The 57,671-nt window shown below is 71.7% G+C and carries 49 protein-coding genes, 1 tRNA gene, 1 other RNA gene, 6 pseudogenes and 1 riboswitch (2 of these 58 cut by a window edge); of the genes and pseudogenes, 30 read left to right on the forward strand and 27 right to left on the reverse strand.

The genetic code is table 11. From position 1 onward, the window contains the following. A protein-coding gene (locus tag KIF24_RS07335; protein ID WP_221083389.1) for an STAS domain-containing protein crosses the window boundary here: on the forward strand, positions 1-22 show its end. It extends 344 nt beyond the left edge of the window; only the last 22 of its 366 coding nucleotides appear in the window; the start codon falls outside the window, past its left edge; it ends in the stop codon at positions 20-22. Between the two features lie 37 nt (positions 23-59). Here the strand turns inward: KIF24_RS07335 and surE are convergent, their stop codons facing one another. The 6 genes and pseudogenes from surE to KIF24_RS07365 form a co-directional block, all read right to left on the reverse strand. Next, complete coding sequence (gene surE / locus KIF24_RS07340) at positions 60-887, reverse strand: 5'/3'-nucleotidase SurE (RefSeq protein ID WP_331461029.1); 828 nt, start codon at positions 885-887, stop codon at positions 60-62. Positions 888-895: 8 nt separating this feature from the next. After that, the gene (locus KIF24_RS07345; RefSeq protein ID WP_331461030.1) at positions 896-1,876 is read right to left on the reverse strand and encodes a PfkB family carbohydrate kinase; all 981 of its coding nucleotides are present in this window, start codon (positions 1,874-1,876) and stop codon (positions 896-898) included. A 200-nt stretch (positions 1,877-2,076) separates the two neighbouring features. Further along, positions 2,077-3,173 (reverse strand): annotated as a pseudogene (locus KIF24_RS07350) (coiled-coil domain-containing protein). A gap of 4 nt (positions 3,174-3,177) precedes the next feature. Continuing rightward, positions 3,178-3,309: riboswitch (cyclic di-AMP (ydaO/yuaA leader) on the reverse strand. Positions 3,310-3,461: 152 nt separating this feature from the next. Continuing rightward, positions 3,462-4,379, reverse strand: coding sequence for a cation diffusion facilitator family transporter (locus KIF24_RS07355; protein WP_221083391.1), 918 nt, complete (start codon positions 4,377-4,379; stop codon positions 3,462-3,464). A gap of 93 nt (positions 4,380-4,472) precedes the next feature. After that, entirely contained in the window at positions 4,473-6,587 is a 2,115-nt protein-coding gene (locus KIF24_RS07360; protein WP_221083392.1) for a HelD family protein, read from the reverse strand. 111 nt (positions 6,588-6,698) lie between these two features. Beyond that, a complete protein-coding gene (locus KIF24_RS07365) occupies positions 6,699-7,622 on the reverse strand; it encodes an alpha/beta fold hydrolase (RefSeq protein ID WP_221083393.1) in 924 nt (307 codons plus the stop codon). Between the two features lie 147 nt (positions 7,623-7,769). Between KIF24_RS07365 and KIF24_RS07370 the strand changes: the two genes are divergently transcribed. Next, positions 7,770-8,417 (forward strand): carbonic anhydrase, encoded by a 648-nt coding sequence (locus KIF24_RS07370; RefSeq protein ID WP_221083394.1) that lies wholly within the window; start codon positions 7,770-7,772, stop codon positions 8,415-8,417. 95 nt (positions 8,418-8,512) lie between these two features. On the opposite strand, the gene KIF24_RS07375 is transcribed toward KIF24_RS07370, so the two are convergent. Next, positions 8,513-8,842, reverse strand: coding sequence for a hypothetical protein (locus KIF24_RS07375; protein WP_221083395.1), 330 nt, complete (start codon positions 8,840-8,842; stop codon positions 8,513-8,515). A gap of 312 nt (positions 8,843-9,154) precedes the next feature. Between KIF24_RS07375 and KIF24_RS07380 the strand changes: the two genes are divergently transcribed. Both KIF24_RS07380 and KIF24_RS07385 read left to right on the forward strand, forming a co-directional pair. Then, the gene (locus KIF24_RS07380) at positions 9,155-9,646 is read left to right on the forward strand and encodes a DUF3145 domain-containing protein (protein WP_221083396.1); all 492 of its coding nucleotides are present in this window, start codon (positions 9,155-9,157) and stop codon (positions 9,644-9,646) included. 63 nt (positions 9,647-9,709) lie between these two features. Next, positions 9,710-11,440, forward strand: coding sequence for a glycoside hydrolase family 3 protein (locus KIF24_RS07385; protein ID WP_221083397.1), 1,731 nt, complete (start codon positions 9,710-9,712; stop codon positions 11,438-11,440). A 44-nt stretch (positions 11,441-11,484) separates the two neighbouring features. Here KIF24_RS07385 and fabF read toward each other — a convergent pair whose 3' ends face one another. From fabF to KIF24_RS07410, 5 genes and pseudogenes are all read right to left on the reverse strand, one after another. Next, positions 11,485-12,711: a beta-ketoacyl-ACP synthase II gene (gene fabF, locus KIF24_RS07390; protein WP_221083398.1), complete on the reverse strand. Its 1,227-nt coding sequence runs from the start codon at positions 12,709-12,711 to the stop codon at positions 11,485-11,487. A 2-nt stretch (positions 12,712-12,713) separates the two neighbouring features. Continuing rightward, positions 12,714-12,953: an acyl carrier protein gene (locus KIF24_RS07395; RefSeq protein WP_007072348.1), complete on the reverse strand. Its 240-nt coding sequence runs from the start codon at positions 12,951-12,953 to the stop codon at positions 12,714-12,716. A gap of 84 nt (positions 12,954-13,037) precedes the next feature. Continuing rightward, the gene (locus KIF24_RS07400; RefSeq protein ID WP_221083399.1) at positions 13,038-13,982 is read right to left on the reverse strand and encodes a beta-ketoacyl-ACP synthase III; all 945 of its coding nucleotides are present in this window, start codon (positions 13,980-13,982) and stop codon (positions 13,038-13,040) included. Between the two features lie 10 nt (positions 13,983-13,992). Further along, positions 13,993-14,977: pseudogene (locus KIF24_RS07405) on the reverse strand (ACP S-malonyltransferase); the annotation flags it as partial. A gap of 78 nt (positions 14,978-15,055) precedes the next feature. Continuing rightward, the gene (locus KIF24_RS07410; protein WP_407939896.1) at positions 15,056-16,495 is read right to left on the reverse strand and encodes a PucR family transcriptional regulator; all 1,440 of its coding nucleotides are present in this window, start codon (positions 16,493-16,495) and stop codon (positions 15,056-15,058) included. Here KIF24_RS07410 and KIF24_RS07415 point away from each other — a divergent pair. Continuing rightward, a complete protein-coding gene (locus KIF24_RS07415) occupies positions 16,472-16,720 on the forward strand; it encodes a hypothetical protein (RefSeq protein WP_221083402.1) in 249 nt (82 codons plus the stop codon). The genes KIF24_RS07410 and KIF24_RS07415 overlap by 24 nt on opposite strands. 15 nt (positions 16,721-16,735) lie before the next feature. Here KIF24_RS07415 and KIF24_RS07420 read toward each other — a convergent pair whose 3' ends face one another. The 4 genes from KIF24_RS07420 to KIF24_RS07435 all read right to left on the reverse strand — a co-directional run bounded on the left by KIF24_RS07420 (position 16,736) and on the right by KIF24_RS07435 (position 22,156). Beyond that, positions 16,736-17,383 carry a hypothetical protein gene (locus KIF24_RS07420; protein ID WP_221083403.1) on the reverse strand — a complete coding sequence of 216 codons (648 nt, stop codon included), beginning with the start codon at positions 17,381-17,383 and terminating at the stop codon, positions 16,736-16,738. A gap of 696 nt (positions 17,384-18,079) precedes the next feature. Further along, entirely contained in the window at positions 18,080-19,489 is a 1,410-nt protein-coding gene (gene gltX, locus KIF24_RS07425) for a glutamate--tRNA ligase (protein ID WP_331461032.1), read from the reverse strand. Positions 19,490-19,538: 49 nt separating this feature from the next. Then, on the reverse strand, positions 19,539-20,810 hold the full coding sequence (locus KIF24_RS07430; RefSeq protein WP_221083404.1) for an MFS transporter: 1,272 nt from the start codon (positions 20,808-20,810) through the stop codon (positions 19,539-19,541). After that, entirely contained in the window at positions 20,807-22,156 is a 1,350-nt protein-coding gene (locus KIF24_RS07435; RefSeq protein WP_230415352.1) for a GH1 family beta-glucosidase, read from the reverse strand. The genes KIF24_RS07430 and KIF24_RS07435 overlap by 4 nt, the downstream gene beginning before the upstream one ends. Before the next feature lie 186 nt (positions 22,157-22,342). Between KIF24_RS07435 and KIF24_RS07440 the strand changes: the two genes are divergently transcribed. Further along, a complete protein-coding gene (locus KIF24_RS07440; protein ID WP_221083405.1) occupies positions 22,343-22,789 on the forward strand; it encodes an SRPBCC family protein in 447 nt (148 codons plus the stop codon). Positions 22,790-22,886: 97 nt separating this feature from the next. On the opposite strand, the gene KIF24_RS32320 is transcribed toward KIF24_RS07440, so the two are convergent. Together KIF24_RS32320 and aceE are read right to left on the reverse strand one after the other, a co-directional pair. Next, positions 22,887-23,138 carry a hypothetical protein gene (locus tag KIF24_RS32320; RefSeq protein ID WP_230415353.1) on the reverse strand — a complete coding sequence of 84 codons (252 nt, stop codon included), beginning with the start codon at positions 23,136-23,138 and terminating at the stop codon, positions 22,887-22,889. 291 nt (positions 23,139-23,429) lie between these two features. After that, positions 23,430-26,174 (reverse strand): pyruvate dehydrogenase (acetyl-transferring), homodimeric type, encoded by a 2,745-nt coding sequence (aceE, locus tag KIF24_RS07450; RefSeq protein WP_221083406.1) that lies wholly within the window; start codon positions 26,172-26,174, stop codon positions 23,430-23,432. 272 nt (positions 26,175-26,446) lie between these two features. On the opposite strand from aceE, the gene KIF24_RS07455 reads away from it, so the two are divergent. From KIF24_RS07455 to KIF24_RS07490, 8 genes and pseudogenes are all read left to right on the forward strand, one after another. Further along, entirely contained in the window at positions 26,447-26,851 is a 405-nt protein-coding gene (locus KIF24_RS07455) for a YjbQ family protein (protein WP_221083407.1), read from the forward strand. Between the two features lie 83 nt (positions 26,852-26,934). Next, positions 26,935-27,414: a MarR family winged helix-turn-helix transcriptional regulator gene (locus tag KIF24_RS07460; protein WP_221083408.1), complete on the forward strand. Its 480-nt coding sequence runs from the start codon at positions 26,935-26,937 to the stop codon at positions 27,412-27,414. A gap of 127 nt (positions 27,415-27,541) precedes the next feature. Then, a pseudogene (locus tag KIF24_RS07465) lies at positions 27,542-27,964 on the forward strand (transketolase); the annotation flags it as partial. 442 nt (positions 27,965-28,406) lie between these two features. Further along, positions 28,407-30,362, forward strand: a pseudogene (locus KIF24_RS07470) (transketolase C-terminal domain-containing protein); the annotation flags it as partial. A 112-nt stretch (positions 30,363-30,474) separates the two neighbouring features. Further along, complete coding sequence (locus KIF24_RS07475; RefSeq protein WP_221083409.1) at positions 30,475-30,912, forward strand: DUF3052 domain-containing protein; 438 nt, start codon at positions 30,475-30,477, stop codon at positions 30,910-30,912. A 50-nt stretch (positions 30,913-30,962) separates the two neighbouring features. Next, positions 30,963-31,427 carry a peroxiredoxin gene (locus KIF24_RS07480; protein WP_221083410.1) on the forward strand — a complete coding sequence of 155 codons (465 nt, stop codon included), beginning with the start codon at positions 30,963-30,965 and terminating at the stop codon, positions 31,425-31,427. Between the two features lie 87 nt (positions 31,428-31,514). After that, a tRNA-Val gene (locus KIF24_RS07485) sits at positions 31,515-31,589 on the forward strand. 509 nt (positions 31,590-32,098) lie between these two features. Continuing rightward, positions 32,099-32,896 (forward strand): alpha/beta fold hydrolase, encoded by a 798-nt coding sequence (locus KIF24_RS07490; RefSeq protein ID WP_221083411.1) that lies wholly within the window; start codon positions 32,099-32,101, stop codon positions 32,894-32,896. 120 nt (positions 32,897-33,016) lie between these two features. Here KIF24_RS07490 and KIF24_RS07495 read toward each other — a convergent pair whose 3' ends face one another. Next, a complete protein-coding gene (locus KIF24_RS07495) occupies positions 33,017-33,358 on the reverse strand; it encodes a hypothetical protein (protein ID WP_331461033.1) in 342 nt (113 codons plus the stop codon). Positions 33,359-33,660: 302 nt separating this feature from the next. On the opposite strand from KIF24_RS07495, the gene KIF24_RS07500 reads away from it, so the two are divergent. Continuing rightward, entirely contained in the window at positions 33,661-34,806 is a 1,146-nt protein-coding gene (locus KIF24_RS07500; RefSeq protein WP_221083412.1) for a polysaccharide pyruvyl transferase family protein, read from the forward strand. 19 nt (positions 34,807-34,825) lie between these two features. Here KIF24_RS07500 and KIF24_RS07505 read toward each other — a convergent pair whose 3' ends face one another. Continuing rightward, positions 34,826-35,032 carry a hypothetical protein gene (locus tag KIF24_RS07505; protein ID WP_221083413.1) on the reverse strand — a complete coding sequence of 69 codons (207 nt, stop codon included), beginning with the start codon at positions 35,030-35,032 and terminating at the stop codon, positions 34,826-34,828. A gap of 309 nt (positions 35,033-35,341) precedes the next feature. Between KIF24_RS07505 and KIF24_RS07510 the strand changes: the two are divergent. Then, positions 35,342-38,636: pseudogene (locus KIF24_RS07510) on the forward strand (SNF2-related protein). Next, positions 38,633-39,532 (forward strand): SWIM zinc finger family protein, encoded by a 900-nt coding sequence (locus KIF24_RS07515; protein ID WP_221083414.1) that lies wholly within the window; start codon positions 38,633-38,635, stop codon positions 39,530-39,532. The pseudogene KIF24_RS07510 and the gene KIF24_RS07515 overlap by 4 nt, the downstream one beginning before the upstream one ends. A gap of 35 nt (positions 39,533-39,567) precedes the next feature. Here the strand turns inward: KIF24_RS07515 and KIF24_RS07520 are convergent, their stop codons facing one another. After that, positions 39,568-39,825: a DUF3040 domain-containing protein gene (locus tag KIF24_RS07520; RefSeq protein ID WP_221083415.1), complete on the reverse strand. Its 258-nt coding sequence runs from the start codon at positions 39,823-39,825 to the stop codon at positions 39,568-39,570. Between the two features lie 629 nt (positions 39,826-40,454). After that, on the reverse strand, positions 40,455-41,126 hold the full coding sequence (locus tag KIF24_RS07525) for a bifunctional DNA primase/polymerase (protein WP_221083416.1): 672 nt from the start codon (positions 41,124-41,126) through the stop codon (positions 40,455-40,457). A gap of 250 nt (positions 41,127-41,376) precedes the next feature. On the opposite strand from KIF24_RS07525, the gene KIF24_RS07530 reads away from it, so the two are divergent. The 5 genes from KIF24_RS07530 to KIF24_RS07550 all read left to right on the forward strand — a co-directional run bounded on the left by KIF24_RS07530 (position 41,377) and on the right by KIF24_RS07550 (position 46,163). After that, entirely contained in the window at positions 41,377-42,606 is a 1,230-nt protein-coding gene (locus tag KIF24_RS07530; protein WP_221083417.1) for a helix-turn-helix domain-containing protein, read from the forward strand. 13 nt (positions 42,607-42,619) lie between these two features. Continuing rightward, a complete protein-coding gene (locus tag KIF24_RS07535; protein ID WP_221083418.1) occupies positions 42,620-43,240 on the forward strand; it encodes a flavoprotein in 621 nt (206 codons plus the stop codon). Positions 43,241-43,336: 96 nt separating this feature from the next. Next, positions 43,337-44,224, forward strand: a complete 888-nt coding sequence (locus KIF24_RS07540) for a Nif3-like dinuclear metal center hexameric protein (protein ID WP_221083419.1) — start codon at positions 43,337-43,339, stop codon at positions 44,222-44,224. Further along, positions 44,214-44,951: a zinc ribbon domain-containing protein gene (locus KIF24_RS07545; RefSeq protein ID WP_221083420.1), complete on the forward strand. Its 738-nt coding sequence runs from the start codon at positions 44,214-44,216 to the stop codon at positions 44,949-44,951. The genes KIF24_RS07540 and KIF24_RS07545 overlap by 11 nt, the downstream gene beginning before the upstream one ends. 3 nt (positions 44,952-44,954) lie before the next feature. Continuing rightward, a complete protein-coding gene (locus KIF24_RS07550; protein ID WP_221083421.1) occupies positions 44,955-46,163 on the forward strand; it encodes a bifunctional RNase H/acid phosphatase in 1,209 nt (402 codons plus the stop codon). Between the two features lie 6 nt (positions 46,164-46,169). On the opposite strand, the gene KIF24_RS07555 is transcribed toward KIF24_RS07550, so the two are convergent. Both KIF24_RS07555 and KIF24_RS34965 read right to left on the reverse strand, forming a co-directional pair. Next, positions 46,170-46,931 (reverse strand): sulfite exporter TauE/SafE family protein, encoded by a 762-nt coding sequence (locus KIF24_RS07555; RefSeq protein WP_221083422.1) that lies wholly within the window; start codon positions 46,929-46,931, stop codon positions 46,170-46,172. 62 nt (positions 46,932-46,993) lie between these two features. After that, positions 46,994-47,499: pseudogene (locus tag KIF24_RS34965) on the reverse strand (mycothiol transferase). 128 nt (positions 47,500-47,627) lie between these two features. On the opposite strand from KIF24_RS34965, the gene rnpB reads away from it, so the two are divergent. The 4 genes from rnpB (at position 47,628) to KIF24_RS07580 (ending at position 50,366) form a co-directional block, all read left to right on the forward strand. Continuing rightward, positions 47,628-48,043: RNase P RNA component class A (gene rnpB, locus KIF24_RS07565), an RNA gene on the forward strand. Positions 48,044-48,435: 392 nt separating this feature from the next. Beyond that, complete coding sequence (locus KIF24_RS07570; RefSeq protein ID WP_221083423.1) at positions 48,436-48,669, forward strand: hypothetical protein; 234 nt, start codon at positions 48,436-48,438, stop codon at positions 48,667-48,669. A gap of 383 nt (positions 48,670-49,052) precedes the next feature. Further along, positions 49,053-49,517 carry a HEPN/Toprim-associated domain-containing protein gene (locus KIF24_RS07575; protein WP_221083424.1) on the forward strand — a complete coding sequence of 155 codons (465 nt, stop codon included), beginning with the start codon at positions 49,053-49,055 and terminating at the stop codon, positions 49,515-49,517. A gap of 69 nt (positions 49,518-49,586) precedes the next feature. After that, positions 49,587-50,366 carry a hypothetical protein gene (locus KIF24_RS07580; protein WP_221083425.1) on the forward strand — a complete coding sequence of 260 codons (780 nt, stop codon included), beginning with the start codon at positions 49,587-49,589 and terminating at the stop codon, positions 50,364-50,366. Positions 50,367-50,566: 200 nt separating this feature from the next. Here the strand turns inward: KIF24_RS07580 and KIF24_RS07585 are convergent, their stop codons facing one another. Together KIF24_RS07585 and KIF24_RS07590 are read right to left on the reverse strand one after the other, a co-directional pair. Continuing rightward, on the reverse strand, positions 50,567-53,161 hold the full coding sequence (locus KIF24_RS07585) for a hypothetical protein (RefSeq protein WP_221083426.1): 2,595 nt from the start codon (positions 53,159-53,161) through the stop codon (positions 50,567-50,569). 821 nt (positions 53,162-53,982) lie between these two features. Then, positions 53,983-54,393: a GntR family transcriptional regulator gene (locus KIF24_RS07590; RefSeq protein ID WP_221083427.1), complete on the reverse strand. Its 411-nt coding sequence runs from the start codon at positions 54,391-54,393 to the stop codon at positions 53,983-53,985. 644 nt (positions 54,394-55,037) lie between these two features. Here KIF24_RS07590 and KIF24_RS07595 point away from each other — a divergent pair. From KIF24_RS07595 to KIF24_RS07610, 4 genes are all read left to right on the forward strand, one after another. After that, positions 55,038-55,280 (forward strand): hypothetical protein, encoded by a 243-nt coding sequence (locus KIF24_RS07595; protein WP_230415363.1) that lies wholly within the window; start codon positions 55,038-55,040, stop codon positions 55,278-55,280. Further along, positions 55,267-55,611, forward strand: a complete 345-nt coding sequence (locus KIF24_RS07600) for a hypothetical protein (protein ID WP_230415364.1) — start codon at positions 55,267-55,269, stop codon at positions 55,609-55,611. Before KIF24_RS07595 ends, KIF24_RS07600 begins: the two co-directional genes overlap by 14 nt. A gap of 127 nt (positions 55,612-55,738) precedes the next feature. Next, positions 55,739-56,560, forward strand: a complete 822-nt coding sequence (locus KIF24_RS07605; RefSeq protein WP_221083428.1) for a GntR family transcriptional regulator — start codon at positions 55,739-55,741, stop codon at positions 56,558-56,560. Beyond that, entirely contained in the window at positions 56,548-57,324 is a 777-nt protein-coding gene (locus KIF24_RS07610) for a glycosyltransferase family 2 protein (RefSeq protein WP_331461034.1), read from the forward strand. Before KIF24_RS07605 ends, KIF24_RS07610 begins: the two co-directional genes overlap by 13 nt. Here the strand turns inward: KIF24_RS07610 and KIF24_RS07615 are convergent. After that, on the reverse strand, positions 57,308-57,671 hold the 3' portion of the coding sequence (locus tag KIF24_RS07615; protein ID WP_221083429.1) for a hypothetical protein. The gene runs 92 nt beyond the window's last position; the window shows 364 of its 456 coding nt (coding positions 93-456); its start codon lies beyond the right edge, outside the window — the gene reads right to left on this strand; its stop codon occupies positions 57,308-57,310. The genes KIF24_RS07610 and KIF24_RS07615 overlap by 17 nt on opposite strands.

Here is a 57,671-nt window from a genome sequence, read left to right on the forward strand (position 1 = left end):
CGAGGTGCTCCCCGGCGCCTGAGCGTGCCGGCGCCCGACCGGGGCCGCAGCCCGCGGTCCTAGGGCGTGCGTGGAAGTCCCTGGCCGAGGTCGGACAGGTCGACGTCGGCCACCTCGGTGATCGCCCGGACCGCGGTCACCGTTGCGTAACCGGCGGCGAGCAGGGCCAGGTCCGTGCCGGGCTGCGCCGCCTGGCCGGGCTCCTCCAGCGAGGTGCGTACGAAGCCGTGGCCGGATTCGGCGACGGTCATCTGCACCTGGCCGAACGTCGCCAGGGTGGCCCGGCGCACCCCCCGAAGCCGGCCGAGCGGCAGATCCGGCGAGTTGACGTTGAGCACGCTCTCCCCGGGCCGGTCGGTCAACCGGGGGAGCAGGTCGAGGGCGACCCGGGCGGCGGTGGCCCAGTTCCGTTCGGCGTCGCGGACGAGGGCGGCGGCGGCCACGGCGGCGCCCCCGCTGGCCGCGGTGGCCTCGCCGGCCGAGAGTACGTCCAGCGACACCGCCATGGCCCGGCACCCGTTGGCGGCGGCGGTGAAGGCGGCACCCACCGTGCCGGAGTGCAGCACCGCCCGCCCCGCGTTGGCGCCCCGGTTGATGCCGGAGAGCAGCACGGACGGCGGCGGCCCGAACGCGCCGTGCACGGCGATGAGCGCGATGAAACCGGGCGAGCCGCCGACGCCGAACGCCGGTACCCCGTCGAGTCCGGGCAGCGGGTGCTCGTGGACCACCACCTGCCCGTCCTGCTCCACGGCGCTCATCGCGGCGCTGGTGCCGCTCGCTTCCTCGATGGGGGCGGCCACCACCACGTCCAGTCCCCGGTCCACCGCGGCCCGGGCCAGTGCCTGGATGCCGGGCGCGGCGATCCCGTCGTCATTGGTGATCAGCACCCGTAGCGTCATCGCCCGCCCGCCCGCTGGGCCAGTTCGTCGGGGGTGGTGCGCTCCTGCGCCCGGCTGCCCGCCGGCTCCAGCCGGACCCGGTCCACCAGGCCGGTGATCGAATCGAGCCGGCCGGTACCCAGTCCGTGCCGGGTGACGTTCAGCGCGCCGGCCGCCGCGCCGGTGCGGATCGCCGTGCGTACGTCGCCGCCCCCGGCGACCACGGCGGCCACACCGGCGGTCATCGAGTCGCCCGCGCCCCGTGGGTCGGCCGCCTCCAACCGGGGCATCCGCACCTCGAATGCCTCGCCGTCGACAAGCGCCAACGCCGGCTGGTCGGCCCGGCTCACCAGGACGTTCTCGGCACCGGAGGCGTGCAGGTCGTACATCGCGCGGGTGAGCTGCTCCTCGTCGTCGCCGGCCGCCCGGCCGTCGGCGATCAGTTCCTCGTGGCTGACCTTGAGGAAGAAGACGCCGGCGTCCAGGACTGCCGTGAGGTGCTCGCCGGAGAGGTCCACCACCACCCGTCCGCCGTTGGTGGCCAGGTCGGCGGCGAAACGCCGGTAGAGGTCCGCGGGGACCAGCGTGGGGTCGTTCGGCCCGCTCAGCACGCTCACCGGCGCGCGCAGCCCCTCGCCGAGCGCCAGGTTGTACAACTCGTCGAGCTCATGGCGGCTCAGCGGCTGCCCCACCACGTCGACGACCTCGCGGCGGCTGCCCTCGCGGCGGTCGTGCACGTAACCACCGCTCCCGCCGGAGTCGCGTGCCACCGCCTTGAGGTGGACCCCCTCGCTGGCCAGCAACGGCTCCAGCACCTGTCCGATCTCGCCGCCGAGCGCCGTGCACAGCACGACGTCGACGCCGAGCGAGAGCACCATCCGGGCCTGCCAGATCCCCTGCCCGCCGGGATGCAGGTGCAGTTCCGGCGCGTCGTTCGGCTGCTCGATCGTGACGGTCAGCTGTGGGGTCGGTGCGAAGACCATGACGTGCCCGCTCACCCGGCGTACCCGCGCATTCCGACGTCCCTCGGTCCGTCCATGCCCGTTCCTCCTGTTCGCGGCGAATGTCCGCTCCCCTGCTCGACGGTAACCAGGGAGGCGCGACGGCGCGCGCCGGAGGGAGGATGCCCCGCCGGGCAACGGTGGAAACGCGGCACGGGGGTGGACCGCCGACGGCAGCCCACCCCGGTGCCGTGGGGTCAGTACACCGACAGGTGAACGTGGTTGGTGTGGTCGCTGGACGGGTCACCGCGGGCGCCGCTGTACGACTTCCACCCGCTGCTGGGCAGCCAGATCTGTCTGTACCAGATCACGTAGAGCACGGCGAGTCGGTCGGCGTTGTTCACGAAGTACGCCGCCAGGTTGTTGCCGTACGTCCGGTCGCCACCCGTGGCGTCGCCGCCGAAGCCCTTCTTCTGGGCCGCGAAGTCGCAGGCCCGGCCCTTGGGGTGCTCGCCCGAACCGCCGGAGCGGTAGCAGGAGACGTACCGGGTGAAGCCGTCCGCCTTGGCCTGCTTGAGCGCGTGCAGCGTGCGGGGGGTGATGCAGCCGTTGGCCGGGGTGGGGTCGTTGACGCTGCACGACTCCGACGGCCACGAGCCGTCGGAGTTGCGGGGTGCGGGCTTGGCCGTCGGGCTGGACCCGCTGCTGCGGGAGGTCGAACGGTTCGCCCGCTCGGCCGCCTCGGCCCGCTCCGCCGCCTCGGCCCGCTCGTTGGCCACCGTCAACGCCCGTTCGGCCTGGTCCTTGCGCTTGGCCATCACGGCCACCTGCTTGCGCTGTTCCTGGACCTCGACGTCCAGGGCCTGTTTGGTCCTGCTGACCTCGTCGCGGGTGACCTGGAGTTCGCGCAGCGCACGGTCCTCGTTCGCGGCCACCGCGTCCAGCGCCGCCGCCCGGTCCATGAAGCCGGCCGGGGACCCGCTGTGCAGCAGTGCCGACGCGGCGCTCAGCCGTCCGGTGCGGTACGCCTGCGCGGCGATCTCGGCGACCTTGGTGCCCCGCTCGGCGAGTTGACTCTCGGTCGTCTTGAGCTGCTCGGCGAGTTGCTTCTGGCGCTTGACCGAGCGGTCCAGCGCGGTCCTGGCGTCGAGGTAGCCCTTGCTGGCGGCCTCCAGTTGGGCGCGGAGTGCCGGCGTGCCACCCTCGTCGTCCACGTCGCCGGGGGCCGCGCGCAGTCCCTGCGGTGCCGCGGCGGCGGGGCGGGGGCGAGCGCGACGCCCAGGGCGAGGGCGAGGGCGGCGGCGATCAGGGCCGCGGGAAGGGCGGCCGGTCTCACGGTTGCCACTGCTGGCATGCACATGTCCTTCCGTCAGCCGCCGACCGGGTTAGCTGACGGGTTCGGGACGGAAGATCCCTACCGCTGACGCGGATGCACCCCAGGAACGTGGTTCCCCGGTTCGCCCTGGCGGGCGATTAGGCGGCGGCCGCCGCCGGCACCGGTGGGTGCCGCCTGGCGGAGGCCGGGTCCGAGCGTACCGGTGCTGCTGTGACCGGTGCAGCTGATGTGACTCATGGTGTTCGCTTGTTGACTAGTAAACCAGGTCAAATCGGTGCAATGGGTCCGTTTGTTCAGGGCCGCCCGCTACCACTCGACGGCCCCGCAGTTCCCGGGGTTCGCTCGCGGCTCGATCTGGAGGGTGGCGTGCTCGATCCGGAAGTCCTCCAGCAGGGCCGCCCGGGCCGCCGCCAGGACCGTGCCGACGTCCGCGCCGGGCGTGACGATCAGGTGTGCCGAGGCCACCTCCATGCCGGAGGTCAGTGTCCAGACGTGCAGGTCATGGACGCCGGCCACGCCGGGCACCGCGGCCAGCCGGTCGTGTACCGCGGTGACCTGGAGGTGCTCCGGGGCGGCCTGCACCAGGATCCGCACCGCCGCCCGACCCAGGCGCCACGTCCGGGGCAGGATGAACCCGCCGATCGCCACCGCCACCAGCGGATCGGCCCACCACCAGTCGGTTGCCGCGATCAGCAGCGCCGCCCCGATCACACCGAGTGAACCGAGCAGGTCCGCCAGCACCTCCAGGTACGCGCCCCGCAGGTTGATGCTCTCCCGGGCACCCGGCCGCAGCAGCGCGAACGCGGCCACGTTGGCGAGCAGGCCGAGCGTCGCCACCACCAACACCGGCCCCGCCGGCACCTCGGGTGGGTCGCCGAACCGGCGCACCGCCTCGATCAGCACGTACACCGCGACACCGGAGAGCAGCGTGGCGTTGGCCAGCGCGGCGAGCACCTCCAGCCGGTAGAGCCCGAAGGTGCGCTGCGGATCGGTGTCCGCCCGGCGGGTGGCGGCGACGGCGGCGAGTGCCATGCCGATGCCCAGCACATCGGTGAACATGTGCCCGGCGTCGGAGAGCAGGGCCAGCGAGCCGGTCCGCAGGGCGGTCGCCGCCTCGGCCACCATCAGGGCGCTGAGCAGGGCGAAAGCCGCCCACAGCCGGCCGGAGTGGCGGTGTGCGGCGTTCGACACCGCGGCGTGGTGGTGGTCGTGACCCGCGCCCACCCAGACACCTTCCGCCGTCCGCCCGGCCGGGGTCAGACCTATGCCAACATCGCTATGTGTGCAACCGTTGGCGCGACCCGGCGGGAGGCGAGCTCAGCCGGCCGGGTCGATCGTGGTCAGTCGCTGGGTGGCCCGGGACAGCGCGACATAGAGGGTGCGTACGCCGGCGCCCGGCTCCGCGCGGATCTCGCCCGGTGCGACCAGGACCACCCCGTCGTACTCCAGGCCCTTGGCCTCCAGGCTGTCCACCACCTGGAGGCGATCCCCGCCGAGCCGGCCGAGCCAGGCCGCGACCTCGCCCCGGCGCGGCGCCGGGGTGATCACTCCGACGGTGCCCTCGACCTGCCCGAGCAGGGCGCTGGTGGCCGTCACGACCGTGGCCTCCAGTTCGTTTGCCGGCACCACCAGCTGGACCGGGTCGACCCCGGTGGAGCGGACGGCGGTGGGCAGCGCGAGATCCGGGTACGCCCGCCGGATCTCGGCCGCCGCCACCGCGAAGATCTCCGCCGAGTTGCGGTAGTTCGTGGTGAGCGTGAAGCGGTGCCGCCGACGGCGACCCAGCGCCTGGTCGCGGGCCCGGTCCAGCTCCTGCGGATCCCCCGTCCACGCCGTCTGCGCCGGGTCACCCACCACCGTCCACGACGCCAGCCGCCCGCGCCGGCCGATCATCCGCCACTGCATCGGTGACACGTCCTGCGACTCGTCGACCACCACGTGGGCGTAGTCGCGGTAGTCCTCGGGGCGTTCCCGGGCCGCCTGCCGGGCGGCCCGCTGCCGGTCGGTGAAGGTGCTCAGCTCGCGCACCCCGCCGGCCAGCTGGAACGGGTCCCGCCTGGCCCGGGCCGGCCGCATCGGCTTGCCGAGCAGCGCGTCCAACTCGTCGAGGAGCGCGATGTCGGCGACGCTCGGCCCGTCGGCGGCCAGCACCCTGTAGGCCTGCCCGAGCAGCCGGATCTCGGCGCCGGAGAGGAGGCCGCTGGCGTACCGGCGCAGCCGCTGCGGATCGGCCAACCAGCCGAGCACGTGCCGGGGGTGCAACCGTGGCCACCAGGCCTTGAGGAAGTCGCGGAAATCCGTCCGGTCGATCAGCTCGTCCTCGAAGGCGCGCTGCTCGGGCAGGTGCGAGATGCCGAGGCGGCGGGCCTGCGCCCAGAGCGCGGCGAGCACGCCGTCGAAGCCGGCCCGGCGCACCTCGTTACGCCGGGCGCCGCGGGGCAGCGCCCGGTCCCGGATGGCATCCAGCTCGGCCCGCTCCAGCCGCAGCAGCTGCCCCCGGTACAGCAGACGCAACTCGGTCGGGGAGCCGGGCACCGCGTCCCGGGTTGCCCGTTCCAGCACCCGGCGCATCCGCAGCGAGCCCTTGACCGCGGCCACCTCGGGCGGATCGGTGCGGGTGGCGGTCGACCCGGGGAAGAGAGTGCCCAGGGAGTGCAGGGTGGCGGTGTCCTCGCCCAGCGACGGCAGCACCGAGGCGATGTACTCGACGAAGACCGAGGACGGGCCGATCACCAGGATGCCGCCGCCGGCGTACCGGCTGCGGTCGGCGTAGAGCAGGTACGCGGCCCGGTGCAGCGCCACCGCCGTCTTGCCGGTGCCCGGACCGCCGGAGACGATCGTGACCCCCGAACCGGGGGAGCGGATCGCCTCGTCCTGCTCGCGCTGGATCGTCGCCACGATGTCGCGCATGCCCCGACCGGTGGTCCGGGACAGGGTGGCCAGCAGCGCGCCGTCGCCGACCACCGCCATGTCCGGCGGCGCGGCGTCCGGGTCGAGCAGGTCGTCCTCGATCCGGGTGACCCGCTCCCCGCTGGACTGGATCGTCCGGCGCCGGACCACGCCCAACGGCTCGGCGGGGGTCGCCCGGTAGAACGCGGCGGCGGCCGGGGCCCGCCAGTCCACCACCAGGGTGCCGGCGTGCTCGTCGCGGATGCCGAGCCGGCCCACGTGGAGAACCTGCCCGTCGTGCAGGTCGAGCCGGCCGAAGACCAGCCCCTCGTACTCCGCGTCGAGCAGGTGGCGTCGCTGCGCGGCGTGGAAGACCATCGCGTCGCGTTCGACCAGGGCGCCGAAGTTGCCGACCCGGGCGAGCCGGTAACCGTCCCGTTCCGCGCGGACCGCCCAGCGGCGCAGCTCGGCCAGCCGTGCGTACACCCGGTCGAGATGCCGTTGCTCGGCGGCGATCTCCTGATCCAGGGTGCTCTGGTCCACCGTTCGTTCTCCTCGTGACGCCGCCCGGCCAACCGCACGAGATTACGCCCCCGTGCCCACGCTGCGCGGACGGGCACCTCGTGCACGCCAGCGGCGGGCGGGTGCCCGCCGTCAGCCGTCGACGTGGTGCCGGGCGGCAACGGCGTCGAGGACCCGGTGCAGCACGCCGTGCAGGGCGGAGTTGACCTCGTCGGGGCGCTCCATCATCAGCATGTGTCCGGCGCCACGGCAGACGGTCAGCTCGGTGGCCGGCAGGGCGGCGGCGATCGACTCCGCGCACGGCGGCGGGGTGAGGCGGTCCTTGTCGCCGACCAGGGCCGCGGCCGGCAGGTGGGCCAGCGCGGCGAGCGTGGCCAGCCGGTGGTGGGTGCCGATCGAGGCCCGGAAGCCACCGATCGAACGCAGCGAGGCACGGGCCACCGCGGAGGTCACCAGCCGGATGTCGGTCGGCTCGCAGCGGTCGCCGAAGAGCATCCAGCGGATGCTGGGTCGCAGCGCGCGCAGCAGGGCGCGGGGCGGGCGCCAGGCGCCGCAGCGGGCCAGTACCCCCGCGCCGGTGGTCTCGGCCAGCCGGATGATCCGGGCGATCCGGGGCGACAGGCCGTAGACGGTGTGCGTGTGCCCCTCGGCGGTGGTGGAGACGAAGACCAGTCCGGCGGTGCGTCGGGAGAAGTGCCCGGGGTGACGGTGCGCGTACTCCATGATCGTCATGCCGCCCATCGAGTGGCCGACCAGCACCACCCGGCCGGCGGGCACCACGGCGTCCAGCACCGCGGCGAGGTCGTCGCCGAGCTGGGACAGGGTCGCCGTGGGCAGCGCCATGCAGCTGGAACGACCATGCCCCCGCGCGTCGTAGGTGAGCACCCGGACCGATCCGAACGTTTCCCGCAGGGCGGCCACCTGCCGGTGCCAGCTGCGCCCGTCCAGCGTCCAGCCGTGCAACAGCACGGCGGTGACCTCGGCGTCCGCCGGACCGGTGGTCTCCACGTGCAGGCGTACCTCGTCGCCCATCCGCACCTCGATCGGCTCCGGCATCGCCACCTCCCACGACCGCACCGATGCGTAACGCCGGGGATACCCGGTGGTAACACCAGCTACCCGTCATGAGACCACGCGAACCGGGGCGCTGAGAAGATCCCGGCAACCGCTCCGCGCCGGCCACGGCACGGTCAGGCTGAGGACATGTCAGTGTCACGGGACGTGCCCGGCCGCCCGGCGCCGGGCGGCCGGGCACCCGGAGGGACACCCCGGGTGGCCCTCGCCGAACTGCTCGCGGGCAACCGGCGCTTCGTCAGCGGCCAGCCGGTGCACGGGCACGACGTGACCGCGGCCGCCGCCAGCGCCTCCGGCGACCAGCAGCCGTACGCCGTCCTGCTGGGCTGCATCGACTCGCGGGTGCCGCTGGAGGCGATCTTCGACCAGACCTTCGGGTCGATCTGCGTGATCCGAACCGGCGGCCACGTGCTGGACCGGGCGGTCCTCGGCTCGATCGAGTACGTGGTCGAGGTGCTGGGCGTACCGCTGGTGATGGTGCTGGGGCACGAGCGCTGCGGCGCGGTCGAGGCGACGGTCGAGTCGCTGCGCACCGGCCGGCGACCGGCTGGCGCGCTGGCCCACCTGGTCGACCGGATCGCACCCGCGGTGACCGAGGTGGGCGTCAACGACCCGGAGGTGCAACCGCTGGCCGTCCGCCGGCACGTCGCCCGCACGGTGGCCGCGCTACGCGCCGACCCCCTCCTGGCGACCCCCGTGGACACCGGCCGGATCGCCGTCACCGGCGCCCTCTACGACCTCTCCACCGGCCAGGTCACCCTCCTCGACCCCCGCTGACCAACGCCGATCGCGGAGTTCTGGGGAAACGGGGAACGCCCGCCGGGGTGGGCCGGCGGGCGTTCGCTGGTGGTGCGTGATCGGGAGTGGCGGGATCAGCCCTCGAAGACGCCGGCCTCGACCAGGCGCTTCTCGGTGGCGTCCCAGCCGTCACCCGGGTGGGTGTCGTTGAGGCCGTTGATCTCCGCCCGAATCTTGGCGGCGTGGCCGGCGGCGGCCAGCACCCGGATCTCCTCGACGAAGGCCTCGGAGTCGGTGCGCAGGTGCGCCGTCTTGCCGTTGGTCAGGTTCCGCACGTAGGCGTGCTTGCCGCCGTTGAGCGGGATCAGGTACTTGAACTCGCCCAGCACGCTGAGGGCGCCACCCTGGCCAGCCTGGCCGGCCCGGACTGACGCGCGCGCGGTCTTAGAGGTGTTGCTCGCCACGGAGGTACTCCTTGCAAGACGTACGGAGGACGAAACGTCCGGGGGCTGTTGCGGGGCGGCACCGGATGGGTGCGACCCGCAGAGGCTTACGCGGCACAGGCCGCCGATGGAACTGTACACGACCCACGATGCCAGGCGGTCATCGCGGCGCCACGAGGTGGAACGGCAGTCACCTGTCCGGGTATTCCGGCCGGCGGATTTGCCGATTCCCTGGCGCACCATCCGTCACACCAGTCATCATGTGTTGCAGCAACGCACCCGGCTCGGACGAGGTCGTAGGGGAAGACGCACCTCGCACTCCGGGAGGTCACCGTGCCAACGCGTGGCGTCGTATATGTCCACTCGACCCCGCTCGCCGTGTGCTCACACGTCGAGTGGGCGATCGCGCGCGTCCTCGCCGCGCCGGTCAACCTGCAGTGGACGGCCCAGCCCGTCGATCCCGGTGCCCGCCGGGCCGAGTGCGGGTGGTCCGGTCGCCCCGGAACGGGCGCCGAGCTGGCCGCTGCCCTCCGGCAGTGGCCTATGATCCGTTTCGAGGTCACCGAGGAGCCCAGTCCGGGCGCCGACGGCGAACGCTTCATGCACGTCCCGGGCCGGGGGTTGTTCCGGGCGACCGTCGGCGCCGCCGGGGACATCCAGCTCGGCGAGGACCGGTTGCGCAGCATCATGGCCGGTGCGCGGGCGCCCGAGGCCCTGGCGCACGCCCTGGACAAGGCGCTCGGCACCGCCTGGGACGCCGAACTGGAGCCGTACCGCTACGCCGGTGACGGCGCGCCGGTGACCCTGCTCACCAGGGTCGGTTGACCGGACCGGTGTCGGGTGAGGCGACGAAGGTCGAGTTGCCCCGATACGCGGTGAGCTGGTGGGATGGTCGGCGTGTCGACCACCCCTCGGCGCGTCGCCGCCGCGCTCGCCGTGACCGCACTGCTCGCCGCCGGCTGCTCCGACCCCGGGCAGCGGCCCGGATCAGGTCCGACGCCGGCACCGGCCCCGGAGGTGCCGCCGCCGTCGAGCGCCCCGCCGGAGGACCCGGCGACCCGGGCCGCCGCCCTGGTCGCCGAACTCGCCGACGAGGACCTGGTCGGTCAGGTGCTGATGCCGTACGCGTACGGCGACCAGGCGACGACGGTCTCGGCCGGCTCGGCGGCCGGCAACCAGGCCCTCGGCGGGGTGGACACGCCGGCCGAAATGATCGAGAAGTACCGGCTCGGCGGGCTGATCCTGGTGGGCTTCAGCGCGGACGACCCCACCCGGGGCAACCAGGTGACCACCAACGTCGACAACCCGAAGCAGGTCCGGAAGCTGACCACCGGGCTGCGCGAGGCCGCCGCGAGGCTGCCCACCGCGACGGCGCCCTTCCTGATCGGCACCGACCAGGAGCACGGCGTGGTCACCCGGATCATCGACGGGGTGACCATGCTGCCCAGCGCGCTCGGCGCCGGAGCCGCCGGTGACCCGGCGTTGACCGAGGCCGCCTGGCATGCCGCCGGCACCGAACTGGCCGCCATGGGCATCAACCTCGACTTCGCGCCCGTCGCCGACGTGCTGGTCACCCGCAGCACCGTGATCGGATCCCGGTCGTTCGGCGCGGATCCGCAACGCGCGGCGGACCAGGTCGGCGGCGCGGTCCGCGGGCTGCAGACCGCCGGGGTGGCGGCCACGCTCAAGCACTTCCCGGGGCACGGCCACAGCGCCGCCGACTCGCACCGGGACCTGCCCGTCCTCGACCAGTCCCGGGGCAGGCTGGCCGCCGAGGCGTGGCCACCGTTCACCGCCGGCATCGAGGCCGGTGCGCTGGCCGTGATGTCCGCCCACCTCGACGTACGCTCGGTCGACCCGGGTGTGCCGGCCACCTTCTCGGACAAGCTGCTCACCGACGTGCTGCGCGGCGAACTCGGCTTCCAGGGTGTGGTGATCACCGACGGGATGAACATGCCGCCGGCCCGCCGCTGGGGACCCGGCGAGGCGGCGGTCCGCGCCCTCAAGGCCGGCAACGACCTGATCCTCATGCCCCCGCACGTCGGTCAGGCCCACGACGGGCTGTTGACGGCGCTGCGGGACGGTTCGTTGCCCCGGGCCAGGCTGGTGGAGGCGGCCACCCGCGTGCTGACCATGAAGTTCAGCCTGGCCGACCGGGGCACGCCGGAGTTGTCCACGTTGGGCGTCCCGGCCCACCGCGCGGCGGCGCAGGCGCTGGCCGCAGGCGCGGTCACGGTGCTGCGCGGCCGGTGCGACGCCAGCGGGGTCGGTGGCCCGGTCACGGTCACCTCCTCGGGCGGTCGGGCACACACCCGGGCGGCGTTGACCGAGGCGTTGACCTCGGCCGGGATGACGGTGGTGCCCAGCGGTGGCACGCTGGTCCACCTGGTCGGGTACGGCGACGGCGCTGACGACCTACGGGCCGACGCCGCCGTCACGGTCGCCATGGACACCCCGTACCTGCTGGCCCGGGCGTCCTCACCGACCCTGCTGGCCACCTACTCGTCGAGCCGGGCCTCGATGGCCGCCCTCGCCGACGTGCTCGCCGGTAAGGCCCGCCCGTCCGGACGCTCCCCGGTCAAGGTGAGCGGGCTGCCGGCCACCACCTGCTCGGGCTGACCGCCCCGGCCGGGCCGGGGCGGCGAGACTGTCGGCGCCGCGGGTCAGGCCCGGGTGAAGACGAGAGCCACGTTGTGGCCGCCGAAACCGAACGAGTTGTTCAGCGCGGCGGGCACGTCCAGGTGCCGGGACTTGTTGACGACCACGTCCAGGGTGAGGCCGTCGTCCGGGTCGTCCAGATTGATCGTCGGCGGGACCACGCTGTCGCGGATGGCCAGGATGCAGGCGATCGACTCGAGGGCGCCGGCGGCACCGAGCAGATGACCGGACATGGACTTGGTGGCGGTGAGCACCGCGTGGTCGCCCAGCGCGGTACGCAGCGCCGTGATCTCCGCGATGTCGCCCACCGGCGTCGAGGTGGCGTGGGCGTTGACGTGGGTGATGTCGGTCCTCGCCACGCCCGCGTCGGCGATGGCCTTCGCGATGGCCCGGATCGCGCCGGCGCCCTCCGGGTGCGGCTGGACGATGTCGAAGCCGTCGGAGGTGATGCCCGCGCCGGCCAGCCGCGCGTACACCCGGGCGCCCCGGGCGGCGGCGTGCTCGGCCCGTTCCAGCACCACGATGCCGGAACCCTCGCCGAGGACGAAGCCGTCCCGGCCCTTGTCCCACGGCCGGGAGGCCCGCTCCGGCTCGTCGTTGCGGGTGGACATGGCCCGCATCGAGGCGAAGCCGGCGATCGGCAGCGGGTGGATCACCGCCTCGGTGCCGCCGGCCACCACCACGTCGGCGCGGCCGGCCCGGATCATGTCCAGGCCCAGCGCGATCGCCTCGGCGCCGGTGGCGCAGGCGCTGGCCACCGAGTGCACGCCCGCCTGCGCGCGGAGCTCCAGGCCCACCCAGGCGGCCGGGCCGTTGGGCATCAACATGGGCACGGTGTGCGGGGACACCCGGCGGGGGCCGGAGGCCTCCAGGATGTCGTCCTGGGCGAGCAGGGTGACCGCGCCACCGATGCCGGAGCCGATGCTGACTCCCAGCCGTTCCGGGTCGAGCCCGGCGTCGGCCAGGCCGGCGTCCGCCCAGGCCTGGTGGGCGGCGATCAACGCGATCGCCTCCGAGCGGTCCAGCCGGCGCAGCTTCACCCGGTCCAGCACGGTCGAGGGATCGACCGCCAGTTGGGCGGCGATCCGGACGGGCAGTTGCCCGGCCCACTCCTGGGTGAGCGGACTCACCCCGGAGCGGCCGGCGAGCATGGCGTCCCAGGTCGACGCGACGTCCCCGCCCAGCGGGGTGGTCGCGCCGAGCCCGGTGACGACGACGTCGATGCGACTCATGATCAGGACTGCGCCTCGATGTAGCTGACGGCGTCCCCGACGGTCTTGAGGTTCTGCACCTCGTTGTCGGGGATCTTGACGCCGAACTTCTCCTCGGCCGCCACCACGACCTCCACCATGGAGAGCGAGTCGACGTCCAGGTCGTCGGTGAAGGACTTCCCCTCGGCCACGTCGTCCGGGTTCACCCCGGCAACCTCTTCGAGGATCTCGGCGAGGCCGGCGGTGATCTCGTCACGGGTCATTGCGGTGGGTTCCTCTCATCGGGTTCTCTCGACGGGGCGGCGACGCCACCCGTCGTTCCCCGGCGCCACGGCGCCGAGGGGGTATCAGGGGCAGCGGACGACCTGACCGGCATAGGTCAGGCCCCCGCCGAAGCCGAACAGCAGCACCGGCGCACCCGAGGTCACCTCGCGCCGCTCGACGAGCTTGGACAGCGCCAGCGGGATGCTGGCCGCCGAGGTGTTGCCGGACTCGACGATGTCCTTGGCGATGATCGCCTGCGGGATGTTCAGCCGCTTGGCGATCCCGTCGATGATTCGGGAGTTGGCCTGGTGCGGGACGAACGCGGCCAGCTCGGAGGGGTCGACCCCGGCCCGCTCGCACGCCTGCACGGCCAGCGGCGCCAACGCGGTGGTGGCCCAGCGGAACACCGTCTGGCCCTCCTGGGCGACGTACGGCCGCCAGCCTTCGATGCGCACCGCGTCGCCGCGCTCGGGCACCGAGCCCCACACCACCGGGCCGACGCCGGCCGGCTCGCCCTCGGCGGCGGCGGTGACCACGGCCGCTCCGGCGCCGTCGCCGAAGATGATGCAGGTGGAACGGTCGGTCCAGTCGGTGAAGTCGGAGAGCTTCTCCGCGCCGATCACGATGGCGTTGCGCGAGGCACCGGCCCGGATCGCGTGGTCGACGGTGCCCAGCGCGTACGCGAAACCGGAGCAGGCGGTGTTGACGTCGAACGCCCCGGGCGCGTTGATGCCCAACGTGGCGGCGACCCGGCAGGCCACGTTCGGACTGCGGTCGATCGAGGTGCAGGTGGCCACCACGACCAGGTCGATGTCGGCGGCGGTCAGGCCGGAGTTGGCCAGCGCCTTGTCGGCGGCGGCGGCGGCCATGTCGGCGACCGTCTCGTCACCGGCGATCCGCCGGGTCACGACGCCGACCCGGTCGCGGATCCACTCGTCGCTGGTCTCCACCAGTTGGGCGATGTCGTCGTTGGTCACCACCCGGGACGGCTGGTAGTGCCCCAGGGACAGGATGCGGCTGCCCGTCACGACGAGGCCCCCCTACGGTCGGTCTCGCCACGAGACGTGTTCGGATTGTCGTCGGTGTGCTGCGCCCGGCCGGATGCCACGCCGTGCCGGGCGATCAGGTCGCGGGCGGCGGGCAGGCCGTCGGGGGTGTTCAGGGTGACGATCTCCGGGGCACCCGCGCCCTTGAGCTCGCGCTTGACCAGCCCGGCGAGCGTGCCGGCGGGCGGCAGCTCGATCACGCCGGTGACGCCGAGGTCGGCGAGGGTGGCCATGCAGAGGTCCCAGCGGACCGGGGCGGTCACCTGGCGGACCAGCCGCTGGAGCAGTTCCCCGCCGTGGTCCACGGGTGACCCGTCGAGGTTGGACAACAGCATCCGGGTCGGGTCGCTCGGGGTGACCCCGGCCGCGACCGTGGCCAGCGCCGCCTCCGCCGGGGCCATGTACGGGGTGTGGAACGCGCCCGCCACCTGTAGCCGGATGACCCGCGCCCGGGCCGGCGGCTCGGCGGCGAGCTTCTCCAGCCCGGCGACCTCGCCGGCGGCGACGATCTGACCGGTGCCGTTGCGGTTCGCGGCGTGCAGCCCGTGCCCGCTGATCGAGGCGATCACCTCGTCCGGATCGCCGCCGAGCACGGCGGCCATGCCGGTCGGCTCCACCGAACAGGCGGCGGCCATCTCCCGGCCGCGTACGCCGGCGAGGGTGATCGCGGCATCCGCCGGCAGCGCCCCGGCCAGTGCCGCCGCACCGAGCTCGCCGACGCTGTGCCCGGCGGTCAGCGAGACGTCGTGCATCGGCAGGTGCTCGGCGGCGAGCAGCGACGCGGCGACCAGCAGCGGCTGGGTACGGGCGGTGTCCCGGATCTCGTCGGCGTCGGCGTCGGTGCCCAGGTGCACGAGGTCGACCCCGGCCAGCGCGGACCACGAGCGCAGTCGGGCTTCGGTGCCGGGCAGGTCGAGCCAGGGAGTCAGGAAGCCGGGTTTCTGGGAACCCTGGCCGGGGCAGAGTACGGCGAGCACGTCTATGACTCTCCTGGATACCCACGGGTTGCGCTGTGCCGGCTGGCACCAAACCGCACTAGGACAGTTGGAGGGATCCTACAAAGATTGGTGCTGATCATCGCCGCTCTGTGATCTTTTACCGATGGGTGGGGCCAATGTCGGGGTCGGTCCCACCGGGTCCAGCCGGCCGACGGTCAGTGCGACCCGGAGCGCGAAGGCGTCCCGGGGGGCCAGCGGGCTGAATCCGGTGACGTCGGAGATCCGCCGCAGCCGGTAGCGAACGGTGTTCGGATGCACGTACAGCGCCCGGGCGGCGCTCTCCAGCGTGCCGCCCGCGGCAAAGAAGGCGTCCAGCGTCTCCAGCAGCTCACCACCGGCCCGGACCAGCACCGCGTACACGTCGTGACGCAGCCGCCGGCGGGCCTCGGCGTCGCCGGCGAGAGCCCGCTCGGGCAGCAGGTCGCCGGCGTGGACCGGCCGGGGCGCGGCGGGCCAGGCCGGCGCCGCCCGGTACCCGGCGAGCGCCGCCCGGGCGGACTCGGTGGCCTCGTCCAGGCTCGGCACCGCCGGACCGACGACCACCGGCCCCTCGCCGAAGGCGGTCAGCAGCTTGCCGGTCGCCGCGACCGGGTCGGCCGCCCCGCCGAGCACGATCACCAGGCGGTCGCCGTGCACACCGCCGATGACCTCGACCCCGATCCGCCGGGCCTGCCGGTAGACGGTGTGCAGCACGACGGAGACCTCGCCGCCGGGGGAGGGACCGACCGCCACCGACACCGGTGGTGCGTCCGTCCAGCCGAGCGCGGCGGCGCGGCTGGCCAGCACGTCCGGGGAGTCGCCGCGCAGCAGCGCGTCCACCAGCAGTGCCTGGAGGCGGGCGTCCCAGGAGCCGCGAGACTCGGCGGCCCGGGCGTACACCCGGGCGGCGGCGAAAGCGATCTCCCGGGAGAACCGCAACACCGCCTCGCGCAACTGCGGCTCCTCGCCCGGGGCGGCGAGCTCGCCGACCTGCTCCTCCACCACGTCGATCGTGACCTTGATCAGTGCGACGGTCTGCTGGAGGGTGATCGAGCGGGCCAGGGCCTGCGGTGCGGTGGCGAACACCTCGTCGGACACCTCCTGGGTGCCCTCGCCCGTTCCGCTGCCGGAGCGCAACCACTGGACCAGGGACCGGGCGCCGGCCTGGGCCACGAGCATCACCCACGAGCGCTGGTCGGCCGGCAGTTCCCGGAACCAGGGCAGGGTGTCGTCCATCCGGGCCACGCTCGCGGTGGCCAGCGCCCCGGCGGCCCGTTCGATCCGGCGCAGCGTGGCCGTCAGGTCCGTCCCGCCCGACTCGCTCACCGGCCTAGCCTGACATGTCCTCACCTGGACCTCGACGGCAGGCGTCGCCGGCGCCCCGGCGGGCCGACCGGGGTACGCGCCGCACGGCCCGTCGGATGCGGCCAGTACGGTGACAGAGCACGTCGGGTGGGCGCCGACGGGTGAGGGCGAGAGGGTGAGGAGACGCCGATGGCGTACGGGGAGGCCGACCACGGCTGCGCCCAGGGGGAGGACGTCACGCCCGCCTCGCTCCGGGGCGTCGAGGCGTCGGTGCCCCGTCAACGCGCCGCGGAGCCGCCGGCTCCCGGGCAACCCGAGCCGGCGACCGGTGGCTGCCTGAGCGAGCTGCCCGGCTGGGCCGGGGCGCACCGGCACGGACCGGTCCGCCCGGCGCACCGCAACGTCCGGCGGGAGCGCCCACCGCGCCGCTGGTGCTGAGCGGGGTGGGGCGGCTCAGCGGGTACGGCGGCGGATCAGCAGCGCGATCCCGGCGAGGCCGATGGTGATCACCAGCATCACCGCCACGTTCAACAGGAGCAGGCGACGCAGCTCGCTGAACGCCTCGTCGATGTCCTGAGCCGGGTTGAGCGCGTCCTCCGGGATGATGCGTTCGCCCCCGCCCGCCCCGCCGCTGACCGCCTCGTACGTCCGCTCCAGCGGCACGCCGGCGGTCCGCAACGTCTCGGACATGCTGACCCGCCCCAGGTACCAGGCTGGGGAGATCTTGCGGTCCGGCTGCTTGGCCGGCCGGAAGACCCGCGGCCCGCCGACCGCCTTCGGGTATAGGACGTAGGTCTGCTTCGGAACGTCGCCCGCGAGCACCACGACCGTGTACTTCGGACCGAGGTCGGCCTTCTTCGGGCCGCCCGACTGACGGACGAGGCCACGGTGGTTGACCTGCTCGATGACGGCCACGACGTACTCCGGGTGGGAGGCCGCGCGCAGCCGCAACGGCTCGTCCAGCCCGTGCCCGGTAATGTCCACCCCGGCCGGCGGCGTCTTCGGCGCGGCCGTGGCCGCCCCGGCGAAGGTGAGCACCAGCAGCAGGGCCGCGAAGCCGCCGACCACCGTCGAAATCAGTCGCCTCATCCGTCGGACCATGCCGCCTCCTCGCCCCGTTCGATGGCTGGCTGTGCTGCAGGGGTCACACGCTGGAAGGCTGACGGTGGTGACCGTGCCCTCAGGACGGGTGCCCACCTCAAAGACTCCACGGAACGTCGATCGGTTGCAGCTGATGGAACACTAATTGGAACTATCTGCGATCGCGACTCGACCAACGACCGCCTGGACCAGTGGGCGGATCTTACCGTGCGGAGGCCATGATGGGGGGCGGGACGCGACGCCGGGACAACGCCGATGCGCTCGGCGGGCCGCCACGCCTCTCCGGCAAGCTGGTCAGCGTGCCGCTCACGCCCGGATGGTCAGCCGATCGCCGGCGAGATCCGGTTCATCCTGACCACCGGGACGACGGTCCGGCCGGCGTGGTCGGCCGGGTGGTCGATCGCTCGGGCTTCGATCGGGAGGGACTCGTTCCCCTCGCGCCCTGTCGAGCTGAACCGGCGGCGCTATCGCCGCCCGCCGCCCGCCGCCCGCCGGGTTGGGTGATCCGTCTGCGCTATCAGCTCGACAGGGCGGACAGGTGGATTCGTGACCCGGCCCGGCATCGCCCCGCAGTTCGGCGTTGCGCCAGCCGGTGTCGTCGTCCCCGCGGGGACGGGGTTCCCGGCAGCCCGGTGGGGCCCGGCAGCCCGGTGGGGGCATCGTCGCCGGGGGCGGTGCCGCAACAGGCTGCGGCGCTCAGATCAGGCGTACCCGGGCGGCGCGCATCCGGGTCAGGGCGCGCTCGGGGCCGAGCACCTCCAGCGACTCGAACAGCGGCAACCCGACGGTGCGTCCGGTGACCGCGACGCGTACCGGCGCCTGGGCCTTGCCGAGCTTGAGGCCGCGCGCCGCGCCGACCGCCTCAAGGGTGGCCTTGAGCGTCTCAGCGTCCCACGACTCGATGGTCTCGAAGGCGGCGATGGCGTCGTCCAGCAGCTCGGCCGAGCCTGCCTTCATCGCCTTGGCCCAGGCTGCCTCGTCGATCAGCGGCGAGGCGACGAAGAGGAAGTCGACATTCGGCACGATCTCGCTGAGCACCGCGATCCGGGTCTGTGCCAGTGGCGCCACGGCGGCGAACGCGGCCGGGTCGAACTCCTCCGGCCGCCAGGGTGGCGGTGCGATGGTGCCGGTGCCGGTCAGCCACGGCTGGCAGACCTCGACGAACTCCTCGACCGGGAGCGCCCGGATGTACTCCCCGTTGAACGCGCGCAGCTTCTTCTCGTCGAAGAAGGCCGGTGACGGGTTGACCTCCGCCAGCCGGAACTCCTCCTCGATGACCGGCCAGGGCACGATCTCCCGATCGCCCGAGGGTGCCCAGCCGAGCAGCATCAGGTAGTTGCGCATCGCCGCGGCGAGGTAGCCCTCGTCCCGGTACGCCTCCAGGGCGACCTTGTCGCGGCGCTTGGACAGCTTCTGCCGCTTCTCGTTCACCACCACCGGCACGTGTGCCCAGACCGGTGGTTTCACCCCGAGCGCGTCCCAGAGCAGTTGTTGCTTCGGGGTGTTGGGCAGGTGCTCCTCGGCCCGGATCACGTGGGTGATCCCCATCGTCATGTCGTCCACCACGTTGGCCAGCAGGAACACCGGCGAGCCGTCGCCCCGGGCGATGACGAAGTCCTCGATGAGCCTGTTCTCGAAGGTCGGCTCACCCCGGATCAGGTCGGTGACCACCGTCGAACCCTCGTCCGGGGTGCGGAAACGCAGGGCCCGGCCCTCGCCGGGCGGCAGCCCCCGGTCGCGGCAGTAGCCGTCGTAGCCGGTGTACTGGGAGCCGGTGCGGGCCTGCACCGCCTCCCGGGTGCAGTCGCAGTAGTACGCCCGGCCCGAGTCGTGCAGTCGCCGCGCGGCGGCGCGATGCTCGTCGGCGTAGGAGGACTGGAAGTAGGGGCCCTCGTAGCTGCTCCGCTCGATGCCGATCCAGTCCAGCGCCGACAGGATGCCCTCGGTCCACTCCGGCTTGTTGCGCGCCGCGTCGGTGTCCTCGATGCGCAGCACGAACACCCCGCCCTGCTGCTTGGCGTAGATCCAGTTCTGCAGCGCCGAGCGGGCACCACCGACGTGGAACATGCCGGTCGGGGAAGGGGCGAAGCGCACACGTACCGTCACGGCCTCCAGACTACGGCCGTCCGCGTTCGCGTTCGGCGAGGGGTACGGCTCAGGGCACCGAGCGGATCTTCAGGACCAGGACGCTGCCGAGCAGGGTCACCGCGGCGGTGGTCGCGTACAGCGCCGGGTAGCCCCCCAGGTACACCACGATCGGCGCGGAGATGGCCGGGCCGAGCACCTGCGGCGCCGAGTTGGCGATGTTGATCACGCCGAGATCCTTGGCCCGGTCGGTGGCCCTCGGTAGCACCTGGGTGATCAGGGCGGCGTCGACCGACAGGTACACCCCGTAGCCGGCGCCGAGCAGCACCGCGGCGGCCACCGCCATCGGCCAGGTGGGCGCCGCGGCCAGCAGCAGTGCCGCCACCGCGATCACCACCCCGGCGGCGATCACGAAGATCTTCCGCTTGCCGGAGCGGTCCGAGAGTCGCCCGGCTACCACCGTGGTGGCCATCAACCCGGCGGTGTAGAGCAAGATCAGCACCAGCAGCCCACCCTCGGGGTCGGCCACCCGCACCTCGTCGGTGAGGAAGTAGAGCAGGTACAGGGTGCCGAGGGCGTTGCCGAGCTGGACCAGGAACCGGGTGATCCAGGCCCAGCCGAAGTCCGGGTACCGGCGCGGTGACACCCACATCCCCGCGAGCAGGCCCCGCAGCGACGGGCGGTGCGCGCGTGGCAGTGGGTCGTCGGTCGTACGCAGGGCGAACGGCAGCGCGAACAGCAGCACGGCCGCGGCGATGGCCAGGTAGCCGGCGGCGGTGCCGGTGACCACCGCCGTGACCAGCACGACGCCGAGGACCAGCCCCAGCGCCTGGGGGATGCCGACCCAGCCGGAGACGCCGCCGCGCTGCGTGACCGGGACCCGGTCCGGCACGGCGGCGGTCAGGCTGGCCAGCATCGCGTTGAAGCAGACCTGCGCGGCGACCCAGCCGACCGCCACCCCTACGACGCTGCTCGCCTGCGCGAGCAGCACCAGCGCCAGCGCGCCGAGCACCGCACCGCCGAGGGTCCAGACGTGCCGGCGGCCGAACTCCCACCGGCCCAGGCGCAGGCAGGTCCGGTCCGACAGGGCGCCGGCGAGCGGGTTGGCGAGCACCGCGGCCAGGGCGCCGAATCCGGTGACCACCGCCAGCATGGTCTCCTTGTTCGCCGGCGCGATCTGCCCGAGCTGCTGTGGCAGCAGCACCTGGATCGGGGTGAAGAAGGCCATCCAGACGCCGAGGTTGGCGGCGAACAGCAGCGCGATCCAGCCCCGCCGGACCGGCAGGCTCGGCTCGGCGAGCGCGGCCGGCAGCGACGTCGGGGTGGGGTCGACGGTGGTCACCGGACCGGTTCCGGCCGGGCCGTGGCGATCACGTCCCGCAACCAGGCGTACGACGACTTGGGCGTGCGGTGTCCGCTGCCGAAGTCGACGTGGACGAGGCCGAAGCGTTTGGTGAGGCCCTCGGCCCACTCCCAGTTGTCCAGCAGGGACCAGACGAAGTAGCCGGTCACGTCGATTCCGTCGTCGATCGCGGCCCGGACCGCCCGCAGGTGGCCGTCCAGGTAGTCGATCCGCTCCGGGTCGTGCACCCGCCCGGCGGCGTCCGGCGCGTCGTCGTAGGCGCAGCCGCTCTCGGTGATCTGCACCGGCGGCAGGTCCGCCCCGTAGCGGCGGTGCAGCCAGCCGAGCAGTTCGTGCAGCCCCTCCGGGACCACCGGCCAGTCGAAGGCGGTACGCGGGTAGCCGGTGAGCGGCACCAGGTCGAAGGGGAGCGGGGCGCCCTCCTCGGGCGCGCGTACGGCGGTGGGGTGGTAGTAGTTGACGCCGAGCACGTCGATCGGGGCGGCGATCACGTCGAGGTCGCCGTCGCGCACCACGGTGGTGTCGAAGCCCAGCTCGGGCGGGTACCCACGGCCGAGCAGCGGGTCGGTGAACAGCCGGTTGTGCAGCGCCTCGTAGGCCGCCGCCGCGGTGGCGTCGGGCCGGCTGCCGCCGACGGTACGCACCGGCGAGTAGTTGTTGGCGATGGCGACCTGGCTGGTGCTGCCGGCGCGCAGCGCGGCGACCGCGAGACCGTGGCCGAGTAGTTGGTGGTGGGCCACCGGGAAGGCGTCGAAGAGCAGCATCCGGCCCGGCGCGTGTACGCCCATGCCGTGCCCGAGGCTCATGTGGATGAACGGCTCGTTGAGGGTGATCCAGAGCTTGACCCGGTCGCCGAGGCGGGCCGCCATCAGGTCGGCGTAGTCGGCGAAACGGTGTGCGGTGTCGCGGTTCAGCCAGCCGCCGGCGTCCTCCAGCGTCTGGGGGAGGTCCCAGTGGAAGAGGGTGGCGACGGGGTCGATGCCGTGGTCGAGCAGTTCGTCGACCAGCCGTTCGTAGAAGTCCAGCCCGACGGGGTTGACCGTACCGGTGCCGGTCGGCAGCACCCGGGGCCAGGCGATCGAGAAGCGGTACGCGGTGACGCCCAGCCCGGCCATCAGGGCGACGTCCTCGGCGTACCGGTGGTAGTGGTCGCAGGCCACGTCGCCGGTGCTGCCGTCGATGATCCGACCGGGTGAGCCGGCGAAGGTGTCCCAGATGGACGGGCCGCGTCCGCCGGTCCGGGCGGCGCCCTCGATCTGGTACGCGGACGTGGAGACACCCCAGCGAAATCCGGTGGGGAACTCGGGCATCGGTGCGGTCGGCATGCGCTCTCCCGGGAAACGCGAGACGTGTTCGGAACTCTAGGGCGAGTCGCGGCGGGGCGCCATAGGCTCCCGGGCCGCAGAGAGCAATACCTTTCGGCGTGTCTTCGGCGAACACGTCCATATACGTCCGTTTTTGCGCATACAGTTCCAAATATTGTGGGATGTCCTCACTGGAGGAAGACGGAAATGATCCTCGTGGAACGCAGCGCGCACGTGGCGGCGCCGGTGGAAGCGGTCTGGGATGTGGTGCAACGGGCCGAGCAGTTGCCGGCCTGGCTGGCCGGGGTCCGCGCGGCCGAGGTCCTCTCGGGGGAGGGCTTCGGCCGGCGGCAGCTGGTCCAGGCCGGCCGCGGTGCCGCGCATGAGGCCGAGGTGATCGCCTACCAGGAGCCGGGCCTGATCGGTTGGCGCGAGCGCGCCAAGGGCGCCGGTGCCCGGGCGGAGGCGCGCACCGAGATATACGTCCAGCTCACCCCCGACGAGGAGGAGGGTGGGACGGTCGTCCGGCTGATCGTCGTGCGCTGGCCGGCCGGCCCGGTCAAGGCCGCCCTGCTCCGGCTCGGCCTGCGTCGGGTCGGCGCCGACCTGGAGGACTCGCTGGCCCGGCTGACCGACCTGGCCGCCGTCGGCTGACGGATCGCGTCCCTGGCGTCACCCGCGACGGTGGCGGCCCGGTGTCCCTTCCAGGTGCACCCGGGCCGCCACCGCTGTCCGCCACCCGGGCCGGTCCTCACACCACCACGGTGAACGCGGCGACGCGTACCTCGTCGAGGTGCCGGAACTCGAAGGACAGCCGGTAGGTGCCGGCCGACGGCACGGTGACGCCGAACGCCACCACCGAGCTGGGTTGGCTCGCCGCCGCGGGGTGCACGTGCAGGTACGCCAGGTCGCCGTGGCGCAACGCCACCAGGTGCCCGTACGCGCCCAGGTGCCGTTGCAGGTCGTTCACCGGCCGCCCGTCGCGGCCGAGCCAGACGAGCACCTGGTGGGACTCGCCCGCGCGCAGCCCTCCGTCGAGCGTGATCGTGTACCCGTCCGACCAGGCCGGTCTCCTCGGGCGGGGCGAGCGGGCCGGCGGCGTACCGGCCGGGGACCGGCAGGTCGACGCCCAGGGTGACGCCCGCCGGTGCGCCCGCAGGCCAGAAGTCGGCGATGGCTCGCAGCGGGCCGGGTGCCGCCGGGGTGACCGTCACCCGCCAGGTGCCGTCCGCACGCGAACGGCCCGGCACGGTGGAGAACACCGCGCCGGGCCCTGGTCGGGCGGACGTCCTGGCTAGCTGTCGCCGCCGGTCTCGCCGACCGGCGCGGCGTTGACGTCGTCGATGGCGTACTTCTTGGCCGCCTCGGCCGGTACGTGCGCCGGCACCGCCCCGCGCAGCGCGAGCTGCCGCAGCGTCGCGACCGCGATCGACTCGGCGTCGACGTGGAAGTGCCGCCGCAGCGCGTGCCGGGTGTCCGACAGGCCGAAGCCGTCGGTGCCCAGCGAGGTCCAGTCCCCGGGCACCCAGCGGGAGATCAAATCCGGCACCGCCCGCATCCAGTCGCTGACCGCGACCTTCGGCCCCTCGGCTTCGGCCAGTTTGCGCTGGATGTACGGCACCCGCTGCTCCGCGCCCGGGTGCAGGAGGTTGTACTCCTCGCACTGCACCGCGTCGCGGCGCAGCTCCGTCCAGGAGGTGACCGACCAGACGTCGGCGGCCACGCCCCAGTCCTGGGCGAGCAACTGCTGCGCCTTCAGCGCCCACTGCATGCCGGTGCCCGAGGCCAGCAGGTTCGCCCGGGTTGCGTCGCCGTCGATCGAGGGAGCGGGGGAGTAGCGGTGGATCCCCTTGACGATCCCCTCCACGTCCACGCCGTCCGGCTCCGCCGGCTGGTGGATCGGCTCGTTGTAGACGGTGAGGTAGTAGAAGACGTTCTCCGGCTCCGCGCCGTACATCCGGTGCAGGCCGTTCTCCATGATGTGCGCGATCTCGAACGCGAACGCCGGATCGTACGCGACCACCGCCGGATTGGTGGCGGCGAGCAGCAGCGAGTGGCCGTCCTCGTGCTGGAGCCCCTCACCGTTGAGCGTGGTGCGGCCGGCCGTGGCGCCGAGCACGAAGCCCCGGGCCATCTGGTCCGCCGCCGCCCAGAAGCCGTCGCCGGTGCGCTGGAACCCGAACATCGAGTAGAAGATGTACATCGGGATCATCGGCTCGTCGTGGGTGGCGTACGACGAGCCGGCCGCGGTGAACGAGGCGACCGAACCGGCCTCGTTGATCCCCTCGTGCAGGATCTGCCCGGCGGTCGACTCCTTGTACGACAGGAACAGCTCGCGGTCGACCGAGGTGTACCGCTGGCCGTGCGGCGAGTAGATCTTGGCCGTGGGGAAGATCGAGTCCAGGCCGAAGGTGCGCGCCTCGTCCGGGATGATCGGCACCCAGCGCCGGCCGAACTCCTTGTCCTTCATCAGGTCCTTGAGCAGGCGGACGAAGGCCATCGTGGTGGCCACCTTCTGCTTGCCCGAACCGCGCTTGACGTCGGCGAACCGCTGGCTGCCCGGGATGGCCAGCGTCCTGCCGCTGGCCCGCCGCGACGGCAGGTAGCCGCCGAGCTGCCGGCGCCGCTCGTGCAGGTACTGCATCTCGTCGGACTTCTCGTCCGGCCGGTAGTACGGCGGCAGGTAGGGGTCCTCCTCCAGCGCCGAGTCCGGAATGTCGAGGTAGAGCCGGTCGCGGAAGGTCTTCAGGTCCTCCAGCGTCAGCTTCTTCATCTGGTGCGTGGCGTTGCGGCCCTCGAAGTGCGAGCCCAGCGTCCAGCCCTTGATCGTCTTGGCCAGGATCACGGTGGGCTGGCCGGTGTGCTCCGTCGCCGCCTTGTAGGCCGCGTAGAGCTTGCGGTAGTCGTGACCGCCCCGCTTGAGGTTCCAGATCTCGTCGTCGGTCAGACCCTCGACCATCTTGCGGGTGCGCGGGTCACGGCCGAAGAAGTGCTCGCGCACGTACGCGCCGGACTCCGCCTTGTAGGTCTGGTAGTCGCCGTCCGGCGTGGTGTTCATCAGGTTGACCAGCGCGCCGTCGGTGTCCGCGGCGAGCAGCGGGTCCCACTCCCGCCCCCAGACAACCTTGATCACGTTCCACCCGGCGCCCCGGAAGAACGCCTCCAACTCCTGCATGACCTTGCCGTTGCCGCGCACCGGACCGTCCAGGCGCTGTAGGTTGCAGTTGATCACGAAGGTGAGATTGTCCAGCTCCTCGCGGGCGGCCACCCCGATCGCGCCGAGGGTCTCCGGCTCGTCCATCTCACCGTCGCCGAGGAAGGCCCAGACGTGCTGGTCGGAGGTGTCCTTGATGCCCCGATGCTGGAGGTACCGGTTGAACCGGGCCTGGTAGATGGCGTTCAGCCCGCCCAGCCCCATCGAGACCGTGGGGAACTCCCAGAAGTCCGGCATCAACCGGGGGTGCGGGTACGACGGGAGCCCGCCACCGGGATGCGACAGCTCCTGCCGGAAGCCGTCGAGCTGGTTCTCGCTGAGCCGGTCCTCGAGGTACGCCCGGGCGTACATGCCGGGAGAGGCGTGGCCCTGGTAGAAGATGTGGTCGCCGCCACCCGGGTGGTTCTTGCCCCGGAAGAAGTGGTTGAAGCCGACCTCGTAGAGGGAGGCGGAGCTGGCGAAGGTGGAGATGTGACCGCCGACGCCGATCTCCGGCCGCTGCGCGCGGTGCACCAGCATCGCCGCGTTCCACCGCACGTACGCCCGGATCCGGCGCTCGACGTGCTCGTCGCCGGGGAACCACGGTTCGCGCTCCGGCGGAATGGTGTTGAGGTAGTCGGTGGTGGTCAGCGACGGCACGCCGACCTGGCGCTCGCGGGCGCGCTCCAGCAGCCGCAGCATCACGTAGCGGGCTCGCTTGGTGCCACGTTCGTCGATGACACCGTCGAGCGACTCGACCCACTCGCTGGTTTCTTCGGGGTCGATGTCCGGAAGCTGGCTCGGCAGGCCGGCCGTGATCACCGGGCGCTTGCGTTCCGTAGCCACAGGCGTTCCCTCGGTTGTGTGTGGGATAGGTCTCTAGCGCCATCCTGCCCCGTCGTGGCACTCGGCGTCACGTCCACCCGGCGCAAGGGCGACGCTCGACACAGGTACCCACCAGTAACTCTGCCTGCCCGGCTCGTCCGGACCCGCCCTCTCGGAGCCCGCCGGGGCCGACCCGGGAAGTCCGACGAGATCTTGGCGCGGGACCGCACCCGAGGGGCACTTCCGGACCAAGATCTCGAACGGGCCAGGGTCGGTGGGGGCAGGATGGGCGTATGCGCAGTGAGGTGATCACCGTCCGGACCGGTTCCCGGCCGACCGTCCGCGACATCACGGCCGAGGCCGAGCAGTTCCTCACCGGCACCGGCGACGGGCTGCTGCACGTCTTCGTGCCACACGCCACCGCGGGTGTGGCCATCATCGAGACCGGCGCCGGCTCGGACGACGACCTGATCACCGCGTTGGACGCCGTACTGCCCACCGACGAGCGGTGGCGGCACCGGCACGGCTCGCCGGGGCACGGGCGCGACCACGTGCTGCCCGCGTTCGTCGCGCCGTACGCGACGCTGCCCGTGCTCGGCGGTCGCCTGGCGCTGGGCACCTGGCAGTCGGTCTGCCTGGTGGACACCAACGGCGACAACCCGACCCGGCAGGTCCGGTTCTCCTTCCTACCCGGCTGACCCCCGGTCGCCCGGCTGACCCCTGCGCCGAGCTGCGCCGGACGACGCGGCTGCCGGGGCACCGCCGGCCGTAGGATGTGACGATGCTGCGGCCACCCCTCATTCCGGTCGGCCCCGACCGGGCCGACCGTTCCGGGCTGGCCGGTGACGCGGTGCGCCGGATCATGCATGTCGCCGCCGCGCTGCGGCACCACCAGGATCTCGACATCGCCGCGCTGGGCCTGACCCCGGCCGTCGCCCGGGCGCTGCACCAACTCGACCCGGATCATCCGCTGCCCGCCCGCGACCTGGCCGAACAGCTGCGCTGCGACCGGTCCAACGTCACCGGACTGGTCGACAAGCTGGAGCGGGCCGGGCTTGTCGAGCGTCGCCCCGACCCGGCCGATCGACGGCAGAAGACGCTGGTGGTGACCGAGACCGGTCGGCGGATGCGTGACCGGGTGCACCGCGTACTCTCCGACTCCCGGCTGCTGGCCTCGCTCGACACCGAGGAGTTGGCCAGGTTGCGTGACCTGGTCTGGAAGGTCTCCGACGGTGGTTGCCCGCAGGACTGCGGCCCATAGCGACGCCGGCCGGCGCCGGCCGCGCCGTCGCCGGACCGACGTGCCACCGGCGGCGTCCGGTCGCCGGCGGGCCGACGCGCCGGTGCGCGAGAACTGCTCGACTGTGCGATGCGTGCGTCGGTCGGTAATGCTGTCGGACGTGACCACGCCGCAGGATCTCGACGACCGGTTCCGGGACGCGCTGGCCGCGCTCCACGCGCCGCCGCACCGCGCCGACCCGGCGCGTCCGGTGGCCGACGGCTCCGCGCTGACCGGTGCCCAGCTGCTGGACCTCTTCGACGCCCAGGTCACCAGTCGTCAACTCGACCTGGCCGGTCGCTGGCTGCGTAGCTTCGGCGAGGGCTACTACACCATCGGCTCCGCGGGCCACGAGGGCAACGCCGCGGTGGCGGCCGTCCTGCGACCCACCGATCCCGCGTTGCTGCACTACCGCTCCGGCGCGTTCTACTGCGTCCGGGCCGCCCGGGCGGCCGACCCCGAGCCGGCAGATCCGCAGCCCGCCGATCCGCAGCCCGCCGAGGACCACCTCGCCGCCACCACCGGCAGCGGCGGGAACGGCGACGGCAGTGACCAGGACGGCGGTGCTGAGCACGACGCCGACGGCTGGAACGGCGACGGAAACGGTGCCGACGGCGCGAACGGCGACAGCGGCGGGAACGGTGCCGACGACGGGAACGGCGACGGCGGCGGAAACGGCGACGGCGTTGAGCGCGGCGGGGGTGCGGTCGACGGCGGGGTGCGGCCGGCGGAGCCCTCGGCACGCCGGCCGGAAGCGACGGCACCGAGGATCCGGCCACCAGCGGTCGGCAGGGCGGCTCCGCACCGGCCGGCCGGGAGCTGGGGACGCCGGCGTAGCGCCGGCCGGTCCCGCGGTCGCCGACCGGGTGCTGGCGGCCGGGCCGGCCGGCGGTGGACCGGGTGTCGGTGCGGCGGCAGGCGGCGAGACCGAGCCCACCGCCGGGACGGCGACGGTGTGGCGGCCGGTGCACCCGGCGTACGCCGAGGCGGCGCGGGATGTGCTGCGCGGCATGGTGGCCTCCAGCCAGGAACCGATCGCCGGCGGCCGGCACAAGGTCTTCGGCCGCGCCGACCTCGCGGTCGTCCCGACCACGTCGACCATCGCCTCGCACCTGCCCCGGGCGGTCGGCATGGGCCTGGCCGTGGAACGGTTGCGCCGGCTGGACGCCCGGCGGGGCCCGGCCCACCCCGGTGCGGCGCCCGCACCGACGCCCTGGGCGCCGGACGCCATCGTGGTCTGCTCGTTCGGCGACGCCTCGATCAACCACGCCAGCGCCACCGCCGCGTTCAACACGGCCGGCTGGTACGACCACACCGGCCTGCGCATCCCGGTGCTCTTCGTCTGCGAGGACAACGGGCTGGGCATCAGCGTCCGCTCGCCGCAGGGCTGGGTGGCGACCGCCCTGCGGTCGAAGCCGGGCCTGCGGTACTTCGCCGCCGACGGCGCCGACGTGGTCGGGACCTACGAGGCGGCGGCCGAGGCGGCGGCCTGGGTGCGCCGGCACCGACGCCCCGCCGTGCTGCACCTGAGCACGGTCCGGTTGATGGGCCACGCGGGCGCGGACGCCGAGAGCGCGTACCGGGACGCCGGGGAGATCGCCGACGACGTGCGTCGCGATCCCGTGGTCGCCACCGCGCGGCGGCTGGTCGACGCCGGCCTGGCCAGCGCCGCGGAGCTGCTCGACCGGTACGACGAGATCGGTTGGCAGGTCCGCCGGATCGCCGAGGAGGTGCTCGACGAGCCGAAGCTGACCAGTCCCGCGGAGGTGATCGCCCCGCTGGCCCTCCGGCGGCCGGTCCGGGTCGCCCGGGCGATCGCCGACGAGGGTGTGCGGGCCGCCGGTCCGGGTGCCGGCGCGCGGGCCGAGGCGTTCGGCGGCAAGCCGCCCGAACTGGCCGGGCCGCTGACCCTCGCGCAGAGCATCAACGCCGCCCTCACCGACGGGCTGCTCAACCATCCGCAGATGGCGGTCTTCGGCGAGGACGTCGCGGCCAAGGGCGGGGTGTACGGGGTGACCAAGGGCCTGCGGGACCGGTTCGGCGGGGCGCGGGTGTTCGACACGTTGCTCGACGAGACCTCGATCCTCGGCCTCGGCCTCGGTGCGGGGCTGGCCGGGCTGCTGCCGGTGCCGGAGATCCAGTACCTGGCGTACCTGCACAGCGCCGAGGACCAACTGCGCGGCGAGGCGGCGACCATGGGGTTCTTCTCCAAGGGGGCGTTGCGCAACCCGATGGTGGTGCGGGTGGCCGGGCTGGCGTACCAGGAGGGGTTCGGCGGGCACTTCCACAACGACAACTCGGTGGCCGTCCTGCGGGACGTGCCCGGCCTGGTGATCGCCGTGCCGGCGCGGCCGGACGACGCGGCGGCGATGCTGCGGACCTGCCTGGCGAGCGCGGCGGTGGACGGCAGCGTCTGCGTGTTTCTGGAGCCGATCGCGCTCTACCACACCCGCGATCTGTACACCGACGGCGACGGCGAGTGGCTGGCCGGCTATCCCGAGCCGGGCGCCTGGGCCGGCGGGCACGTGCCGGTGGGGCGGGCCCGGGTGTACGGCGTCGGCTCGGCGGAGGACGTCACCATCATCACATTCGGTAACGGCGTGCGGATGTCGCTGCGAGCGGCGTCGGCGCTGGCCGACGAGGGGATCGGGACCCGGGTGGTCGACCTGCGCTGGCTCGCGCCGCTGCCGGTGGCCGATCTCATCCGGGAGGCCGCCGCGACCGGCCGGGTGCTGGTGGTGGACGAGACCCGCCGGTCGGGCGGGGTGGGGGAGGGGGTGATCGCCGCCCTGGTCGACGCCGGTTATGTGGGCGCGGCGCGACGGGTGGCCGGAGTTGACTCTTTTGTGCCGTTAGGTCCGGCTGCCCGTCAGGTGCTGGTGTCCGAGGAGGCCATCACCGAGGGTGCCCGTACGCTGCTGGCACGGTAAATTTCGTTCCACCCGGTGCGCCACTTGCGCCGGAGGGCACAACTGTGTGGACTTTGCCTGACGGCGCCGAGCGGGCGCCGCGGCTCGGACGAGGATGAGGAGGCACGCGACAGTGAGCGCGACCGCTGGTCAGGCTGCTGACGGGGTACGCAGCCTGGCGGACCGGTTCGGGATCGAGCCGGGGATGGTCGTCATGGAGATGGGCTACGACGACGACGTCGACTCCGATCTCCGGGACGCCCTGACCGACCGTTGTGGAGAGCTGGTCGACGAGGACACCGACGAGGTGGTCGACGCGGTGCTGGTGTGGTACAGGGACGGCGACGGTGATCTGTTCGAGCTACTCGTCGACGCCCTCGGGCCACTGGCCGACAGCGGGGTCGTGTGGCTGCTGACGCCGAAGGCCGGCCGCGAGGGCCACGTCGAGCCGAGTGAGGTCGCCGAGTCCGCGCCCACCGCCGGCCTCCAACAGACCTCCACGGTGAACGCCGGCAAGGACTGGAGTGGTGCCCGTCTCGTGCTGCGTCGCGGCGCCAAGGGCAAGAAGTAACCCCACCGGCCCGCTGTGACCGCCATCCCGACCAGACCCGAGGAGTTCGCATGCCCATCGAGGCCGGCGCCGAGGCGCCCGACTTCGTGTTGAAGGACCAGAACAACCAGGAGGTCCGGCTCTCCGACTTCCGCGGCCGGCGTACCGTCCTGCTGGTCTTCTATCCGCTGGCCTTCACCGGCGTGTGCCAGGGTGAGCTGTGCGAGGTGCGGGACAACCTCGACGAGTACGCCAACGAAGACGTCCAGGTGCTGACCGTCAGCGTCGACTCGGTCTACGCCCACAAGATCTGGGCGGACCGGGAGGGCTACCAGTTCCCGCTGCTGTCCGACTTCTGGCCGCACGGCGCCGTCGCCCAGGCCTACGGGGTCTTCAACGACGTCGCCGGCATCGCCAACCGGGGCACCTTCGTCATCGACCGGTCCGGCGTCGTCCGCTTCGCCGAGATGAACATGCCGGGTGAACCCCGCGACCAGCAGGGCTGGCGCAAGGCGCTGGCGGACGCCACGGCCTGACCGGATCCCAACCGGGTGCGGCCGTCCGGCCGGGCCGGCGGGTGGCAGGGTAAACTTGCCAACCGCCGGCTCGCCGTACGGCGCTCCGGGCGCGTAGCTCAGCGGGAGAGCACTCGCCTTACAAGCGAGGGGTCGCAGGTTCGAAACCTGCCGCGCCCACCATCCACCACCCGCGCAACCGTTCGGCCGAAGACCACCAGTCCGGGTTTGACCCCGTGAGGTCGCAGGCTGGCGGGCCGCTTCAGTAATCGGGCCGGTGTTGGTGGGCTCGGCCCCGGCCAACACGGAGAAGTCGATCGCCGTCCCAGGCCGACCGGCGCGTCCTGTGCCCTGGCCGCGGTTGCGTCGAGGACCAGCAAGGTGGCGGCCAGGGCGGCAACTGCGGAAGCCGCCAGCGCCGGCAGCATCGCCCGTCTGAGGCGACGATGTGGATCCACTGTCACAGAACACCCTCCATGGATACAGCTCGCAGAAGACGCCCCGTGCGTCGCTTCTGCCTCAAGCGGCACTGTTGGCACATCTCGTGCGCTGACCACCACGTCACGTTGGGTCGACTTAAGCGGCGAAAATAGGACAAAGTTAAGTTCGATCGATTGTGTGGCAGCGATCCGTGGCCGTCCGTGGTCCGGGCAGGTGATCTCGATCGGGCTGGCCGAGGACGGGAGGAACGGGTGACCTACGCGCAGGTCAACGGGGTGCGGCTGTGGTACGAGACGGCCGGCTCGGGGCGGCCGTTGGTGCTGCTGCACGGCGGGTTCGGGGCGGTGGAGACGTTCGCCCCGATCCGGCCCGCGCTGGCCCGGCGGCGCCAGGTGATCAGCGTCGACCTACAGGGCCACGGGCGCACCGCCGGCGTCGACCGGCCCCTGCGGTACGAGTCGATGGCCGACGACGTGGCCGCACTGATCGTCCACCTCGGCCTGGCGGAGGCCGATGTGCTGGGCTTCTCCCTCGGCGGCGGGGTGGCCCTGCGGATGGCTGTCCAGCACCGGCAACTGCTCCGCCGGCTGGTGGTGGTCTCCGCGCCGTGCCGACGGCAGGGCTGGTTCTCCGAGGTGCTCGCCGGCATGCCCGAGCCCGACGAGGCGGCCGGTGAGCGGATGCGGGGCACCCCTTCGGAACAGCTCTACCAGCGGGTCGCCCCCCGCCCGCAGGACTGGCCCCGGCTCTGGGCCAAGACCGGTGAGCTGCTGCGCCGTGACTACGACTGGTCACCGGAGGTCGCGGCGATCACCACGCCGACGATGCTGGTCTTCGCCGACGCCGACTCGGTTCGCCCGGCACACATGGTGGAGTTCTTCGGCCTGCTCGGCGGCGGCCATCGGGACGCCGGGTGGGACGGCACCGATCGTCCGGCTGCCCGGCTGGCCGTCCTCCCTGGACTCACCCACTACGACATCGTCGACTCACCCGCCCTCCCCGCGGCGGTCCTTCCCTTTCTCACCCACCCGTCAACCCCGCCCACCTGACGCCCCTCCCACCGGTCCCCGCCGGGCCAGCAACATCGGGGATGTTGCAGGGTCCCCGCCGCGGGAGGCAGCAACATCGGGGATGTTGCAGGGTCCCCGCCGCTTGCTGGGGCGGCGCCGTCAGGTGGTGGCGCGTTCCGCCAGCCAGGCGAGCAGGACTTCGGCCTGGGCGTGCTGGAACGCCCGGAGGGTGGGGATGCCCGGTGGTGGGGGCAGGCGTGCCCGGTCGATGAAGAAGCCGGCGAGGCCGGCGAGGCGGCCGGTCACCGCGTCAGGGTCGGCTGCGGCGGTGAGCGGAAGCCGACGTAGCAGGGCCTCGGCGTCATGCCCGCCCTGCATGCGTACGTCGAGCAGCAGCATCACGGTGTCCAGCCAGTTCGGGCCGCGAGCCGCCCAGGGCCAGTCCACCACGGTGACGCGGCCCGCCCGGTCGACGAGCAGGTTGTCCGCGCGGAGATCCACGTGGCACAGGGTGTCGCCAGTCAGCGACGCGGCGCCACGGAGTGACCGGGTGCCGCCCGCCGGCGTCGGTGAGCACCAGTGCCACCCCGAGGATCTTCTCCACGGCGGATCGGACATCAGGGGGCAACTGGGCCCACTGAAGCCGATTCCGCGTCTGCACCCGCACGTCGTGCACGTGCCGGTCGGGCACCCGAGCGGGCCGGCCGCCTCCGTGGGCATGGGCACGCCGGCCAGCCTGCGAGGACTGTTCACCAGCGCAGCGGGGAAGCGTCGAAGCGGACGCACCTGGGGAGGAGCGACGGATGACGCGTGCCGGACTGACCATCGGTGTGCTCGGCTCGTACGGCGGGCGCAACCTCGGTGACGAGGCCATCCTCACCGGCCTGCTGACCGACCTGCGCCAACAGGAGCCGCATGCCCGAATCATCGTCTTCTCGCGGAACCCGGCGCACACCGCGATGGCCCACCCGGACGTGGAGGCGGTGCCGTGGGAGGGGGTCAGCCGGACCGACTCCGCCCTGGTGCTGTCCCAACTCGACCTGCTCATCCTGGGGGGTGGCGGCATCCTCTACGACAAGGAGGCCCGCCGCTACCTGCGGGTCGTCCGGGTCGCGCAGGAACGCGGCCTGCCGCTGCTGACGTACGCCGTCGGCGTCGGGCCACTCAGCGAGATGGTGGACACCGGCATGGTCCGCGAGACGCTGGGGAGCGCCACCCAGGTCACCGTACGCGACCAGGAGTCACGGATGGTGCTGGAGGAGGCCGGGCTGCTCAACCCGATCACCGTCACCGCCGACCCGGCGTTCCTGCTGGAACCCGAGGAGTTTCCGGCGCAGTTTCTGCGCGAGGAGGGCGTGCCGGACGGCAAACGGCTGGTCGGGATGAGCGTGCGGGAGCCGGGGCGGGCCGCTGAACGGCTGGACGTGGACGGGTACCACCGGCTGCTGGCCCAGATCGGCGACTTCCTGGTGCACCGGATCGACGCGCACGTGCTGTTCGTGCCGATGGAACGCGATGACATCCGGCACTCGCACGGAGTGCTGTCGCACATGATCGCGGCCGAACGAGGGCGGATCCTGCACGGCACCTACTCGCCGCAGCAGGTGCTCGGGTTGATGCGCCACTTCGACCTGGCGGTCGGCATGCGACTGCACTTCCTGATCTTCGCCGCGATGATGGGTACGCCGTTCCTGCCGCTGCCGTACGCCGGGAAGGTCTTCGACCTGGCCCAACGCCTGGGCGTGCCGGCGTTGCGCGGCGTGGAGCGGGAGGTGGAGGGCCCGTTGCTGGCCGAGGTGGACCAACTCTGGGACGAACGCGAGAAGCGGGCCGAGACCACCGCCAGACGGGTGGCGGAGGTGTGTGAGGAGGCGCGGGGCACCTCGCGGGTCACCCGGGCGGTGCTGGAGAGCCTGCGCAGCCGATCCCTCGTCGAGGTCGGCGCCTGATCGGGGGTGGCTGCCGCGATCAAACCGCCGGTCCCCGCCAGCGGTAGCGCCACTGCTGCCGGTCGGTGTCGAGCGATTCCAGCTCGTAGATGTCCGCCGCCGCCAGGCCCTCCGGTCCCAGGTGGTGGTGGGTCAGCGGGGGCCGGCCGTGCGGGTCCAGCTCGACGGTGACGTGCTCGCCGTCGGCCGCGCCGCCCACCAGCGGGATCTCAGCCGTGGATGCCATGCGCCCATCCTGCCCCGCCCACCGGCGGCCCGCAGCGGATAGCCATGCTGTGGGCAGCCGGGCAGCCGGGCAGCCGGGCAGCCGGGCAGCCGGGCAGCCGGGCAGCGGCGGCTCGCGGCTGTCATTCGCGGGGGAGTAGACCAGGCGGGTACTCCATGCCGTCGTGGGTGCAGGCCCGCGACCACCAGCAGGTCGTACATGGCGCCGACGGTGGTCGGTCGGTGCCGCCTATCCTGACCCGGGTGCAACCCGGGCCGGCGCGCCACCGGAGGCGTCGAAGCGGCGGCCCGACGTCGACAGGGGGAGTGCGTGCTGGTCGTCCACGGGGTGTGGCTGCCCGGCCGGGGCCTGGCGGTCTGGGCCGAGGACAGCACCCTGCCGCCGCGCGCCCCGCGCCGTCCCGGCCGGGCGCCCCGGGAGCGCCCGCATCCGTTCGCCGCGGGTCACGCCGCGCTGGTTGCCCTGCTGGCCGAGGCCGCCGAACCGACCGATCTCGGCAGTGCGCTGCTGCGCCTGCCCACCCGCGCCGGGTCGCCGCTGGACTCGCCGGAACTGGTCCGGACCGCCGTCGTGGAACCGGTCCGCGGTCCCGTCACCCTGACCGGCTGGCGGGTCCCCGTGCTCGGGTACGCCCCGGACCCCGCGCTGTCGCTGCTGCGCAGCCTCGGCGGGCTGGCCGCCGCGCCCGGCGCGACCCTGCGGCACCTGGCCGAACTGGCCGCCTTCGCCACCGACCTGGCCGCCCGCGGCCGGGTCCTGCCCGGCCTCACCGATCCGCGCTCCGTCTCCGATCCGCGCTCCGTCTCCGATCCGCGCTCCGTCTCCGGTCCCGTCTCCGGTGCGAGGCGCGCCTGGGCCGAGTGGCGGCCGTTGCTCACCGGCACGGACGCCGGCTGGGCCCGGTCACTGGCGTTGGCGCTGCCACCCGCTGCCCGGGCGGTCGTCGACGCGGAACTGCCCGTGCTGGCGGCCCGCGGGCCGAGCGGAAGTTCCGCCCACCCCGGCCCGGCCTGCCAGGGAGACCGGCCTGCCTGCCGAGACCGGGCGGCGCCGTGCGGTAGCGGCCGGCGCGGCGCGGCGTGACCCGGGCCGGCGGCCCGGGGCGGCCTCGTCCGGCGGGCCGGTCGGCGCGCCGGGACTGCTGGTCGCGGCGGCGCTCGACGCGCTCACCGACGCCGCCGTGCGAGCCGTGCTGCCGCCGAGCACCCTGGCCAGAGGCGGGCGACCGAACGGCGCGGTGAGCGCCTGGCTGGGCGCGCTGAGCGGGCCGCACCGCGAGTTCACCGCCGAGGCGGCGGCGCTGCACGCCCTGCGGTCCGAGCTGGACGAGTGGCAGCGCGACGCCGCCGGCGGGGCGGTGCGGGCCAGCTTCCGGCTGGTCGAGCCGCCGACCGACGGGATCGCCGAGCCGGTGATCGTGGTGCCGGCCGATCCCGAGGCCGTCGTCGCGGCCACCGACGGCTGGCGGGTCGAGTTCGGACTCCGGACCACCGAGGAGCCGGGCCTGCACGCCGACGCCGGCCAGGTGTGGCGCGGCGAGGGCGTCGGCGCCCTCGGCGAGCACCCGCAGGAGACGCTGCTGGCCGAACTGGGCCGGGCCGGCCGGCTCTGGCCGGAGCTGGACGTGGCGCTGCGCACCGCCCGGCCGGAGGCGCTGGAGCTGGACGCCGACGGCGCGCACCAGTTCCTGCGTGAAGGCGCGCCGACCCTGCATGCGGCGGGCTTCACGGTGCTGCTGCCGTCCTGGTGGCAGCGGCCCACGTCGCGGCTCGGCGCGCGGCTGCGGGCCCGGTCCCGCAGCGCACCCGGCACGGTCGCCGGCCCCGACGACCGGGTCGGCTTGGACGCCCTGGTCGACTACCGCTGGGAGCTGGCCCTGGGTGACCAGCCGCTGACCGAGGACGAGCTGGTCCGGCTGGCGGAGCTGAAGACCCCGCTGGTGCGCCTGCGCGGGCAGTGGGTCGAACTGGATCCGAAGCGGCTCGCCGCCGGTCTGCGGCTGCTGCGCTCCACCGGCGAGCTGACCGTCGCCGACCTGTTGCGGCTCGGGCTCGCCGATGCCGAGCAGCCGGACGCGCTGCCGGTGTTCGAGGTGAGCGCCGACGGGGCGCTGGGCGATCTGCTCGCCGGGGCGGTCGACCACCGGCTCGCCCCGCTCGACGAGCCGCCGTCCTTCCACGGCACGCTGCGGCCCTACCAGCGACGGGGACTGGCCTGGCTGGCCTTCCTCCAGTCACTGGGGCTCGGCGGGGTGCTCGCCGACGACATGGGCCTGGGCAAGACGGTGCAGCTGCTCGCCCTGCTGGCCGCCGACCCGCCGCAGACCGGCCCGACCCTGCTGATCTGCCCGATGTCGCTGGTCGGCAACTGGCAGCGGGAGGCCGCCCGGTTCACGCCGGAGCGACGCGTACACGTGCACCACGGTGCCCAGCGGGCGCGGGGCGAGGAGTTCGCCACCGCCGTGGGCGCGGCGGACCTGGTTCTCACCACCTACTCGGTGGCGGCCCGGGACGCGGCGGACCTGGCCGGCATCGACTGGTACCGGGTGGTGGTGGACGAGGCCCAGGCCATCAAGAACGCCGCCACCCGGCAGGCCGAGGCGGTCCGCGCGCTGCCCGCCCGGCACCGGATCGCGGTGACCGGTACACCGGTGGAGAACCGGCTGGCCGATCTCTGGTCCATCATGCAGTTCGCCAATCCGGGACTGCTCGGCCCGGCGGCGACGTTCCGCAAGCGGTTCGCCGAGCCGATCGAGCGGCACGGCGATACCGAGACCGCCGAACGGCTGCGCCGGATCACCGGCCCGTTCGTGCTGCGCCGGCTCAAGACCGATTCGTCGATCATCTCGGATCTGCCGGAGAAGCTGGAGATGGAGGTCTTCTGCAACCTCACCGCCGAACAGGCCGCGCTGTACCGGGTGGTCGTCGACGACATGCTGGCGCGCATCGAGTCCAGCGACGGCATCGAGCGGCGCGGCCTGGTGCTGGCCACCATGACCCGGCTCAAACAGGTCTGCAACCACCCCGCGCAGCTGCTGCGCGACGGGTCACCGCTGCCGGGGCGTTCCGGCAAGCTGGCCCGGCTGGAGGAGATCCTCGACGAGGTCCTCGCGGCCGGGGAGAAGGCCCTGCTGTTCACGCAGTACGCGGAGTTCGGGGGGATGCTGCGCGGGCACCTGTCGGCCCGGTTCGGGCGGGAGGTGCTGTTCCTGCACGGCGGGGTCGACAAGGCCGATCGCGACGCCATGGTGAGCCGTTTCCAGACCGACGGCGGTCCCGCACTGTTCGTCCTCTCTCTCAAGGCGGGTGGGACGGGTCTGACCCTGACCGCCGCGAACCACGTGGTGCACGTCGACCGGTGGTGGAATCCGGCGGTGGAGGACCAGGCCACCGACCGGGCGTTCCGGATCGGGCAGCGCCGTCGGGTGCAGGTCCGCAAGTTCGTCTGCGTCGGCACGGTGGAGGAGAAGGTGGCCGCGCTGATCGCCGACAAGCGCGGCCTGGCCGCGTCGGTCGTCGGCACCGGCGAGCAGTGGGTCACCGAGCTGTCCACCGCGCAGCTGCGCGAGTTGTTCAGTCTGGAGGCCGAGGTGGTGGCCGAGTGAGGACCGAGGGCGGGGGCAGGTTCGCCGACTACGGCCGGCCGCGCCGGGTCGACGGCGGCCTGCGGGCCCGCAGCAGCCGCGGCGCGATCGGGGTGTCGTGGTGGTCCCGCCGGTTCCTGGAGGTGCTGGAGTCGTTCGCGCTCGGCACCCGGCTGACCCGCGGTCGGTCGTACGCCCGGGCCGGCCAGGTGCTGAGCCTCGATGTGGCGCCGGGCGTGGTGCGGGCGGTCGTGCAGGGCTCCCGTCCCCGGCCGTACCAGGTCCAGGTGGCCCTGCCGCCGTTTCCGGCCCGGCTGTGGGCGCGGATGGAGGCGGAGCTGGCCGCCCAGGCGTTCTTCAGCGCCCGGCTGCTCGCCGGTGACCTGCCGGCCGAACTGGAGGCGTTGTTCGCCGCCGCCGGGGCACCGCTGTTCCCCGGTGCCGTGACGGAGCTGGACCAACGATGCTCGTGCCCGGACGCCGCGGTGCCCTGCAAACACCTCGCGGCCACCTTCTACCTGCTGGCCGAGGCGTTCGACGCGGACCCGTTCACCCTGCTGCACTGGAGGGGCCGGTCTCGGGCGGACCTGCTCGCCCGGCTACGCGAGCTGCGCGCCGCCGGCGCCGGTTCGCCGCCCGGGCCGTCCACCGTCGACGGCGGAGACGGTCGCGCCGTCCGGAACGTGACGGGCCCGGCGGCCGGTGCGGCGCGGGCCCTCGCCGACCTGCCCGCCGCGCCACTGGCCGAGACCCTCGACCGGTTCTGGCTGCCGCCCGTGCCACTGCCGGACCGGCCGCCCAGCCTGACCAGCCGGCCGGATCTGTTGCTGCGGCAACTCGGTGTGCCCGCGCCGGCCATCGGTGGGCCGGGCCTGGTCGAGCGGCTGCGCAAGGCGTACCAGCAGCTCGGCCGGTAGCCCTGTCCCGGTGCGCCCCGATGCCCGCCCGGCGGTCACAGCCAACGCTGACGGAACCGCCACATGAGCGCCGCGTTGGTCAGCAGCACCACCGCGAAGATCGCTCCGGCCAGCCGCCCGGCGAGCACGGTCGTCGCCGGCAGCGCCGCCCAGAGCACGATGGTCAACAACAGCAGCCATCGGCCGCGTCGGCCCCGGGCCCGATTGTCGAGCCGGGCGAAGAAACCCGGGTCGCTCTCCCGTAGGTGGCGGGTGATCTGCTCGAATCTGCGCTGATCCTCTTTGCTGAGCATGTGCCTTCCCCTCACGCGTTCAGCAACGGCGCGGCGGAATACCCGCTGTGGCGACGGCTCACGCGCTCTTCGTGCTGCTACTTTCGGCCGCACGGCGAGGGTGAGCGGCGCCCGGTGGGAACTGAGTGGCCCCTTGTCCGGGCCTTGAGTTCTGCTGTGCGGTCGAACCTGCTCCGGGTTGCCCACAGGGTGGGAATGCCGCCCGCGAGCGGTGTCTCCGGCCGAACGACCTGCTTGCGAGGTGCGTACCCGACTGACCGGTAACCAGCGACCGCCATTCGCGTTGAACTCTTGCCTCAAGTGCCCCCGACCGGCCCGATCACGCGCCTTGTGAGGGTAGGTGCCGCTCCGGGTCAGCGCGCCGGCCGCTGGATGTTGGCCGGGCGGGATCCGAGTGGCCGGGGCCGACCGGGGCGGGCGCCCGGCGGTCTGGTGGCCGCCCATCGGCGGCCGGGTCGGTGTCGCCGCGGCGGCTCGGCTCCGCCCGGGTGGTGCCTGGTGTCGTCGGTGGACATCGGATCCCCGCTCCCCGGCGCCGGTGCGCCGTCGAAAGGCTCAACGAGCACCTGCCGCCACGGGTCTCGCCGCCGACGTCTTCCGCCGCCCGCCGCCCGCCCGCCGCCGGACGGTCAGCGACCCCGGCGGGGCAGCGGCAGGTGGCCGGGAACCAGCGCCGGGGTCAGCGTGATCCCGGCCGCGCGCACGGCGTCGACCAGAGTGTTCTGCACGAGGTAGGAGTCCGGCAGCTGCCAGCGGGCCTGTTCCGGGGCCACCGCCCAGCGGACCTGCCCCTCCGGCAGCCGGGTGGGTGGGGCCGCGATCCACGAGCCGGGGCCGTGGCGCACCACGTGGAGGCAGTGCTCCAGGTCGGGTCGCAGCGGGTCACCGGGGCGGACCAGGAACATCCACCGCCCGGTCGGGGTGACCAGCACCGGACCGCGTACCCCCGGGCCGACCGGGTGGGACCGGACCGCGTCGAGGACCCGACGGCCCAGCTGGGCGGGGATCTCCAGCACGTCGAAGGAGCGTCCGGTGGGCAGCAGTACGCCGTGTGGACGGGACCGCCACCAGGTCGCCACCCGGGCCGGATCGCTGCTGGCGGCCTGCTCCCAGTCCTCCAGGGCGGGATGCGGGCCGACGGTCGGGCAGCCGGCTCGCCCGCAGACGAAGCGGCTGCGCGCCAGGCAGGCCCCGGGAGTCACCTCCCAGCCGTGCATGGCGTACCGCACCGCGACGCGGCGCAGCCGTACCCGTTCCAACGGCGACAGACGCGCCACTCGTGGTCCGACATTCCCCCACATTGGTGCCATCTCCCCTCGCCGGGCCCGACCGGCGTCAGCTCGCATGTCGAGCACCGTCACTGCCGTGGGCCGCGATCGTTTATTTGGCAAAGTGGCTGATGCAACTTGCACGAAAAGTACGAGAACCGGCCGTCTGGCTGACGCACTTCCTGTGCGACCGGTGGAAATCTGAGATACGGACGGATCGCCGCACCCGCGGACCGGCCCCCGGCACCTGGCCAGGGCTCCAGCAAGGGGAGGACTGGGGAGTATGGACGAGTTACCCATCGGGCGGCGGGTGGCCTACTGGCGTGGCCGGCGGAAGATGTCGCAGCAGGTCTTCGCCGACCGGTTGGGCAAGTCGAAGAGCTGGGTCGACAAGATCGAGCGCGGGGTACGGCGGCTGGACAAGTTCTCCGTGCTCTACGAGATCGCCGACATCCTCCAGGTGGACGTGCAACTGTTGCTCGGCAAGGACCCGGAGCGGCGGACGGACGCGCTGAACTGCATCGACCAGTCCGAGGTCGAGGAGATCCGGGCGGCGCTGGAGCGGTACGACTCGATAAGCGCCTACTTCGACGCGGTGCCGTACCCTCCGCCGCTGGCCGACATGTCCAAGGCGGTCACCCACGCCTGGCTGACCTACCAGTACGGCCGCTACGGGATGCTGACCCGGGCGCTGCCGAAGCTGTTGCGTGACGCCCAGGCGGCCGACGCCGCGTACGGCGGCGACCAGGCGCAGCGAGCCGCCAACCTGCTCGGGCAGGTCTACCAGATCGCCTCGTCGGTGCTGCGCAAGCTGGGGGAGCGCGACCTGGCCTGGCTCGCCGCCGACCGGTCCATCGCGGTCGCCCAGCGCGCCGACGACCAGCTGCTCGCCGGCATCGCCACCACCCGGGTCTGCAACGCCCTGGTGGCGATGGGTCGACCCCGGCCCGCGCTGGAGTTGAACGTCAGGATCGCCAACCAACTCGCCCCCGGTGGCGGCAACGACAGCCGGCCCGAGCGGATCTCGGTCTACGGGATGCTGCTGCTACAGGGCGCCATGGCCGCCTCCCGGGTGGGCGACACCGCCACGGTGGACGACCTGCTCGACGGCGCCCACGCGGCAGCGGCCGAGCTGGGCAGCGACCAGAACCACTACTGGACCTCGTTCGGGCCGACAAACGTGGAGCTGCACCGCGCAGCGGCCGCGGTCGAGCTGGGTGACGGCGGCCGGGCGATCGAGGTGCACCGCCAGCGGATCCAGCCCGCACCCTTCGACGCGCTGCTGCCCGAACGCCGGGCGCACCACCTGCTGGACCTGGCCCGGGGCTTCGCCCAGATCGGCGACGTGGCCAACGCCGGTGAGATGCTGCTGCGCGGTGACCGGCTGGCACCGTCGGAGATCCGCTGCCGACCGATCGCCCACGAGGTGATGTCGGACGTCCTGCGTCGCACACGTGGTGCGCCGCCTTCTCCGATCGCGGAGTTGGCTGAGCACATGGGAGTAGGAGTATGACCTCGGAGCCGGCATGACCGGTTCGCACCGCCACGACGGGCACCGCGAGGTGCTCTACATCATCGCCTGTGGCTCGCCGCTGGCCCGAGACGTGGGCCGGCTCGTCGAGCTGGCCCAGCAGGACGGCTGGGACGTCTGCGTGATCACCACGCCGGACGGTGCCAAGTTCGTCGACCGCACCGCGTTGGCCCGCCAGACCGGCCACCCGGTACGCACCCACTACAAGAACCCGGGTGACCCGGACGTGCTGCCCACCGCGGATGCCATGATCGTTTGCCCGGCCACGGTCAACACGGTCAACAAGTGGGTGGCCGGCATCGCGGACACCCTCGCCCTCGGGCTGCTGGTCGAGGCGCAGGGCAGGGGAGTGCCACTGGTGGCCGTGCCGTACACCAACGCGGCGATGGCCGCCCACCCCGCCTTCCGGGCGGGCATCGCCCGGCTCGCCGAGTGGGGGGTGAGCGTGCTCTTCGGCGACGACGTCTTTCCGCTACACCCACCCGGGACGGGCGAGCGGCGCCAGCACGCCTTCCCCTGGGCGCTGCCGCTGACCGCCGTCCGTGACCGCCTGCACCGGACCGGGCCGACGGAGGAGCCCCCGGTCGACGTCGCAGGCAGAGCGGCGCCCCATTAGCAACCCGGCCCGGGTCGCGACCGCGGCCCGGGCCACTGCCGGGGGTCGGCCAGGTGATGTCCCGCAGGGCCGGCGACGCCGGTAAGCTGGCCCGCCGTGAGCACAACCACAGCCGTGCCGACCGTCGCCGACGTGGTGGCCGAGCTGGAGCGGCGCTATCCGCCGGCCTGGGCCGAGGAGTGGGACCGCATCGGACTGGTGCTCGGCGAACCGGGCGGCACCGTACGCCGGGTCCTCTGCGTCGTCGACGTGGTCCCCGAGACGGTCGCGGAGGCGCTCGACGCCGGTGTCGAAATGATCATCGCTCACCATCCGCTGCTGCTGCGCGGGGTCTCCTCGGTCGCGCCGACGACGTACAAGGGCCGGATCATCCACCAGCTGATCAAGGCCGACGTCGCGCTGTACGTCGCGCACACCAACGCCGACGTCGCCGTTCCCGGGGTTTCCGACGCCCTCGCCGCCCGGCTCGGGCTGGTCGACCTCCGTCCGCTGCAACCGGCCCGCCCCGGCAGCCCCGCCGCCGGAGCGGGCCGGGGAGCCGGCCGGATCGGCCGGCTGCCGCACCCGCTGACCCTGGCCGAACTCACCCGGCTGGCCGCCGCCGTGCTCCCGGCCACCGCCGTCGGGGTACGCGCCGCCGGCGACCCGAACCGGACGGTGCGTACGCTGGCAGTCTGCGGTGGCGCGGGAGACGGTTTCCTGGCCGACGCGGCCGTCGCCGGCGTCGACGCCTATCTCACGTCGGACCTGCGTCACCACCCGACCGGCGAACACCTGGCCACCGGAGGGCCGGCACTGCTCGACGCCACCCATTGGGCGACCGAGCGGCCCTGGCTGGATGACCTGGCCGCGGTGCTGCGGGCCGCGCCGGGCGTCGAAACCCTGGTGTCCGACCTGGACACCGACCCGTGGACCGTACACGCCGCCGCACCCGCAGCAGGCGAACCCGCAGTGGACGACAAGGAGCCCGACCGTGAAGGCTGACCCCCAGGTCCAGCGCCGCCTGCTCGACCTCCAGGCCATCGACACCGCCCTGGCCCAGCTCGCCCACCGGCGACGGACGCTGCCCGAACGGGCCGAGCTGGAGGCCCTCGCGCGGGAGCTGTCCGCGCTGGAGGACGAGCGGGTCCGCGCCCAGGTCGCGGTCGACGACCTGGACCGGGACATCACCCGGATGGAGAAGGACGTCGACCAGGTGCAGGCGCGCAAGACCAGGGACGAGGACCGGCTGGCCGCCGGCACCGGACCGGCCCGCGAACTGGAGGCCCTGCAACACGAACTGGCCTCCCTCAACCGCCGGCAGAGCGACCTGGAGGACGCCGAACTGGAGCTGATGGAACAGCGGGAGACCGCCCAGTCGACGCTGGACGGGGTCGAACGGCGGCTGGCCGAGGTGCGCGAGCGGCGGGCCGCCACCGAGCAGCGGCGGGACGACAGCCTCGCCGAGATCGGCCGGGAGGAGGAGTTCAAGCGTTCCGCCCGGCAGCCCCTCGCCAACGACCTCCCCGCCGACCTGGTGCAGCTCTACGACCGGATTCGCGCGGACACCGGGCTCGGCGCGGCGCTGCTGGCCGTCGGCCGCTGCGGCGGATGCCGGCTGGAGATCTCCGGCGCCGACCTGTCCCGGATCCGCAAGTCCGACCCCGACGACGTGATCCGTTGCGAGGACTGCCGCCGGATCATGGTCCGCACCAACGAGTCGGGACTGTAGCCGGTGGCGTCGCGTACGGTCCTCGTCGAGGCCGACGGTGGCTCGCGGGGCAATCCCGGCCCGGCCGGGTACGGTGCGGTACTCCGCGATCCGGCGACCGGCGCGGTGCTGGCCGAGCGGAGCGAGTCGATCGGCGTGGCCACCAACAACGTCGCCGAGTACCGGGGACTGATCGCCGGCCTGGCCGCCGCCGCCGAACTGGGCGCCGACGAGGTCGAGATCCGGATGGACTCCAAGCTCGTGGTCGAGCAGATGTCCGGCCGCTGGCAGATCAAGCATCCGGGCCTGCGCCCACTGGCGGCCGAGGCCGCCAAGCTGGTCGGCCGGTTCACCGCGGTCCGGTTCAGCTGGATCCCCCGGGAGCGCAACACCCACGCCGACGCCCTCGCCAACGCCGCCATGGACGCCGCCGTCGCGTCGAACGTCGCCGTACCCACCGTCACGCCACCGCGGGTGGTCGAGCCACCGCGCCGACTCGGCGGCCCGCAGCCGGCCGGCGGTGGTGCGGCGGCGGTCGCCGCCCGGAGCGAGGAGGTCGGCACCGACCTGACGACCGCACCGGTCTCCTGGGAGCCGCGGCCCACCTTCACCGCCACCCGGCTGATCCTGGTCCGCCACGGCGAGACCGAGTACACCGAGCAGGGCCGCTACTCCGGCCGCGGCGACATCCCGCTCAGCGCCAAGGGCCGGGCCCAGGTGCGGGCCACCGCCGCCCGGGTGGCCGCGCTGGCCCGGGACGCCGCGACCGTGATCAGCTCACCGCTGTCCCGGTGTACGGCGACCGCCGAGGCGATCGCCGCCGCGGTCGGTGAGATCCCGGTGCGCCGGGACGACGACCTCATCGAGTGCGACTTCGGCGCCTGGGAGGGGCGCACCTTCGCCGAGGTGCGCGAGGGCTGGGCGGGCGAACTCGACGCCTGGCTCGCCTCCACCCGGGTCGCGCCGCCGGACGGCGAGTCGTTCGCCGAGGTCGCCGAGCGCTGCGCCCGGGTGACCGAGCGACTGCTCGCCGCGTACCCTGGTCAGACCGTCGTGGTGGTCTCGCACGTCTCGCCGATCAAGCTGATGCTCCGCGACGCGCTCGGCGCCACCGACGCCTTCCTGCACCGGCTCTACCTCGACGCGGCCGGCGTCTCGGTGCTCGACCGCTGGCCCGACGGCGGCGTCGCCGTCCGCTCCGTCAACGAGACCGCCCACCTCGCCGAGGTGTAGCGGCGGTCAGGGCAGCGCACGCCAGAGCAGGTAGAGGCCGATGATGGTGCCGAACAGCACGATCACGGTCTTCAACACGACCGAGGGCAGGCGGCGGACCAGCCGGGCGCCGGCGTACCCGCCGACCAGCGTGGCCGGCGCGATCACCGCCACCCCGGCCCAGTTCACCGGGCCGGCGATGGTGAAGACGACCACCGTGGTCAGGCCGATCACGGCGGAGAGCAGGTTCTTGACCGCGCTCACCCGGGCCAGCGTCACATCCAGGACCAGGGCCAGCCCGGCGACCAGCATCACCCCGACGGCCGCGCCGAAGTAGCCGCCGTACACCCCGGCCAGCGCCACCACGGCCTGGACCATGCCGGCCCGGCGGCGCGGCGACAGGTCACGCGGGTGACCGACCAGCCGGCGCAACGGATCCTGGAACGCCAGCACCGCCGTCGCCGCCAGCACCAGGAAGGGTACGACCAGCTCGAACGCCCGCGCCGGGGTGACCAGCAGCAGCCCGGCACCGGCCAGCGCACCGGCGACGGTGGTGGGCACCAACGCGGCCAGCAGCCGCCCCCGGGGCAGGTCCACCCGGCTGCCCACCACGGCGGCGGCGTATCCCGGGGAGACCGACAGCGAGTTGGTGACGTTCGCCGGAACCGGCGGCAACCCGATCGCGAGCAGCGCCGGAAACGTGATCAGCGAACCGCCCCCGGCCACCGCGTTGACCGTGCCCGCGGCCAGACCGGCGGCGACCAGCAGCGCGGCGTCGGCGAGTTCCATGATCCGCAGGCTAGTCCGCCGGGAGCGGATGCCACCGCAGGCCCCTCACCGTCGCGACCGGGCTACTCACCGAGCGGGCCACCGGCCAACTCCGCCACGATGTCGAGCTGCCCGAGATGACGGGCATACTCCTGGAGGAGGTGGAACAGCACCCGCTCCAGCGACGCCGGATCCGCGCCGTCCCACCGAGGCCCCGGCGCGCCACGTGCCGCCAGGTCGGCACCCGCACCACCGCGCGGGTGTGGGCGCCCTGCGCGCGCAGCGCCGCCGCCAGCTCCGCGGCATCCTCCTGCGGTGCGACATACCACCGTTGCGCGCGCCGGTCGCCCCACGGCTCCGCGACCTCGCGTCCCTGGAAACCCCACTCGATCCAGCGGAGTTCCACGTAACGAAGGTGCTTGAGCAGCTCCAGCGGAGTCCAGCCGGACGGCAGCCTGCTGCGCCGCCGCTCTGCCTCGGCCAGCGCGGACACCTTCGCCAGCACACCGTCCCGGAAGTAGTCGAGGTACCGCAGGAACACCTCGTCCCGCCCGGCGGCCGGCACCGTGGGCTCGGGAAACGGAGGCATCGTCACCCGGCCATTATCCGTACCCCGCCGACCACCCGCGGGCCGGGCGGCTACGGCCGGGCGGCTACGGCCGGGCGGCCGCGGCAATAGACGCGGATCCGGTGTCGTTAGGATGAGTGCGCGACGGACGAGTCGACCGGGCGGTCGCGTCGGCGGGCCACGGCCCGTCGCCGAGGAACGTCCGGACTCCACAGGGCAGGGTGGTTGCTAACGGCAACCCGGGGCGACCCGCGGGACAGTGCCACAGAAAACAGACCGCCGGCCCCGTCGGGGACGGTAAGGGTGAAACGGTGGGGTAAGAGCCCACCAGCACCCCGGGTGACCGGGGTGGCTCGGTAAACCCCACCCGGAGCAAGGCCAAGAGAGGGCCGTCACCGCAAGATGACGACCCGCGCAGACGTTCGAGGGCTGCCCGCCCGATGTCTGCGGGTAGGCCGCACGAGCCTGCCGGCGACGGCAGGCCGAGATGGATGACCGCCGCCGGCGCGAAACCCCTCGGGGTACGCGCCGCGCACAGAATCCGGCGTACAGGTCGACTCGTCCGTCGCCCACCAGCTCAGAGCCGCGACCAAGGGCTCTGAGCTGGTTCTATGTCTGGGCGTCGATGGTCGTCGTTGGTCAACTTTGGCCGGCGTTTGACGCCCTGTGGACGCCCTGACGCCCTGGAGACGCCCTGAGCGCAGTTGGCCTCGCCTCGGGTCGGCAGTGCTGCTCCCGTCGTGGGGCCTTTACGGGGTCGGCGGGTGTGGCTCCGGGTAGGGGCCGGCGGCTGCGGGGGAGGGTCGGGTACGTCTTGGCCGTGGAGCTGGGTGCCGGGATGGGATGAGCCAGTGGCAAGCCAGTCCCGGGGTTGGACTGGAGCGGCAGCCGGAAGCCCCGACCTCGACGGGGGCCGGGGCGACGGCTTCCGTACCGGCCTTCGTGGTCCAATCCCGGATGAGGTGGGATGAGCGGGTGCCGGAGTTGCTGGAACGCCTGGGGGAACTGGGCCTGGTCGGCATCGTCAAGATTGACGGGGAGCGGGAGCACGGCCCCTGGACGGTGGTGATCTCGGGCCAGCAGCTCGGCGCGGCGGCGATCAGGTGCGACGGCAATAGTCTTGACTACTGCCTGCGCCATGCGGTCGCTGCGCATCGTCAGCGCTACCCGGACGAACTCGCCCTGGACTGATCTGCGTCCAGTGTCGGGGCGGTGTCCCGGCGGCTGTCGGCGGCTTACCGCCCCGGTGCCGTAGGCGGCCGGGGCGGCTTGCCGCCGGCCGGGCTTACCGCCCTGCACCGCGCGGAGCGCGGTGCCTTGATCCAGAAGAGAGCAAATCGGCAGTGGACCCGGTTGAAGACAGGTAGGTCCCGTCGGGAGCAACGGTTTAGGAAGGGTGTAGCGCCTGCTGGGCCACCCGCCGTCCTGCCAGGGCATACGCTCAGCGGCTCTCCACCGATGTACTTGAGCATTCCGCGCAGGTTCCGGATCTTGTTCCGCGCCTCGAAGCTGCCTTCCAGGTTTGCCGGAGGCAGGGCTTGCGGTCGAGGCCTTCAAGTAGAAAGCATAGCTGCGTGGCCAGCTACGCAAGCATCTTCCTAAACGACAGAGAAGTATTTTCGTATCGAAACGAGATTCATTCGGAGGTCAACTACTTCTTTTCGCCAAGTGATCTCAGGCGAATCACAGGTGGGGAGGCGATTAAGTACGCTCACGGGTACTTCCCTCTGGAAGACTACGAAGAGGAAGAGTTGGAGAGCCTGGAGGTAATCGCTTACCAGGCCTCGGCGGCAGTGGTACGGGATCGCCTAACCGTATTGGGCTACAGCATGAAAGTGGTAGAAGACGTCTTCAAGGAAGCTCGTCAAATTTCGATCGAAGTATCAACAACATCGGTAGAGCGACTTACGGAAATGGAATTCGACCCCGATCGCCAAGAATATATGCAGCAGTCAAAACGAGAACTAAGATACTATCAAGATCTGACATTTCCTCAGTGGCTAGAGGACGTAAAGATTCACCTCCTAGAGAAAGTTTAACAAGAAACGCCGGACCAACGAGACCTGGGGGCGCTCTACCTATTCGAGAGCCTAGACCAGCGCGTAGTTATGCGCCTCCTGGCTGAGCTTGCCGAACCCAGTGATTTATTCACTCTAGATGTTACCGAGCTCGAAGAGGGTGGCTGGCTTTACGACGAGACGACAGTAATCACAGGGCCAGACATCGATGGTGGACCCAATGCTGGACCACCAATCATAATTACAGAGGGTCGCTTCGATGCCCGCGTACTTCAGGAATCGATAAAGCTCCTGAAGCCCCATCTCATGACTTACGTACGATTCCTCGACTATGACACTGGCAATGAAGGAGGTGCGGCAGCGGCAGTAAGGATGGTGAAAAGCTTCGCTGCGGCAGGGATTGCCAACCCAGTGCTCGCATTATTCGACAATGATAGCGCGGCACGAGAGGCGGTACTTGGGCTCAGCAACAGCAGCCTCCCGCATCATTTCCGCATAATCCACTATCCTAACCTAGAAATTGCCGGTAATTATCCTACGCTCGGCCCTCAAGGCAGCGTCGACATGGACGTAAATGGCCTAGCGGGATCCATCGAGCTGTACTTAGGCAGAGACGTGCTTACTCGTAACGACGGCTCCCTGCTGCCCGTGCAGTGGAAAGGATACATGGGCAGAATTAAGGCATACCAGGGCGAAGTCCTTGACAAGAGCGCCGCACAGAGAGCTTTCGAGCAGAAATTAGCTGTCGCCAACAAGGACCTGGGAGCCCTGAAATCACAGGACTGGTCCGGAATTCTATCCATTATAGACGCCTTGATGGATGCCCTGAGCAACTCTTGGAGCAGACCGGGCACCCATACCGAGCGATAAGGAGAGGACTTCCGCAGGTCTCTGACCTGCCGACGCTTCTCGCTGTCGGGCCGGCCGATTTGAGCCGACGACCCCTTGGCTCCCAGGCAACCAACACGGCTCCGCCACCTGCTACTTCAACTGCCCTCATCTCCTGTGGCGACCCTCGCCGTGCGTCCTCGTCCACCGGCGTCCGTCGTGATCGTCACCCCGATAGTCACTCAGTCCGTTGTCGGCTGCGTTCGGCTCTCACTGTCCATGCCTGCCGAGGAAGGCTGGTGTTCTCTTCCGCTGCGCTGCTTGGTCAGCAGGACAACGAGTTCTTCACGAGCAGCAAGGTCACCTGCGGCAGCCATCGCGCGCAGGTCAGCTTCTCGGCCCTGCTCGGAGACAAGCTCAGCGAGCAACCTGCGGGCAGGGATGCTTCCCTCGCCGGCAAGCCGCCGCAGCTCCCCCTCGTATGCGGCGAGCCGTTGCCGACCGTTACCGCTCTGCTCGTCACACACAGAAGAAACTCTATCTTGGCTGTTACGGGCAAGCATCTCGGCAGCGAGGGTGTCGGCAGCGTCACGTTCCCTGTTTCGGCGAATGATCTCTCTTGCTCGCGAGAGAAGGTCATCGAGATGGATCGAACCAAGCCCTCCTTCCGAAGCTAGCTCGCGAACCTCACCAGACCTTCCCTCGCGCAGCAGAAGTAGTGCCAACCTCCACCGAGCATCCAAGTCCCCCGACTCGGAAAGCTTTCGCAAATCATTCTCGCGACCCTGTTTCGCCAAGAGTTCGTTCAAAGACCGACGGGCATGGGCCGCGTCGCCAAGTACAATAAGTTCTCGCAACTCCTTCTCCTGACTGTCTGCAGCCAGTAGCTGAGGCAGCCGCCATCGCGCCATGGGACTCAACGTGTACACACGGCGATACAGAGGTATGGCGCTATCCATCGAGCCGCACTGCTCAGTATTCAGCGCGAGCTGCACCAATGCATCCGTGGCATCAAGATTCGCAGAGAGGATTTCACGGAGGCCCGGCGGAAGCGGTTCGTAGTAGCGGTGTATCGACGCGTACTGCTGCAAGTAGTCCGCCACCTCGTATCCTGCGAGGCTTCCAATTTTTGACCCGGGAACCGGAAGTAGCGCTTGAATGCCGCCATGGAGCTTCTTCGACGCATGGGAAAGGGCCGCTTCAAGCCAGTTGCTGCTCGCATCAGCAATCTGCGCGCCGGTTAGATACGCCCACGCGGCTTCACTTAGCAAATCCACCGTCAGAGGTACTCGTATGCCAATGCGCCGAATGTCGATGGCTGCTGTAAGGACAGCCCAGCCATAGGGCTGGGAAACCTTTCCGTGTTCCCAGTGTTTGATTTGCTGTGGAGCGCCCGCTAGGTGCTGGGAAATACCATACTGGTTGTCGGCTAGTGCTTCAGCCAAGCGACGATCGCCGGTGGAGCTAGCTACGCGGGCGGCCTGCTCACGCTCATGCGAGCTGAACTGATCCGGTACGTCAATCACGGCGTGCGCAGCGAGTGAGAGGACTTCTCGCGCGTCTCGCCAGACGTCGTTTGCCTGCGCTTCTGGCTCAGCTTGCGGGACCGTGCTCAGTTGCTGGTAGACAGCAGGCCAAAGCATATCGACAACCACAACGGGCTGATCGGCATGCCGGATGAGCGCTAATACCTCGGTCTTCGTTAGGCCACCAGCGCCGAGATAACGAAGACTGGGAGTGTCATCGAGCCACACCACCGTCCGGCCAGGGATACCACTCTTCACCGCTTTTCGGAGGGCATCGGCACTATCGGCGAGCAGCAGTTGCCAGTCAGGGCAAACTTCGCGCACTGCCTCATACATGCTTCTGGACTTACCTGTGGAAGATGCGCCAACTGCAATCAGTAACCCGCCTTGCGACGACAGTTGACGGAATTTGGACCGGAGCGCGCGATCATAGTCGCGCACGATATACGGCGGGAGGTTCAGCCTCGTTTCTTCATCTGATTCGCCGCTAACACCATGAACGCCGACCTGTTCGGGCAGACAGTCGGCGACCGGGATCGATTGCCATGGCTGCCGTGTCTCACCGATTGTGTTAGTTGTTTTCTGCCCGTGGTCCGGCGCGGCGTTGGAGAACGGCTGCGTCCTGCTCGGCGTAACGGGGCTGAGCTGGCTTGAGAGATCTCGGCTCAGTAGAGTTTGATCGACCGTTGCTGCCGTCTGCGCGTATCGCGATGATAGGGTAACCAAGCGCCGCCACAAGGCTGTCGCTTGGGAGGCATTTCCGGCGATGGCCATCAGGCCAGCTATGGCGCTTGCTTGGTCTGCAGGATCATCGCCTTCAAGCCGCAAGTCGATCACACGTAAGCCACGAAGCAGCTGCCAGGATAGTTGGCCCGAAGCGCGAGAGGATGCCAACGGAATCCCTGCGACGCTCGCAGCTTTGGATACCGCCTCGTCAAGCATTCCCAACCGACCCCGCACCTTCCGATTCATGGCGCGAGGAGCTGCTATCGCCGCGCGGAATCTCTTTTCATTGCGATGCGTGCGAGCGAACTGCGCTAGTTGAGCGACCTCCTGACAGGCCGTGTGTGGGCCCGCAATAGCCAGTCCGAGGCGAACTCGATCCAAGTCAATATCAGCACTATGATCGGCAACCATGCGTAAGTAGTCGGCGAGTAGCTTTATGAATTCTGAATTTCGGGAGGTAATTGTAGGGTTGCGTCGCACACCGATGTGCAGCCGCCGCTCACCTGACTCGCATTCACCGATTACCATCAAATCATCTACTGGGTGATACGCTCCCTGCTGAAAGCGCACCTCAGTCGGCGTCACGTCCTCACCTAGGCCCCGCGCTGGTGACCGCCGCAAGAGAGCAGCAAGGAGGAGTGCGCCATAGGTGTGCTCCAGTATCGTCCCGCCACCGCCGGTTGAGTATGGGCTGGCGCTTCCCTTGGTTGTGGGGGCCGATGTCACGCCTCGCACGCCTCCTTAGGCTTCCAGCCAGGTCACTGGCGGGCATGGGAGTTCATTATTGTTCATGCAGCGCCACCGTTCAGTGTCGGAAAGCATCGAAGGTCTACACCAGACGTGCGTCCGATTTCCGCGCGTCGGCCACGCCGCGTCCCCACCACTCTTGTACCCAGGCATGTCCAACCCGTCTCCCGTTGATCCGCCCTCCTGGGGGAGCGGGCCGCCGACCGGCCGCCACGTCATCAAGCGGACCTTGACGCACGTACGGGCGCTGGCGGGTCGGGCGGTGGTCTGCTCGGCTTGCCCGGGTCGATGGCAGGCGGGATGGCTCCTTCCGCAACCACCTACGGACCGTCACCCGCCGACGGAGCCCCGGCCATCCTGGAGCCGGAGCGCCCCCGCCGGAGGCGCAATAGCCGCAACCCCGCGACCGCCGCCAGGTCACCGACGCGGCCGGCGTGCGCTCCCTACGCCGGCCGGCTGCCGGCCCACCACCCACCGGTCAAACGGCCTTGTCGTCATGCGGCGGCCCTCCGGGCTTCCCGCTATCCGCGCCAGCCGCCGGGCGTCAGGCGTGACGGCCGCAGAGCGACAGCGGCAGCGGCCGGCGCACGCCCAGGTGGCGGCGCGTGCGGCCCGTCAAGGGCCGCCTTGATGAGGCATTGAACCTCTGCGCTGTGCCGTTAGGCGCTGGTGTGGTGTACGTGATAGGTCCTAACGACTGCTTCAACCTGCCCTCCCAGCCGAATGATCTTCTCCCGCTCGATCAGCGTTGCTCCGACTTTGACCTGGAACAGTGTTGCTAAGCGTGCATCGGCTGGCATCTCTCGCTGGCTGGTGCCCGGCTCGTTCGCAGGGTTCGGCGTATGGCGGGCCGCATGTGTGCCCCGGCCGTGTTCGGTGGCGGCATAGCCCTCCTCCCGTAGCGCAGCTATCGCCTTGCGGATCGTGCCGCGGGCCACCTGGAACTCGGCGGTGAGGGCGCTTTCGGCTGGCAGCAGGGCGCCGGGTGGGATGGCGCCGCTCTCAATTCGCTCTCGTAGCTCGTCGGCGATGACGCGGTAACGAGGTTGACCGTAGTGCGGGGTGGGCACCTGGTCACCGTACCTGGCACTTGTCTTACCAAGTGCCAACCGGAAGCGTCGTTTTGATGTGTAGACAACTCATCCACTTGTAGGTACGTTTCTGGGTGTGCGGCTGGGATGACGCCTTGTATCAGGGGTGGTGCTGCGTCGGCCTGGTCGTGTGTGAGGCGCGGCGTCCTGGTGGGCAGGTTGCGGTAGCCGTGCGTACAAGGTGGTTCGGCGATATCCGACCCGTCCGGTGTCGGACGGTGCGCCGTGCCCTCTGTCGGGCCGGTGGCCGGTCAATCCCCCTGATCGGTCACCGGCTCTCCTACACCTGGAGGTGCGGTGCCTGGCTCTCATCGTCGACGTCCCTGGTTTCTGTCCTGGCGGTCCCGCCGACAGCCGAACCGGGTCACACCCGGAGTCGGAAGCCGCTCCGACGCTTCCGCTCCTGCTCGTAACGCCGGTCCGTTGCGCTGGGCGGTGGAGCGGACCCGTGAACTGCCGGCGCTGCGTCATGCGCCGCTGCTGACCCGGGGTCAGATGGTCCGGGGCAACGGCGGGCGGTGGCCGCGATGAGTCAGACGGGCCGGCGGCCTGCCGTGGCGAGCCATCCTGCGTGGTGCGTGCCGGATCGGTGCGGGCATTTGGTGCCGCCTGTGCTGGCCCACATGGCGCGACGCCATCGGGGCGCGCTGTTGCGGGTCGGTGAGGTCCGGTCGTCCGGGCTGGTCGTGTCGTACCTGATCGGCTCCGACGACGAACCGCCGACGGTCGTGGTGCACGCCTCCTGCCGGGCCGGCGCCGGCTGGGCCGAACTCACCCTCCCGCAAGCCGCGCATCTGGTCGACCAACTCGGCTCACTACTGGCACAAGCCGGTGATCCAGGGGAGGGCGAGCATGGGCGCCAGTGACGAGCCGACCGACGTCCAGGCGGCCAACACCGCCGACGAGGCGTCGTGTCCTGACTGGTGTCGGGGCTGCGGGCCGGACGATCCGATGCATCGAGGGCTGCTCGCCACGATCGGCAGCGAGCGCAGCGGCTGGGTGAGCGTGCAACTGCTTCTGGACCGTTTCCGGCGCCGCGACCCGGTCGTCAAGGTCGACGCGACCCGCTACGGGGCGTCGCAATCGGTGCTGCTGTCGCGGGGCCAGCTCGATCGGCTGATCTACGAACTGACCTACGCCCGGTGGCGGGTGATGGCCAAGGGGCAACCGTTGGAGGGACGCTATGACCGCCACTGACCGCAGCTCCCGGCGTACTCCGGTCGCTGCTCAGCGTTCGCGTCGGCCGGTGGTGGCGGTGGATCCGGTGCCGGAGCGGCCGGCGGGTGGGACCACCTGGCAGTCGTTGGAACGTCTAGGGGGTACGGTGACCGGTGTGCATGGCCGGGACTGGCGCCCTCGTTACCTGCAACTCGCCGAAGAGTTGCGGGCCAAGATCACGAGCGGAGAACTCGCGCCCGGCACACTGATGCCGAGCGAGACTGAGCTGGCCGACACGTCGGGCCTGTCGCGGACGAGCGTCCGTAACGCCATCCGCCAGCTCCGGGAATGGGGTCTGGTCCGCGCGGAGCAGGGGCGCGGCACCTACGTGCGGGCACCCCGCCAGCGGGTCCGGCGTCGCAACGCGGAGCGGTATCAGTGGGAGAAGGACAGGGTCCTACTCGACCAGGACGAGCGGCTCAAGACCGGCGCGACCGAGCACGACACCGGCCTCACCGTCGATGACCTCAAGTTCCACGCCGAATACACCCGCGTCGAGGCGGACGTGGATATGGCGGCAGCGTTGCAGGTGGAGCCGGGTACGGCGTTGTTGCGTCGGGTGTACTGGACCTCGTCGCGGCACGAGAACGCGCCGCTGACCATGTCGTACTCGTACCTGCCCTATGACCTAGTGGCCGCGAACCCGGACCTGCTCGACCAGAACAACGAGCCCTGGCCCGGCGGCTCACAACACCAACTCCACACCATCGGCGTCGAGCTGGACCGAATCGAGGACGAGGTTCGGGCGCGTCCGCCGTCACCCGATGAGGCCGAACTCCTCGACATCGACCCCGGCGTCTCGGTGCTGACCGTGCGGAAGACCTCCATCGACACCACCGGCCGCATCGTCGAGGTCGCCGACGTGGTCATGCCGGGTGACCGGACCGAGCTTGTCTACTCCCACACACTCCAACGGTGGAAAACTTGACGCAGCTCGTCTCGGTCATCACCCCAGTTCACGCGCCCAGCATCGAGTATCTGGCCGGCGCGTACGACTCGTTGGTCAAGCAGGACATGCCCGACGGGTGGGACTGGCAGTGGCTCGTCCAGGAGGACGGGCAGACCGGCGCCCTGGCTCAGGTGCTGCCGGACGACCCTCGCATCAGCATCGGCGGCGGTCGTCCCGGCGGCCCGGGTGTTGCCCGCACCCTCGCTCTTGCCCGTGTCACCGGGCAATACGTCAAGGTGCTGGATGCAGACGACCAGCTCACCGCAGGCGCACTCGCCCGGGACATCGCCGCCTTCGACACTCACCCGCACATCGGCTGGACGACCTCGCGCGTCCTGGACCTGATGCCCGACGGGTCAACTGTCGGATGGGACAAGGATCCGGCCGGCGGACCTATAGCCCGCGGTGCCGTCCTGGCGTTCTGGCAAGCCAACGGCTACCGCGCTCAGGTCCACCCCGCCACCCTCTGCATCCGCCGGGACCTGCTCCTGGCCCTCGGCGGCTGGATGGCCCTACCCGCCTCCGAAGACACCGGCCTGCTCCTGGCCGCCAGCGCCGTCAGCGCAGGCTACTTCACGCGGGAACACGGCCTGCTCTACCGCAAGTGGCCCGGCCAGGTCACCAGCCAAGCCGCCCACCGCGAACCCACCGAGTACGAAGGCCGCATGAAAATCATCGAGGCCAGAGCCGTAGCCCTGGCCACGATGCTCCCGAACGGACTGCCGGTCACTCCTGCGGCGTAGCCTCATGCCCCGGCATCCCGTGGGTGCGCCGCCGCTCCTTCATCTCGGCCTCGTAGATGTGCCGTCGACCGCCGGCCAACTTGTCCCGGGCGTGCCGCTCGACCTCCTGGAACGCCGCGTAGTAGCCGTCGTCGAACTCCTCCATGATCTGGAACGTCCAGCGACCAGGTAGGACGTTTCGGCCTAGCAGCTCCCGCTCTACCCGCTCGGCGATCTCGTCGTGCCCTGCGTGCCGCAGCAACTCGACCACCCGATCAAGGGTGAGGTCCGCGCCGCCGACGAGCTGATGCGCGGAGTACAGGTGCCCGCGTACACGGTGGATCGTTTCCAGAGCTTTGCTCAACTCG

This window comes from Micromonospora tarapacensis (assembly GCF_019697375.1).
GTDB classification, from domain to species: Bacteria; Actinomycetota; Actinomycetes; order Mycobacteriales; family Micromonosporaceae; genus Micromonospora; species Micromonospora tarapacensis.

Bases quoted from the DNA above. Each gene is read 5' to 3' on its own strand.
- KIF24_RS07500 (WP_221083412.1), top strand. From the start codon at position 33,661: ATGACGCGTGCCGGACTGACCATCGGTGTGCTCGGCTCGTACGGCGGG.
- KIF24_RS07535 (WP_221083418.1), top strand. From the start codon at position 42,620: ATGACCGGTTCGCACCGCCACGACGGGCACCGCGAGGTGCTCTACATC.
- KIF24_RS07530 (WP_221083417.1), top strand. From the start codon at position 41,377: ATGGACGAGTTACCCATCGGGCGGCGGGTGGCCTACTGGCGTGGCCGG.
- KIF24_RS07365 (WP_221083393.1), bottom strand. From the start codon at position 7,622: ATGCCGGAGCCGATCGAGGTGCGGATGGGCGACGAGGTACGCCTGCAC.
- fabF (WP_221083398.1), bottom strand. From the start codon at position 12,711: ATGAGTCGCATCGACGTCGTCGTCACCGGGCTCGGCGCGACCACCCCG.
- KIF24_RS07580 (WP_221083425.1), top strand. From the start codon at position 49,587: ATGCGCCTCCTGGCTGAGCTTGCCGAACCCAGTGATTTATTCACTCTA.
- KIF24_RS07435 (WP_230415352.1), bottom strand. From the start codon at position 22,156: ATGCCGACCGCACCGATGCCCGAGTTCCCCACCGGATTTCGCTGGGGT.
- KIF24_RS07460 (WP_221083408.1), top strand. From the start codon at position 26,935: ATGCTGCGGCCACCCCTCATTCCGGTCGGCCCCGACCGGGCCGACCGT.
- KIF24_RS07420 (WP_221083403.1), bottom strand. From the start codon at position 17,383: ATGGTCCGACGGATGAGGCGACTGATTTCGACGGTGGTCGGCGGCTTC.
- KIF24_RS07595 (WP_230415363.1), top strand. From the start codon at position 55,038: ATGGCGCGACGCCATCGGGGCGCGCTGTTGCGGGTCGGTGAGGTCCGG.
- KIF24_RS07440 (WP_221083405.1), top strand. From the start codon at position 22,343: ATGATCCTCGTGGAACGCAGCGCGCACGTGGCGGCGCCGGTGGAAGCG.
- KIF24_RS07395 (WP_007072348.1), bottom strand. From the start codon at position 12,953: ATGACCCGTGACGAGATCACCGCCGGCCTCGCCGAGATCCTCGAAGAG.
- KIF24_RS07570 (WP_221083423.1), top strand. From the start codon at position 48,436: ATGAGGTGGGATGAGCGGGTGCCGGAGTTGCTGGAACGCCTGGGGGAA.
- KIF24_RS07505 (WP_221083413.1), bottom strand. From the start codon at position 35,032: ATGGCATCCACGGCTGAGATCCCGCTGGTGGGCGGCGCGGCCGACGGC.
- KIF24_RS07370 (WP_221083394.1), top strand. From the start codon at position 7,770: ATGTCAGTGTCACGGGACGTGCCCGGCCGCCCGGCGCCGGGCGGCCGG.
- KIF24_RS07600 (WP_230415364.1), top strand. From the start codon at position 55,267: ATGGGCGCCAGTGACGAGCCGACCGACGTCCAGGCGGCCAACACCGCC.
- KIF24_RS07555 (WP_221083422.1), bottom strand. From the start codon at position 46,931: ATGGAACTCGCCGACGCCGCGCTGCTGGTCGCCGCCGGTCTGGCCGCG.
- KIF24_RS07480 (WP_221083410.1), top strand. From the start codon at position 30,963: ATGCCCATCGAGGCCGGCGCCGAGGCGCCCGACTTCGTGTTGAAGGAC.
- KIF24_RS07415 (WP_221083402.1), top strand. From the start codon at position 16,472: ATGGCGTACGGGGAGGCCGACCACGGCTGCGCCCAGGGGGAGGACGTC.
- KIF24_RS07385 (WP_221083397.1), top strand. From the start codon at position 9,710: ATGGTCGGCGTGTCGACCACCCCTCGGCGCGTCGCCGCCGCGCTCGCC.
- KIF24_RS07525 (WP_221083416.1), bottom strand. From the start codon at position 41,126: ATGTGGGGGAATGTCGGACCACGAGTGGCGCGTCTGTCGCCGTTGGAA.
- KIF24_RS07455 (WP_221083407.1), top strand. From the start codon at position 26,447: ATGCGCAGTGAGGTGATCACCGTCCGGACCGGTTCCCGGCCGACCGTC.
- KIF24_RS07520 (WP_221083415.1), bottom strand. From the start codon at position 39,825: ATGCTCAGCAAAGAGGATCAGCGCAGATTCGAGCAGATCACCCGCCAC.